This window comes from Achromobacter sp. KK8, from assembly GCF_054188005.1.
Genome location: NZ_CM135178.1, coordinates 5,672,076 through 5,726,329, shown reverse-complemented (window position 1 = coordinate 5,726,329; position 54,254 = coordinate 5,672,076). Strand labels below are relative to the sequence as shown.

52 protein-coding genes and 2 riboswitches (1 of these 54 only partly in view) are annotated in these 54,254 nt (G+C 69.4%); of the genes, 25 read left to right on the top strand and 27 right to left on the bottom strand.

The window, feature by feature from the left end:
- Positions 1 to 147: 147 nt before the first annotated feature.
- Complete coding sequence (locus ACVN9Z_RS26360; protein WP_035199863.1) at positions 148 to 1,050, top strand: LysR family transcriptional regulator; 903 nt, start codon at positions 148 to 150, stop codon at positions 1,048 to 1,050.
- Between the two features lie 44 nt (positions 1,051 to 1,094).
- Here the strand turns inward: ACVN9Z_RS26360 and ACVN9Z_RS26355 are convergent, their stop codons facing one another.
- Positions 1,095 to 1,382, bottom strand: coding sequence for a hypothetical protein (locus ACVN9Z_RS26355; RefSeq protein WP_054444409.1), 288 nt, complete (start codon positions 1,380 to 1,382; stop codon positions 1,095 to 1,097).
- Positions 1,383 to 1,527: 145 nt separating this feature from the next.
- Positions 1,528 to 2,148, bottom strand: coding sequence for a hypothetical protein (locus tag ACVN9Z_RS26350; RefSeq protein ID WP_458212818.1), 621 nt, complete (start codon positions 2,146 to 2,148; stop codon positions 1,528 to 1,530).
- A gap of 126 nt (positions 2,149 to 2,274) precedes the next feature.
- Between ACVN9Z_RS26350 and ACVN9Z_RS26345 the strand changes: the two genes are divergently transcribed.
- From ACVN9Z_RS26345 to ACVN9Z_RS26335, 3 genes are all read left to right on the top strand, one after another.
- On the top strand, positions 2,275 to 3,924 hold the full coding sequence (locus ACVN9Z_RS26345; protein WP_054444410.1) for a hypothetical protein: 1,650 nt from the start codon (positions 2,275 to 2,277) through the stop codon (positions 3,922 to 3,924).
- Between the two features lie 171 nt (positions 3,925 to 4,095).
- On the top strand, positions 4,096 to 4,905 hold the full coding sequence (locus ACVN9Z_RS26340) for a DinB family protein (protein WP_024069628.1): 810 nt from the start codon (positions 4,096 to 4,098) through the stop codon (positions 4,903 to 4,905).
- A gap of 108 nt (positions 4,906 to 5,013) precedes the next feature.
- Positions 5,014 to 5,961: a Dyp-type peroxidase gene (locus tag ACVN9Z_RS26335; protein ID WP_024069627.1), complete on the top strand. Its 948-nt coding sequence runs from the start codon at positions 5,014 to 5,016 to the stop codon at positions 5,959 to 5,961.
- 6 nt (positions 5,962 to 5,967) lie between these two features.
- Here ACVN9Z_RS26335 and ACVN9Z_RS26330 read toward each other — a convergent pair whose 3' ends face one another.
- Both ACVN9Z_RS26330 and ACVN9Z_RS26325 read right to left on the bottom strand, forming a co-directional pair.
- Entirely contained in the window at positions 5,968 to 6,414 is a 447-nt protein-coding gene (locus tag ACVN9Z_RS26330) for an SRPBCC family protein (protein WP_020928567.1), read from the bottom strand.
- Positions 6,415 to 6,511: 97 nt separating this feature from the next.
- Positions 6,512 to 8,227: a M24 family metallopeptidase gene (locus ACVN9Z_RS26325; protein ID WP_458212817.1), complete on the bottom strand. Its 1,716-nt coding sequence runs from the start codon at positions 8,225 to 8,227 to the stop codon at positions 6,512 to 6,514.
- A gap of 84 nt (positions 8,228 to 8,311) precedes the next feature.
- On the opposite strand from ACVN9Z_RS26325, the gene pdxR reads away from it, so the two are divergent.
- The 3 genes from pdxR (at position 8,312) to ACVN9Z_RS26310 (ending at position 11,546) form a co-directional block, all read left to right on the top strand.
- Complete coding sequence (gene pdxR, locus ACVN9Z_RS26320; RefSeq protein ID WP_054485278.1) at positions 8,312 to 9,814, top strand: MocR-like pyridoxine biosynthesis transcription factor PdxR; 1,503 nt, start codon at positions 8,312 to 8,314, stop codon at positions 9,812 to 9,814.
- 55 nt (positions 9,815 to 9,869) lie between these two features.
- The gene (locus tag ACVN9Z_RS26315; RefSeq protein ID WP_024069624.1) at positions 9,870 to 10,658 is read left to right on the top strand and encodes a PhzF family phenazine biosynthesis protein; all 789 of its coding nucleotides are present in this window, start codon (positions 9,870 to 9,872) and stop codon (positions 10,656 to 10,658) included.
- 144 nt (positions 10,659 to 10,802) lie between these two features.
- Complete coding sequence (locus tag ACVN9Z_RS26310; protein WP_054482188.1) at positions 10,803 to 11,546, top strand: sulfite exporter TauE/SafE family protein; 744 nt, start codon at positions 10,803 to 10,805, stop codon at positions 11,544 to 11,546.
- A gap of 51 nt (positions 11,547 to 11,597) precedes the next feature.
- Here the strand turns inward: ACVN9Z_RS26310 and ACVN9Z_RS26305 are convergent, their stop codons facing one another.
- Positions 11,598 to 12,827 carry a D-amino acid dehydrogenase gene (locus tag ACVN9Z_RS26305; protein ID WP_054505387.1) on the bottom strand — a complete coding sequence of 410 codons (1,230 nt, stop codon included), beginning with the start codon at positions 12,825 to 12,827 and terminating at the stop codon, positions 11,598 to 11,600.
- 44 nt (positions 12,828 to 12,871) lie between these two features.
- Positions 12,872 to 12,958, bottom strand: a riboswitch (glycine riboswitch).
- Between the two features lies 1 nt (position 12,959).
- Positions 12,960 to 13,051, bottom strand: a riboswitch (glycine riboswitch).
- Between the two features lie 137 nt (positions 13,052 to 13,188).
- Between ACVN9Z_RS26305 and blaELC the strand changes: the two genes are divergently transcribed.
- Positions 13,189 to 14,415 carry an ELC family class C beta-lactamase gene (blaELC, locus tag ACVN9Z_RS26300; RefSeq protein ID WP_458212816.1) on the top strand — a complete coding sequence of 409 codons (1,227 nt, stop codon included), beginning with the start codon at positions 13,189 to 13,191 and terminating at the stop codon, positions 14,413 to 14,415.
- A 27-nt stretch (positions 14,416 to 14,442) separates the two neighbouring features.
- Here blaELC and ACVN9Z_RS26295 read toward each other — a convergent pair whose 3' ends face one another.
- From ACVN9Z_RS26295 to ACVN9Z_RS26285, 3 genes are all read right to left on the bottom strand, one after another.
- On the bottom strand, positions 14,443 to 15,456 hold the full coding sequence (locus ACVN9Z_RS26295; RefSeq protein ID WP_024069621.1) for a 3-hydroxybutyryl-CoA dehydrogenase: 1,014 nt from the start codon (positions 15,454 to 15,456) through the stop codon (positions 14,443 to 14,445).
- Between the two features lie 2 nt (positions 15,457 to 15,458).
- Positions 15,459 to 16,556, bottom strand: a complete 1,098-nt coding sequence (locus tag ACVN9Z_RS26290) for an NAD/NADP octopine/nopaline dehydrogenase family protein (RefSeq protein ID WP_155873645.1) — start codon at positions 16,554 to 16,556, stop codon at positions 15,459 to 15,461.
- A 190-nt stretch (positions 16,557 to 16,746) separates the two neighbouring features.
- Complete coding sequence (locus ACVN9Z_RS26285; protein ID WP_458212815.1) at positions 16,747 to 17,739, bottom strand: AraC-like ligand-binding domain-containing protein; 993 nt, start codon at positions 17,737 to 17,739, stop codon at positions 16,747 to 16,749.
- Between the two features lie 162 nt (positions 17,740 to 17,901).
- Between ACVN9Z_RS26285 and ACVN9Z_RS26280 the strand changes: the two genes are divergently transcribed.
- The 6 genes from ACVN9Z_RS26280 to ACVN9Z_RS26255 all read left to right on the top strand — a co-directional run bounded on the left by ACVN9Z_RS26280 (position 17,902) and on the right by ACVN9Z_RS26255 (position 24,029).
- Positions 17,902 to 19,305, top strand: coding sequence for a spinster family MFS transporter (locus tag ACVN9Z_RS26280; RefSeq protein WP_047991267.1), 1,404 nt, complete (start codon positions 17,902 to 17,904; stop codon positions 19,303 to 19,305).
- Between the two features lie 169 nt (positions 19,306 to 19,474).
- Positions 19,475 to 19,900, top strand: coding sequence for a CopD family protein (locus ACVN9Z_RS26275; protein ID WP_053500734.1), 426 nt, complete (start codon positions 19,475 to 19,477; stop codon positions 19,898 to 19,900).
- 201 nt (positions 19,901 to 20,101) lie between these two features.
- Positions 20,102 to 20,941 carry a MetQ/NlpA family ABC transporter substrate-binding protein gene (locus ACVN9Z_RS26270; RefSeq protein ID WP_006384864.1) on the top strand — a complete coding sequence of 280 codons (840 nt, stop codon included), beginning with the start codon at positions 20,102 to 20,104 and terminating at the stop codon, positions 20,939 to 20,941.
- A gap of 92 nt (positions 20,942 to 21,033) precedes the next feature.
- Positions 21,034 to 22,149 (top strand): methionine ABC transporter ATP-binding protein, encoded by a 1,116-nt coding sequence (locus ACVN9Z_RS26265; protein WP_049055541.1) that lies wholly within the window; start codon positions 21,034 to 21,036, stop codon positions 22,147 to 22,149.
- Complete coding sequence (locus tag ACVN9Z_RS26260; protein ID WP_026383015.1) at positions 22,130 to 22,786, top strand: methionine ABC transporter permease; 657 nt, start codon at positions 22,130 to 22,132, stop codon at positions 22,784 to 22,786. Before ACVN9Z_RS26265 ends, ACVN9Z_RS26260 begins: the two co-directional genes overlap by 20 nt.
- A gap of 46 nt (positions 22,787 to 22,832) precedes the next feature.
- Positions 22,833 to 24,029: a trans-sulfuration enzyme family protein gene (locus ACVN9Z_RS26255; protein ID WP_070542219.1), complete on the top strand. Its 1,197-nt coding sequence runs from the start codon at positions 22,833 to 22,835 to the stop codon at positions 24,027 to 24,029.
- Positions 24,030 to 24,071: 42 nt separating this feature from the next.
- Here the strand turns inward: ACVN9Z_RS26255 and ACVN9Z_RS26250 are convergent, their stop codons facing one another.
- Entirely contained in the window at positions 24,072 to 25,148 is a 1,077-nt protein-coding gene (locus tag ACVN9Z_RS26250; protein ID WP_070542222.1) for a hypothetical protein, read from the bottom strand.
- Positions 25,149 to 25,184: 36 nt separating this feature from the next.
- Entirely contained in the window at positions 25,185 to 25,628 is a 444-nt protein-coding gene (locus tag ACVN9Z_RS26245; protein ID WP_006384859.1) for a hypothetical protein, read from the bottom strand.
- A 199-nt stretch (positions 25,629 to 25,827) separates the two neighbouring features.
- Between ACVN9Z_RS26245 and ppk2 the strand changes: the two genes are divergently transcribed.
- On the top strand, positions 25,828 to 27,087 hold the full coding sequence (gene ppk2 / locus ACVN9Z_RS26240; RefSeq protein ID WP_024069612.1) for a polyphosphate kinase 2: 1,260 nt from the start codon (positions 25,828 to 25,830) through the stop codon (positions 27,085 to 27,087).
- 22 nt (positions 27,088 to 27,109) lie between these two features.
- Here ppk2 and ACVN9Z_RS26235 read toward each other — a convergent pair whose 3' ends face one another.
- The 4 genes from ACVN9Z_RS26235 to ACVN9Z_RS26220 form a co-directional block, all read right to left on the bottom strand.
- The gene (locus ACVN9Z_RS26235) at positions 27,110 to 27,490 is read right to left on the bottom strand and encodes an RNA-binding S4 domain-containing protein (RefSeq protein WP_049055401.1); all 381 of its coding nucleotides are present in this window, start codon (positions 27,488 to 27,490) and stop codon (positions 27,110 to 27,112) included.
- Between the two features lie 50 nt (positions 27,491 to 27,540).
- Positions 27,541 to 29,241, bottom strand: a complete 1,701-nt coding sequence (locus ACVN9Z_RS26230; protein WP_223203204.1) for a putative bifunctional diguanylate cyclase/phosphodiesterase — start codon at positions 29,239 to 29,241, stop codon at positions 27,541 to 27,543.
- 147 nt (positions 29,242 to 29,388) lie between these two features.
- On the bottom strand, positions 29,389 to 30,378 hold the full coding sequence (locus tag ACVN9Z_RS26225) for a tripartite tricarboxylate transporter substrate binding protein (protein ID WP_006384856.1): 990 nt from the start codon (positions 30,376 to 30,378) through the stop codon (positions 29,389 to 29,391).
- A complete protein-coding gene (locus ACVN9Z_RS26220; protein ID WP_458212814.1) occupies positions 30,375 to 31,235 on the bottom strand; it encodes an amidohydrolase family protein in 861 nt (286 codons plus the stop codon). The genes ACVN9Z_RS26225 and ACVN9Z_RS26220 overlap by 4 nt, the downstream gene beginning before the upstream one ends.
- Positions 31,236 to 31,338: 103 nt before the next feature.
- Between ACVN9Z_RS26220 and ACVN9Z_RS26215 the strand changes: the two genes are divergently transcribed.
- Together ACVN9Z_RS26215 and ACVN9Z_RS26210 are read left to right on the top strand one after the other, a co-directional pair.
- Positions 31,339 to 32,226 carry a LysR family transcriptional regulator gene (locus tag ACVN9Z_RS26215; protein WP_020928548.1) on the top strand — a complete coding sequence of 296 codons (888 nt, stop codon included), beginning with the start codon at positions 31,339 to 31,341 and terminating at the stop codon, positions 32,224 to 32,226.
- 131 nt (positions 32,227 to 32,357) lie between these two features.
- Positions 32,358 to 34,190: an ABC transporter ATP-binding protein/permease gene (locus ACVN9Z_RS26210; protein ID WP_458212813.1), complete on the top strand. Its 1,833-nt coding sequence runs from the start codon at positions 32,358 to 32,360 to the stop codon at positions 34,188 to 34,190.
- A gap of 31 nt (positions 34,191 to 34,221) precedes the next feature.
- On the opposite strand, the gene ACVN9Z_RS26205 is transcribed toward ACVN9Z_RS26210, so the two are convergent.
- Positions 34,222 to 35,025 carry an aspartate dehydrogenase gene (locus ACVN9Z_RS26205; RefSeq protein WP_353630542.1) on the bottom strand — a complete coding sequence of 268 codons (804 nt, stop codon included), beginning with the start codon at positions 35,023 to 35,025 and terminating at the stop codon, positions 34,222 to 34,224.
- Between the two features lie 186 nt (positions 35,026 to 35,211).
- On the opposite strand from ACVN9Z_RS26205, the gene ACVN9Z_RS26200 reads away from it, so the two are divergent.
- Positions 35,212 to 35,724, top strand: a complete 513-nt coding sequence (locus ACVN9Z_RS26200) for a GNAT family N-acetyltransferase (protein ID WP_024069606.1) — start codon at positions 35,212 to 35,214, stop codon at positions 35,722 to 35,724.
- Between the two features lie 48 nt (positions 35,725 to 35,772).
- On the opposite strand, the gene ACVN9Z_RS26195 is transcribed toward ACVN9Z_RS26200, so the two are convergent.
- From ACVN9Z_RS26195 to ACVN9Z_RS26180, 4 genes are all read right to left on the bottom strand, one after another.
- Positions 35,773 to 36,690, bottom strand: coding sequence for a BMP family lipoprotein (locus tag ACVN9Z_RS26195; RefSeq protein WP_024069605.1), 918 nt, complete (start codon positions 36,688 to 36,690; stop codon positions 35,773 to 35,775).
- Positions 36,687 to 37,664: a Bug family tripartite tricarboxylate transporter substrate binding protein gene (locus ACVN9Z_RS26190; protein WP_026383006.1), complete on the bottom strand. Its 978-nt coding sequence runs from the start codon at positions 37,662 to 37,664 to the stop codon at positions 36,687 to 36,689. The genes ACVN9Z_RS26195 and ACVN9Z_RS26190 overlap by 4 nt, the downstream gene beginning before the upstream one ends.
- A gap of 158 nt (positions 37,665 to 37,822) precedes the next feature.
- Positions 37,823 to 39,211, bottom strand: a complete 1,389-nt coding sequence (locus ACVN9Z_RS26185) for an amidohydrolase (protein ID WP_047991258.1) — start codon at positions 39,209 to 39,211, stop codon at positions 37,823 to 37,825.
- Between the two features lie 257 nt (positions 39,212 to 39,468).
- Positions 39,469 to 40,962, bottom strand: coding sequence for an MFS transporter (locus ACVN9Z_RS26180; protein WP_458212812.1), 1,494 nt, complete (start codon positions 40,960 to 40,962; stop codon positions 39,469 to 39,471).
- Positions 40,963 to 41,119: 157 nt separating this feature from the next.
- On the opposite strand from ACVN9Z_RS26180, the gene ACVN9Z_RS26175 reads away from it, so the two are divergent.
- Entirely contained in the window at positions 41,120 to 41,761 is a 642-nt protein-coding gene (locus tag ACVN9Z_RS26175) for a TetR/AcrR family transcriptional regulator (RefSeq protein WP_049055648.1), read from the top strand.
- Here ACVN9Z_RS26175 and ACVN9Z_RS26170 read toward each other — a convergent pair.
- The 4 genes from ACVN9Z_RS26170 to ACVN9Z_RS26155 all read right to left on the bottom strand — a co-directional run bounded on the left by ACVN9Z_RS26170 (position 41,748) and on the right by ACVN9Z_RS26155 (position 46,083).
- Entirely contained in the window at positions 41,748 to 42,698 is a 951-nt protein-coding gene (locus ACVN9Z_RS26170; RefSeq protein WP_006384921.1) for a Bug family tripartite tricarboxylate transporter substrate binding protein, read from the bottom strand. The two genes, ACVN9Z_RS26175 and ACVN9Z_RS26170, sit on opposite strands and share 14 nt — an antisense overlap.
- Before the next feature lie 55 nt (positions 42,699 to 42,753).
- The gene (locus tag ACVN9Z_RS26165; RefSeq protein ID WP_458212811.1) at positions 42,754 to 44,019 is read right to left on the bottom strand and encodes a carboxylesterase/lipase family protein; all 1,266 of its coding nucleotides are present in this window, start codon (positions 44,017 to 44,019) and stop codon (positions 42,754 to 42,756) included.
- A gap of 184 nt (positions 44,020 to 44,203) precedes the next feature.
- A complete protein-coding gene (locus tag ACVN9Z_RS26160) occupies positions 44,204 to 45,154 on the bottom strand; it encodes an adenosine deaminase (RefSeq protein WP_006396140.1) in 951 nt (316 codons plus the stop codon).
- 8 nt (positions 45,155 to 45,162) lie between these two features.
- On the bottom strand, positions 45,163 to 46,083 hold the full coding sequence (locus ACVN9Z_RS26155; RefSeq protein WP_020928537.1) for a LysR family transcriptional regulator: 921 nt from the start codon (positions 46,081 to 46,083) through the stop codon (positions 45,163 to 45,165).
- A 112-nt stretch (positions 46,084 to 46,195) separates the two neighbouring features.
- Between ACVN9Z_RS26155 and ACVN9Z_RS26150 the strand changes: the two genes are divergently transcribed.
- From ACVN9Z_RS26150 to ACVN9Z_RS26125, 6 genes are all read left to right on the top strand, one after another.
- Positions 46,196 to 46,903: a hypothetical protein gene (locus ACVN9Z_RS26150; protein WP_458212810.1), complete on the top strand. Its 708-nt coding sequence runs from the start codon at positions 46,196 to 46,198 to the stop codon at positions 46,901 to 46,903.
- Positions 46,900 to 48,264, top strand: a complete 1,365-nt coding sequence (locus tag ACVN9Z_RS26145) for an MATE family efflux transporter (protein WP_458212809.1) — start codon at positions 46,900 to 46,902, stop codon at positions 48,262 to 48,264. Before ACVN9Z_RS26150 ends, ACVN9Z_RS26145 begins: the two co-directional genes overlap by 4 nt.
- Positions 48,265 to 48,402: 138 nt before the next feature.
- Positions 48,403 to 49,965: a lytic murein transglycosylase gene (locus ACVN9Z_RS26140; protein WP_458212808.1), complete on the top strand. Its 1,563-nt coding sequence runs from the start codon at positions 48,403 to 48,405 to the stop codon at positions 49,963 to 49,965.
- On the top strand, positions 49,962 to 50,597 hold the full coding sequence (locus ACVN9Z_RS26135; RefSeq protein WP_054482174.1) for a class I SAM-dependent methyltransferase: 636 nt from the start codon (positions 49,962 to 49,964) through the stop codon (positions 50,595 to 50,597). The genes ACVN9Z_RS26140 and ACVN9Z_RS26135 overlap by 4 nt, the downstream gene beginning before the upstream one ends.
- Before the next feature lie 175 nt (positions 50,598 to 50,772).
- Positions 50,773 to 51,348: a GNAT family N-acetyltransferase gene (locus ACVN9Z_RS26130; RefSeq protein ID WP_240294186.1), complete on the top strand. Its 576-nt coding sequence runs from the start codon at positions 50,773 to 50,775 to the stop codon at positions 51,346 to 51,348.
- Positions 51,345 to 51,551: an oxidoreductase-like domain-containing protein gene (locus tag ACVN9Z_RS26125; protein WP_006385007.1), complete on the top strand. Its 207-nt coding sequence runs from the start codon at positions 51,345 to 51,347 to the stop codon at positions 51,549 to 51,551. The genes ACVN9Z_RS26130 and ACVN9Z_RS26125 overlap by 4 nt, the downstream gene beginning before the upstream one ends.
- A 47-nt stretch (positions 51,552 to 51,598) precedes the next feature.
- Here the strand turns inward: ACVN9Z_RS26125 and ACVN9Z_RS26120 are convergent, their stop codons facing one another.
- From ACVN9Z_RS26120 to ACVN9Z_RS26105, 4 genes are all read right to left on the bottom strand, one after another.
- Positions 51,599 to 51,901, bottom strand: a complete 303-nt coding sequence (locus tag ACVN9Z_RS26120; RefSeq protein WP_240294185.1) for a type II toxin-antitoxin system RelE/ParE family toxin — start codon at positions 51,899 to 51,901, stop codon at positions 51,599 to 51,601.
- Positions 51,898 to 52,185 (bottom strand): CopG family ribbon-helix-helix protein, encoded by a 288-nt coding sequence (locus ACVN9Z_RS26115; RefSeq protein ID WP_054471704.1) that lies wholly within the window; start codon positions 52,183 to 52,185, stop codon positions 51,898 to 51,900. The genes ACVN9Z_RS26120 and ACVN9Z_RS26115 overlap by 4 nt, the downstream gene beginning before the upstream one ends.
- Positions 52,186 to 52,448: 263 nt before the next feature.
- Positions 52,449 to 52,886 (bottom strand): acetyltransferase, encoded by a 438-nt coding sequence (locus tag ACVN9Z_RS26110; protein ID WP_006385010.1) that lies wholly within the window; start codon positions 52,884 to 52,886, stop codon positions 52,449 to 52,451.
- A 12-nt stretch (positions 52,887 to 52,898) separates the two neighbouring features.
- On the bottom strand, positions 52,899 to 54,254 hold the 3' portion of the coding sequence (locus tag ACVN9Z_RS26105) for a peptidase M14 (RefSeq protein WP_458212807.1). It continues 384 nt past the right edge of the window; 1,356 of the gene's 1,740 nt are visible here — the last part of the coding sequence; its start codon lies off the right edge, out of view — the gene reads right to left on this strand; the stop codon is at positions 52,899 to 52,901.

Genomic DNA, 54,254 nt, shown 5'->3' with positions numbered 1-54,254 from the left:
AAAAGACGGTGGCAGGTGGAACAGACGGTCCCAGTATGAAAGCCGCGCTTCTTGCGGTGAATAGCAAAATCCGGAAAGCAGCCTTGCAGATATGAAATACTGGAATCGTTTAGGATCGCCGCGGAACGCGTCGAAAGCGAGGGCAGGGTGAACCGATCGGAAGGCATGGCGCTGCTGGTGGCGGCCGTGGACCAGGGCAGTCTCAGCGGCGCTTCGCGCGTCAGCGGGATTTCATTGGCGTCCGTCAGCCGGCGCATCAGCGCGCTGGAGGAGCGCGTGGGCACCCGCTTGCTGGTGCGCTCGACCCGCGCCCTGCGCCTGACCGAGGCGGGGCAGCGCTATTACGCCGAGGCCAAGCGCCTGCTGGCCGAGATGGACGAACTGGAAAGCAGCATGCGGATCGACGCCGCCGAGCCCTCGGGCCGGCTGCGCGTCACGGCGCCGACGCTGTATGGGCGGGTGCACCTGCAGCCCTTGCTGGCGAAGTTCCTGATGCAGCACCCCAAGGTCGCGCTCGACCTGCATTTGCTGGACCGCCCCGTCAACCTGCTGGAGGAGGGCATCGACCTGGCCGTGCTGGTCGGCGAACAGCCCAGCTCCAGTCTCGTCGCCCGGCGCCTGGGGTCCATCCGCTGGGTGCTGAGCGCCTCGCCCGATTACCTGGCGCGGCGCGGCATCCCTCACAGCCTGCAGGACCTGGCGCAACACGATGGCCTGGTGTACAGCCACCTGGCGACGGAGGATGCGTGGACGCTGATCGACAAGGGCAAGCCGGTGACCGTGCGGGTGCGCACCCGCATGCGCTCGAACACCGTGGACGGCGTCGTCACGGCCGCGGCGGCCGGCGCCGGCATCGTCTATGCGCCCGCCTGGGCGATCGCGGACCACGTCGCGGCGGGGCGCCTGCAGCCGTTGCTGGTGGCGTCGGAAACCCCGCCCCGGCCGGTGTTCGCGTTGATGACCCACCAGCGGCTGATGGCGGGCAAGGTGCGGTCACTGGTGGAGTTCCTCGCCCGGCACCTGCGCGAGAAATCCTTGAATGATCTGTGACGCCGGGCCAGGGCGCGAGGCGCCCGGCCCTGGCTGAGAGAAGATCAGAATCCGTTCACCAGCGCCTTGCCGGTCTCGTTCAGCGGCTTGCCCTGGTTGACCACGTCGGTCAGCTCCGTCACGAACCACGGCAGCACCAGCTTGGTGTCGCTCTCGGTCAGGCCGATGCGCAGGCGTTCTTGCGGCGCGGCCGGGGCCCGCGGTTGGGCCTGGCCTTGCGTCGCGGCCGTTCCGAGCGCGGCGGGGGCGACCGGTTCGGCCATTGCCGCGGTGGCGGTGGCGCTCAGCAGCAGCGTGGCGGCGAGGGGGACAACGCGTTGGAAGAAGGACATTTGAGACTCCGGAGGCGGGTATCGATTCATGGTCCGTCCGTCAATTCGTGCTGACGCCATGGCAATCGTTGTCAGCATTGTGCGGTGGAGGGGGGCGCTTGGATGCCTGGGAGTTGTGATCGTGTGTGAAGATCTGTCCGTGGGATCAGTTTGGTGCAAATCGGACGCGAGCCTCATCCAGGGCTGACCGACTTGGCCCTGACGCGCGTTCGTTGGATGCGAGCGGTTTGCCGAATACTGCATCGAAGCCCCATTCGGCACAGTTGCGAAAGGCGCTTGTGCTGTTGGGTAGTGGTAGTACCAGGACGACCCAGCGAAAGGCTTGAAATGGAACGGCATCGAAATCAATCCCGCCGTTTCCTCGCGTTTTGTCGAGTTTGATGCATCGCGTCCAGGGGCTCTGGTTTTTCTCGCGCTTCAATTGGACGTATCTCGTGTTGTCCAAATGACTCTTGACGCGTTCACGTACCAGGTCGGCTTGGCCGCGGTAAATGACGGGAAGTCCTTCGATCCTGAGACTGCATTCGTCGCGCCTGTCCAGATTCGGAACGAAGTCTGAAGCGATCATGTAGAGACCTTTGCCGCGATGAACATGATTGAGGCTCTCGGGCGAGCTTATTTCGACGAACTCATACCCGGGTGCTTTTGCGCCGGGAGTGTGCAGCCTGAAGAGATTTTCGAAACCAAGGACCGACTTGAGCCTGATGTCGTCATGTATCTCGGTATAGTCGGTGAACATTTTCTTCGTAAGTGCTTGGAAGGGCATGTTTTCTTCTCGTGATCCGGGGGCTGGATGCTGATTCCGGTGTTGGTGCGGGCCGATCGATGGCTCGATTTCAGCATATGTTTCATAATGTGTAAACTGATAAAAAAGTTATCACAGGAGTGAGGCATGGCCCTATTCGGAAAGCAGTTCGGCGTCAGCGCTTTGAAGAATGTGCTTGATTCGGCAAAAGGAAAAATCGAGGACGGCGCCAGCTCATTGAAAGATGCAGCGGGGGCTTTGGGTGATAAAGCCGCGGACGTTTCGAGAGCCGCCTTGAGTGCCGTAAAGGCGGTTGACTATGAAGAGACCAAGCGCAAATCCTTGGCCACCGCAAGCGGGCTTGTCAACAATGCCAAGGATATGGGCAGTAGAGTGGCGGATTCTGTACGAGAATTCGATTTCGATGAAGCCAAGGAGTCCGCATCCAGCTTTTCCAAAAGGTCCATTGACAAGCTGCATAAGTACTTTCGCACTACTTTCGAGGTGGACAAATCCACCTTCGAAATGGTCAATGACATTCGCCGCAGATTACCGACCCCGGTGAGTTCGATCGACGATATTTACGACCAATGTCGTAAAGAGGCTGCGCGCCGCGCGATCGCCGCCTTCATGCTGGGAGGTATCCTCGACCAGCAGAGTCAGGCCAAGTACGACAAGCTCACCGACAGCTACGACTTCTATCGCAAAGACCGCCAGAAGTACATGGGAGATTATGGGGGAATGGCTCCCAAAGCCGGTACGCCGGACGGCGCGGTCTTCGAGAACGGCTACAACCCGGACGAACCTCTCATTTTCGCTCGCGATAAGGCCAACACCGTCACGGTCGATCATGTCACGTCGCGTCAGGAAATTTTCCAGAACACGCTGCTCAAGATTGGGCTGACGGACGAACAGTTTGGCGCCGTCGTCAATGACCCGCGCAATTTGAAGTACATGCATCGCAGCCTCAATAGCCAAAAGAATGGCCACGATATGTACGACTGGTTGGCCAACAACAGTCGGCCGCATCCGACCGATGATGGCAAGTTGATCGTTACGATCAAAGGCTCCAAGACGGAACACGTCGTCGATAAGAAGGCCGTGGACGCAGCGTATGCGGAGAGCAAGGAGGCCATTCGGGCTGGCCAGATTCAAGCGGTTAAGGAAATATCGACTACGGTGGCATTGACCGGCGCGACCATGGCAGCTCAGCAGGTCGTCGGCCTGATAGTCGTCGAAACCATTGATGTATTCATGGATGAACTGAAGCGAGTGAAGCTCGTCTCCGGTGACGGCCTGCTCAACGAACTGGCACAGAGCAAAGAACGGATATCGGCAGCGTTGAATCAACGGTTTGAGGAGCGAAATCTCTGGGATCGTGCCAAGTCGCTGGGACTGGAAGCGGGTGTGGCCGGTGCGCTCAGCGTGATACCGCAGATTTTGATTTCACTTATTGTGAAGATGCCGGCTTTTGTCTACGCGATCATTCGTGAAAGCACCCTCAGTGTGGTGCGTTGCATCCGTGTGTTGGCCAGTAACGAGTCCGACAAGCTCGCAGCGCTTCAGGTAATCATGCTTGGGACCGCATCCGCCGTCGCGGGTGTTTATGTTGAACGAGTGATCAGCCAAGGCATATCGTCGGTTCCGTTGCTCAATAGATTTAATTCGCAAGTGTCCGGGATCTTGTCTGGGATGATGATTACGGCGATCCCACTGGCGGCGATTTATACATTTGAGCAAAACAAAAACGCGCTGGTTTTGAAGCTCAGGGGTCATGGAGATTTGCCGGCTTGTTGAGGGCATCGTCGCGCCACGCGACGCAGGGGTATTGGCCGTCGCGGCCCCAACTTTTGCGACGGCCGCTGCGGCGCCCGGCCTGCCTGTTCCAGCGTCGAATGCCGCCATCGCGCGGTTGACGGTGCTCGGCTGGTAACGTATCGTTTTGCGCAGTTACCGGCCACCCCGCCCATGCATTCCCGTTTCGACCGATTCCGCGCCACCCCTCTCGGGCAGCAGCTCGAGGCCCTGATTGACGAGCCCGGCCGCTACCTCGAGTACGCGGCGCTGTCGCGGGTCGGCGTGGCCGCCGTCGCCGCCATCAGCGACGACGTCGAAACGATGTTCCCCGAAGTCGCGGCGGACACCACCGCGCGGCAGTTCTGCGGCGCGCTCGTGGCCGACCTGATGCGGCGCCATGGGCATGAGGTGGTGCAGGCGCGCGGCCGCGTGGCGGGCGCGATCTTCAGCTATGGCGCGGTGTTCAGCCCGCGGCCCGTGGCGCTGCCGTTCGCCGGGGTCATCGACGGGCTGGCGCGCATGCCGGACGCCGTGGCCAGCCTGATGGCGCGCGTGCCGGCGCCGTGGCGTACCCGCCGGCCCGACGGAACCGGGTTTTCGGCCACCGAACACGTCTGCCTCCTGCGCGGCCTGGATACCGTGTTCGTCCAGCGCATCGAGGCCATTCTCGCCGCGCCGCTGCCGCGCATCGATTCCGTCGACGGCAGCGCCCTGGCGGCCGAGCGCGATTACCAGGAGCAGGACCCGGACGCCGCGCTGGCCTCGTTCCGCCGCGGCCGGGCGCAGTTGTGCGCCTCGCTGCGCAAGCTGGACGCGACGGCGCTGGCGCGGTGCGGCCTGCGCGACGGCCTGCACCGCATGACGCTCGAACAGATCGTGCGCGAGCTGCTCGAGCACGACCGCACCCATTGCCAGGAACTGGAAGAACTGCTCGCCGAACTGGCCCCGCCGACCGCTCGTGGCGAACGCGGCGCCGCATGAGCCGCGGCGCCCGCCGCCACGCCCGTGCCGCGGGTCCGCGACCGCATCGGCTATATTGCCAGCGCCCCTTTTCTTTCTCGCGGGCCGCCGCCGGCCCCATCGAATCCCATGCCTGAAAAACCCGTAGAACCGCAAGCCGTCCTCAGCCCCAACGCCCGCTACGCGATCTTCATCGTCGCCACGCTGAACCCCGGCGCCGACAACGCCGCCGCCGTGCGCGCCTGGTGTGAAGACGTCGGCAACCTGGTGCGCACCGTCGGCACGCGCGCGGTGGCCGCCGACCTGTCCTGTGTCTGTGGCTTCGGCTCGGCCGCCTGGGACGCGCTGTTCGGCGCGCCGCGGCCCGCCGGCCTGCATCCGTTCCGCGAGATCGGCACGGGCGAGCGCGTCGCCGTGTCGACGCCGGGCGACATCCTGCTGCACATCCGCGCCGAAGCCATGGACGCCTGTTTCGAGCTGGCCACCTTGCTGGTGGCCGCGCTGGGCTCGGCGGCCACGGTGGTCGATGAAGTGCACGGCTTCCGCTACTTCGACCGGCGCGCCATCATCGGCTTCGTCGACGGCACCGAGAACCCGCAGGGGTTCGAACTGCCCGGCTACACCCTGATCGGCGACGAGGACGAAGCCTTCGCCGGCGGCAGCTACGTGCTGGTGCAGAAGTATCTGCACGACATGAGCGCCTGGGAAAAGCTGTCCACCGAACAGCAGGAACTCATCATCGGCCGCCGCAAGCTCACCAACGTCGAGCTGCCCGACGACGTCAAGCCGTCGTACTCGCACAGCGCCCTGACCACGCTGGAAGAAGATGGCCAGGAGATCAAGATCCTGCGCGACAACATGCCGTTCGGCCGCGCCGGCGCCGGCGAATTCGGCACCTATTTCATCGGCTACGCGCGTTCGCCCAAGCCGATCGAACAGATGCTCGAGAACATGTTCGTGGGCCGTCCTGCCGGCAACTACGACCGCCTGCTCGACTACAGCCGCGCCGTCACCGGCAGCCTGTTCTTCGTGCCGTCGGCCGAGCTGCTGGACGAGCTGGCCGAACGCGCAGGCTGATCGGCCTCAGTCGGGGATCTGCGGCTCGACCAGCCGCATCAGCTGGGCCAGCGATTCCTGCCAGCCCAGGTAGCACATCTCCGTCGGGATCACCGCGGGGATGTTCTCCTGCACCACGGTCATCTCCGTGCCGCAGGACACCTTGCGCAAGGTGATCGTGGTCTGCATGCGGCCCGGCAGATTCGGGTCGTCGAACTCGTCGGTGTAGCGGATCTTCTCGCCCGGCACCAGTTCCAGGTATTCGCCGCCGAAGCCGTGGGCGTGGCCGGTGCCGAAATTGCGGAACGCCATGCGGTGCCTGCCGCCGACCTTGGCATCAAGCTCGAAGACCTCGCAGGTGAAGCCATACGGGGGCAGCCAGCGCACGACCGCGTCCGGCTCGAGGAAGGCGCGGTAAACGGTGTCGGGTGATGCGCGCAGGACGCGATGCAGGGTAACAGTGCCAGTCGTCATGATGAATCCGCCTTTGAAGGAAGTGGTGCGTATCGGGACGACGTATGAGCTTGGGGCGGATCGACAGGCCGGGCATTGGGACAAACCCTGAGTCCGGTCAAGCTGCCGCGTCCGCCATCTCCCGCAACAGCACGTCCTCGTAGAACGCGCCGATCGGCAGCGTCCGGTCGCGCACCTGGATCTCCAGCACCCAGATGCCGTCTGCCGGCACGAATTCGGCCTGCGCCAGCCGGTGCCGGCCGTACAGCGCGTGCGGAAAATCCGCCACCCGGTGGCCCGGCACCTCGCGCACCAGCTCGCAGCCATAGTCGCGCGCGTAGGCCTCGGCGCGGTCGTACAGGGCCGCGCCGGTCAGCCCGCGCAGCCAGTCCTCGCGGGTGCGCCGGAACACCTGGCGCGCGGCTTCGGCGCAGCGCCGGCGGTCGGCATCCGCGCCCAGCACGAAGGTGTCGCCATAGTCGCCCTCGTAGCCGTCCCATACCGGGCCGATGTCCACCACGAACACGTCATCGTCGCGCAGCCGGCGCTGGAAGTCGGTAGGCTGCACCGCCGGCGACTGCGAGTCGGGGCCGAAGCGCACGTAGGTCGGATGCCAGTTGTGCGACGCGCCCATGCGGCGCAGGTGGGCATCGGCCGCCGTGACCGCCTCGCGCGTGGTCATGCCGGGCCGCAGCAGCGCGGCAATCTCGCGCACCGCCTCGCGCGACCGACGGCGGGCGTCGAGGATGCCGTCCAGGCTGAAGCGCTGGCCGACCTGTTCCCACGGGTGGGCCGGGGCCGGCGCGACGCGCGTGGCGGGCCGATCCCGCGCCGGCACGAAGGCCTCGGACACGAAGCGGTCCGGCGGCAGGCCGGCCGCGCACAATCGATCCCGCGCCGCGCGCACCATGGCCGGGTTGCCGCAGGCGTAGGCCACCGTGCGCGGCCAGTCGTGGTCCGCGGCCAGGGCGGCGTCCTGCACGTGCCAGGCGGGCGCGGCGGATGCCCGCGACAGCACCGCCTGCCATTGGAACCCGCTGTGCTTGCCCTGCAGCGCGTTGAGCAGCGGGCCCGCGTAGCAGTCGTCCTCGTCGCGGCCGCCCCAGTAGAGCGTGACGCGCCTGATGCGCGGGTCCTGCAATGCCGCCATCATGATCGCGTGGACGCCGGCATAGCCGGTGCCGGTGGCCAGCAGCACCAGCTCCTGGACCGCCTCGGCCCAGCCCCGCGCCGGCCAGACGCAGGCGCCGTGCGGGCCCGCCAGGGTGAGCGTGTCGCCGGGCATCAGGCGCGGCAGCACCCGTTCGGTGAAACCGCCGCCGGGCATGCGCCGGATGTGGAATTCGAGTCGGGCGGGGCCGGCCGCGGCTGGCACGCTGGCGATGGAGAACGGGCGCTCGCCGCCATCTTCCATCTGGAAGCGCACATGCTGCCCGGCCTGCCAGGTGAAGGCCCCGGCGGCGTCGTGGGGCGCCACGATCAGCCGGGTCACGTCGGCGGTCAGCGGTACCCGCGACAGCACCGTCACCGGGTAGTGGCGCGCCGGTTGCGCCGGCGCCTGCCAGTGCGCAAAGCGCAGCGCCAGGTCGCCGGTCGCCCGGCACTGGCACATCAGCAATTCGTCGGCGGCGGTGACATAGGTGCGCTCGGTGGGCGGCGCGATGCGGGCGTAGGCGCCGCCGGTCACCTGGGCCCGGCATGAACCGCACTCGCCGCGCTGACAGGAAAACGGCACGGCCACGCCCTGGGCCAGCGCGGCTTCCAGGATCGAGGTGCTGCCATCGCTGGTGAAGCGGCCGTGCTCGAGGATGATGGCGTGGGCGGGCGTGGACATGGCGCGATTCCGGTGGCGTGCCCCGGGGGGGGGGCGATGAGGCAATGTAGCGATAGAATGGCTCGATGAAATAGGGCCATTTTCATGAACCAGACCAAGCCACTTTCGCGCGATACCCGCCAGGAGGCCAGCCTGGACCTGCCGGTCGATCCGCCGCGCCCGGACGAATCCAAGCAGTCCTGGGTGTACCGGCAGATCCGCGAGCGCATCCTGCGCGGCGTCCTGCCCTCGGGCGGGCGGCTGCCGTCCACCCGCAGCCTGGCGGCGCGCTGGCATGTTGCCCGTTCCACCGTCGAGGCCGCCTACGACCAGTTGCGCGGCGAAGGCTATACCGCCGGCGCGGTCGGGTCCGGCACCTATGTGGCGGCGGTCATCCCGGACAATTTCTTTCGCCACGGACTGCCGGGCGATACGGCCACGGCGCCCGCTGCCGCCACGCGCGCCGCGCCGCGCTCGGCCCCGCGGGATGCCGACCGTTCGGTTCCTCCCTTGCGGCACGAACCGCCTTTCACCGCGCGCGGCGCCGACGCCTCGCTGTTCCCCATGGCGGCCTGGCGCCAGGGCCTGCTGGCCAGCGCCCGGCGGGTGACGGCGGCGCAACTGGCGCGCGAGGATCCGCAGGGCTGGTATCCCCTGCGCGAACAGATCGCGCGCTATCTCGGCGCGGCGCGCGGCATTGCCTGCGATGCCGACCAGGTGGTGGTGCTGACCGGCATCCGCGACGGCCTCGATCTCAGCGGGCGCCTTCTGCTCACGCCGCGCGACAAGGTGCTGGTGGAAGACCCCGGCTACCTCAATGCCATGCCGCTGTTCAGCCAGTACACGCGCCGCGTGGTGCCGGTGGCCATCGACCAGCACGGCTTCTCGGTGGCCCGCGCCCGCCGCCATCGCGGCGTCAGGCTGGTGCATGTGACGCCGGCGCACCAGTCGCCCACCGGCGTCACCATGCCGGTGTCGCGCCGCCTGGAGCTGCTGGACTGGGCCGAGCAGGCCGGTTGCTGGATCCTGGACGACGACTACGACAGCGAATTCAACTACGACGGCGCGCCGCTGGCGGCCCTGAAAAGCCTGGACCGCGCCGACCGCGTGATCCACTGCGGCAGCTTCAACAAGACCCTGTTCAACGCCCTGCGCATCGGCTACGCGGTGCTGCCCCGGCCGCTGGTGGCGGACTTCGCCCGCGCCCGCTACCTGACGGGCCGCTCCGGCAGCATCGTCGAGCAGATGACGCTGGCGGCGTTCCTGGAGAACGGCGGCTTCGCGCGCCACGTGCGACGAGCGCGGCCGGTCTATGCGCAGCGGCGCGATCGGGTGCTGCGCATGTTGCGCCAGGCGGTGGGCGCGGCGCCGCTGCAAGTCAGCGGCGAACACGCGGGCTTTCACCTGGTGTGGTGGCCGCCGCCCGGCATCGACGTGGCGGCATTGCTGGCGCGGGCGCGCGCGCTGGGCGTGGGGCTGCAGCCGGTCGCGGAATTCTGCCGGCGCGTGTCCTGGCCGGCGGGCGTGGTGATCGGCTACAGCGCGCGCCAGGAGGCGGAACTGGACAGCCTGGAGGCGCTGCTGCGGGAAGTCGCGGGCGTTTCGTAGCAAAATGCGGCATGGCGCCGCCGCGTCCCCTTCACCGTTTTTTCCAGGATTCCTCATGCCGCAACTCGATCTCTACCAGGTGGACGCTTTTTCCGCCGCGCCCTTTGGCGGCAACCCCGCCGCGGTGGTGCCGCTGGAGGCATGGCTGCCGGATGCCACGCTGCAACGCATCGCCGAAGAGAACAACCTGTCCGAGACCGCCTACGTGGTGCGCCGCGGCGACATCCACGAGCTGCGCTGGTTCACGCCCGCGGTCGAGGTCGACCTGTGCGGCCATGCGACCCTGGCGACCGCCTGGGTGCTGTTCGAGCAATTGGGCGCCAGCGAAGAGGTGCTGCGCTTTGCCACCCGCAGCGGCGAACTGCGGGTGCGGCGCGCCGGCGACGGGCTGGCGATGGACTTTCCCGCCAGGCGCCCGGTGGCCGAAGCCATCCCCGACGGCCTGCTGCGGGCGCTCGGCCTGCCGGCGGCGCGCGCGCTGTACCGCACCGACGACTACCTGGTTGTGATCGACGACGAAAGCCTGATCGACGGCCTCGCGCCCGACTTCGCCGCGCTGGCGGCGTTCGACGTGCGCGGCGTGGCGGTGACGGCGCCGTCCACCCGCTACGACTTCGTGTCGCGCTGGTTCGGGCCGCGCGTCGGCGTCAACGAAGACCCGGTCACGGGGTCGGCGCACACCTCGCTGGCGCCTTATTGGGGCGAGCGGCTGGGCAAGACCCGGCTCACCGCCGAGCAGGGCGGGGCGCGCAAGGGCCAGCTGCGCTGCGAGCTGCGCGACAACGGCCGCGTCATCATCAGCGGCCAGGCCGCGTTGTACCTGCGCGGCACGATCTTCCTGTGAACCGCGCCGCCATCACCGAAAACCTATTGCCTCATCAACACTTCAAATAAGGCCGCCGCGACACGCGCCTAGAATCTGCCGTCACGAGAGCCGGACGGAACGATCCTTCCGCCGCCGGACACGACAACAAGGAGACGCAGGGCAATGGATGCGGTGTGGATAGTCGCCCTCGGGGCGGCCGTGGCGGGATTCGTGCAGGGCCTGTCGGGCTTTGCCTTCGGCATGGTGGCCATGTCGTTCTGGGCCTGGGTGCTGGATCCGCGGCTGGCGGCGGCGCTGGCCGTGTTCGGCGCGCTCACCGGCCAGCTGCTGGCGGTATTCTCGGTGCGGCGCGGCTTCAACTGGCCCTTGCTGTGGCCCTTCCTGCTCGGTGGCCTGGCGGGTATTCCGCTGGGCGTCCTGATCCTGCCGCACCTGGACATGGACTGGTTCAAGGCGGTGCTGGGCGCGCTGCTGGCGCTGTGGTGTCCGGTCATGCTGATGGCGCAGCGCCTGCCGCGCATCGGCGGCAATCGCTGGGGGGACGGCGCGGTCGGGCTGGTGGGCGGCGTGATGGGCGGCATCGGCGGCTTCGCCGGCAGCGTGCCGACGCTGTGGTGCACGCTGCGCGGTTTCGGCAAGGACACGCAGCGCGCCGTGATCCAGAATTTCAATCTGTCGATGCTGGCCGTGACCATGGCCACCTACCTGGCCACGGGCATCGTCACGCGCGACATGGCGCCCATGTTCGCCGTGGTGGCGCCGGCCATGCTGATCCCCACGCTGCTGGGCACGCGCCTGTACATCGGCATATCGGAAGTCGCGTTCCGCCGCCTGGTGCTGGGGCTGCTGACCTGCTCGGGACTGACACTGCTGGCCTCCTCGGTGCCGCGGCTGCTGGGGTATTGAGGGCCGATCCGCGTCCGGCCCGCTCCCGGCCTGTGCTCTGCCGCAATGGCTTCACGACAGTCCCACTCCTTCCCGCACGCTCGCCGCCAGCATCTGCGCCGTGGCCGCCGACAGCGTCCAGCCCAGGTGCCCATGGCCGGTGTTGTAGAACACGCCGGGCCGCTTGCCGGGGCCGACGCGCGGCATCATGTCGGGCATCATCGGCCGCAACCCGCACCAGGGCACCACGCGCGCCGTGCGCACGCCGGGAAAGTGGCGGCGGGTCCAGTCCACCAGCGGCTGGATGCGTTCGGCGCGGATGTCCAGGTTGAAGCCGTTGAACTCGGCCGTGCCGGCCACGCGGAAACGGTCGCCCAGGCGGCTGGTGACGATCTTGGCGGCCTCGTCCAGCAGGCTCACGCTGGGCGCGGCGGCCTGGCTGGCGGCGTCGTCCAGGTGCACGCTGATCGAATAGCCCTTGACCGGATAGATGTTCAGCCTGTCGCCCAATTGCCGCGCGAACTGGCGGCTGGCGGCGCCGGCGCAGACCACGATGGCGTCGGTCTCGTGCTGTTCGCGCCGCGTGCCGTCCTCGCGCGCCAGGTCCAGCACGTAGGGCAGGCCGTCGCGGCTGATGGCGCGGATGTCGGCATCCTGTTCGAAGCGCACGCCGCGGCGCGCGCAGGCCCGCGCCAGGCCGCTGGTGAACTTGTGGATGTCGCCGGTGGCATCGGACGGCGTGTAGAAGCCGCCGTGGCAGGGCGTTTGCAGCGTCGGCTCGATGCCGCGGATTTCCTCCGGCGTGACCGCGTGCCGCTCCAGCCCGCCTTCGCGCAGCAGCGCGTTGGCGCGGCGCGCGGTCTCGAAGCTGGCGGCATCGTGGTAGATGTGCAGGATGCCGCGGCGCTCCAGGTCGAAATCGATGCCTTCCTCCTCGGCCATGGCGTACAGGTGCTGGCGCGCCTCGATCGCCATGCGCGTGGTGGCGATGGTGTTCTGGCGATAGTTGCGGATCTGCCCCATGAACTGGGCCAGCCATGAATACTTGTGCCAGCTCGGACGCGGATTGAGCAGCAGCGGCGCGTCGTGGCGGCCGAGCCAGCGCAGGCCTTTCAGGATGGTGGCGGCGCTGTTCCAGACTTCGGCATTGCTGGCGGACAACTGGCCGCCGTTGGCGTAGGACGTCTCCATGGCGGGATAGCGCTGACGGTCGTAGACGGTGACGTCGTAGCCCAGTTTGCTCAAGGCGTAGGCGGACGTGACGCCGGTGATACCGGCGCCGATGATGGCGATGCGGGGCATGATGGCTCCAGATGGCGTGGCCACGATCCGATGATCGCGGCACCCCATCTGTCTCTGTACCTGAGAGCTTCACCCGGGCGCGAGGGCGCGGGTTCCCCTTCGGTGGGCGCCAGGCGCCTCTCTCCAGATTGTCTAGACCGCGCAGTCCTGTTGCCTGAGAGTTTCCGGGGCGGTTGCTCCGTCGGCGCCCGCCACGGGGGACGGGACTCTTCTGCGGGGTTTTGAATCGACGCAGTGAGAATAGCCAAAATCTGCCGCGAGCGGGACTCAGGGTTAATACCAGGAAGGAGGCGGATAGGCTCTACACTGGGCGCCAACCCGCGCGGCACGCGCCGGTCAGAAAACGAAAGGACGATCCCGCATGCGCGCTCCGGCAATGTTCCGTATTTCCCTGCTATCCACGACGTTGGCGCTGGCCCTGGCCGGCACCGCCTCGGCCAGCCCGGCCGTTGCGCAAGCGCCCGCCGCCAAGGCAGCCACGGCATCGGCCTCCGCATCCACGCCCGCCAAGGCCGATCGCGCCACCGCCGCCGTCGACGCCGCGGTGGCCGAGGTCATGCGCCAATACGGCATCGACGGCATGGCCATCGGCGTCAGCCACAACGGCGAGCAGCGCTTCTTCAACTATGGCGACGCCTTGCGCCAGCCGCGCCGCGCCGTTTCCAGCGACACCCTGTTCGAACTGGGTTCGATCAGCAAGACCTTCACCGTCACGCTGGCCGCCTACGCGCAGGCCACGGGCCGCCTGTCGCTGGCCGACAGTCCGGCCAAGTGGGTGCCCGAGCTGCAGGGCAGCGAATTCGCCAAGCTGACGCTGGTGAACCTGGCCACGCACACCGCCGGCGGCTTTCCCTTGCAGGTGCCGGACGCGGTCCAGAACACGGCGCAACTGATGGACTACCTCAAGGCCTGGACCCCGCGGTATGCGCCCGGCACGAAGCGCACCTATGCCAACCCTAGCATCGGCATGCTGGGCGTGGTGGCGGCGCGCGCGCTGGGCGAGTCCTACGTGGCGGCGATGGAGCAGCAGCTGTTTCCCAAGCTGGGCCTGCGCGACACCTGGCTGGAAGTGCCGCCGCGCAAGATGCCCGACTACGCCCAGGGCTACGACAAGCAGGACGCGCCGGTGCGCCTGAACCCGGGCGTGCTGGCCGACGAGGCCTACGGCGTGAAGTCCAGCGCCCGCGACATGCTGCGTTTCATCGAGATCAACCTGGGCGCCGCGCCGGTCGACGCCACGCTGCAGCGCGCCATCGCCGAGACCCACACCGGCTATTACCAGTTGGGCGCGATGACGCAGGACCTGATCTGGGAACAGTATCGCTACCCGGTGTCGGTGGACGACCTGGTGCGCGGCAACTCCGCCCAGGTCGCGTTCGAGACCCTGCCGGTCAAGGCCCAGCAACCGCCGCTGGCGCCGCAGCAGGCGGTGTGGGTCAACAAGACCGGCGCCACCAACGGCTTTGGCGCCTACGTGGCGTTCGTGCCGTCGCGCAAGCTCGGCATCGTGATCCTGGCCAACCGCAACTATCCCAACGAGGCGCGGGTGCGGTTGGCGCTGCGGGTGCTCGAGGCGCTGGCGCCGTGAATGCCGCCGCCCGGCGCGCGGCGGCCTTCAGGATCGGGCCGCAGGGGGCGCCTGGCCGGCCGCCCTGGCGCCATCGAACCTCGGCAGCAACCCCATGATCTCCAGCCGCGCGCACAACTCGCCCAGCCGCCGCAGCTTGTACGCTTCGACATCCATGCCGCCATAGTCGTAGAAGCCTTGCCCTTCGCGCAGGCCGTTGCGCCCCTGTTCCATGTTGCGTTCGATGATGGCCGGGGCCGCGAAGCGCGCATCGAGCGCGCCGGACAGGTAGCGCGAGGCGTAGTAGAGGATGTCGCCGCCGCCCCAGTCGATGAACTCCAGCAGGCCCAGCACCGAGAAGCGCAGGCCGAAGCCCAGCCGCACGGCGGTGTCGATGTCCTCGGCGCTGGCCACGCCTTCCTCGACCATGCGGGCCGCCTCGTTCATGGCCAGCGCCTGGATGCGCGGCACGATGTAGCCGGCGGCGGGCGCGCACCGCACCGGCGTCTTGCCGGCCAGGCGCAGCACCGCCAGCAGGTCCTGCAACGCCGCGTCGCTGGTCCGCGGGCCGGGGCTCACCTCCACCAGCGGGATCAGGTAGGCGGGATTGAGCCAGTGCGCGTTCAGGAAGCGGCCGGGCGCGCGCACCATGTCGGCCAGTTCGGTGACCAGGAAGGTCGAGGTGGTGGAGGCGATGACGCTGTCCGGCGCGCAGGCCTCGCCGAGCCAGTCGAAGGTGTCGCGCTTGATGTCCAGTTGCTCGGGCACCGCCTCGAACACCACGCGGGCGCGGGCCAGGTCGGCCAGGGCGTCCTCGCGCGCCACCAGGCGCACGCGGCCCAGCGCGGTGTCGGCCTGGGCCTCGTCCAGCAGGCCCAACCGCACGAGCGTGCCCAGTTCGCGCCGCAGGCCGCCCAGCACGCGGGCGAAGGTTTCGGCGCGCTCGCCGCGCGCGCGCGGCTTGATGTCGATCAGCGTAACGTCCAGTCCGGCATGGATGTATGACAGGGCGATGCCCATGCCCATGCGGCCGGCGCCGACCACGCACAAGGTCCGTTCCATGGTCAGCATCCTTGCGCGAGCAGCGCGACCATGTCGGCGCGCGACAGGGCGTCCAGCCCCAGCGCCTCCAGCGTGCGGCCTTCGGCGTACAGGTCGCGGCCGGTCACGGCCGAGGCCACGCTCAACAGGCCCTGCGCCACCGGCGTGGGCACGCCGGCCCAGCGGCCGGTCGACACCAGGAACGACAGGCCCAGGCGCGTGTCTTCCAGCATGTAGCGGTGCGTGCCCAGGTCGATGGTTTCGCGCCAGTCGCCGCTGTCGGTCAGCTTGCCGTGGGCGCCGCGGCCATACATCCATTCGTCGCCCTCGCTGGCATAGTGGTCGGCCAGCGGAAAATGCGGCGCGGCGTAGCCCAGCGCGGCGCGGATGGCGATGCGTTCGGCGTCCAGCGCGTCGGTCACGCGGCGGATCGACGGCTGCGTGCCCTCGTTGTGGATGTCCCAGCGTTCGAAGTGTTCGAGCGGACCGGCGTTCATCAGGATCAGCGGCGGGTGGATCACCGGGCCGGCGTTCATCAGCGCCCCGGACAGGGCGTCCTCGATCGGTTCGACGCTCGGATAGGCCTGCGCCAGCGTTGCCAGCGCGGAGCCGGCCAGGCGACTAGGGAACACGCCGGTGGGCAGGCGCGTGGCGTAGGCGCTGATGACGACGCGGTCGCCGTGCTTGCGCGCCAGATAGGGCAGGGTGCCGGTCTCGGCAAAGGCGACCTCGGCCGGGTTGCCGGCCTGGCGCAGGGCGCGGGCAAACAGATAGCTGCCGAAGGTGCCGGGCGGCAGGAACACCACCTGGCCGTCGCGCAGGTGCGGCGCCAGCTCGGGCGCCAGCGCCGCATGCGAGGTGGACGGCAGCGGAATCACCAGCAGTTGCGCGCCCGCGGCGGCGGCGGCCAGGTCGGCCGTCAGCTCGATCTGGCCGGGCGCCTCGCCCAGGGCGATACGGCGGGTGCCGCGATAGTCGGTGACTTCCAGGGCGCCGGCGCGGCGCGGGCTGTCGAACGCCGCCGCGTCGCGGCGCCACAGGCGCACCCGATGTCCTTTTTCCGCCAGGTCGGCGGCCGCCGCGTAGCAGCCGTGGCCGCCTCCAATAACGCCGATGCGCATGATCGAGCTCCTTCGTGAGAGCTTCGATCCTAGCGATGGCCGGCACGGCGGACTGCGCCGCAGGCGCAAGCGGAATACGGAATCGGCAAGGGAATGCGCGGCGGGGCGCGGCCCGCTGCGTCGGCAGGCGCGACCCGCCACCGCAATGGGCCTGGCGCCCCGCGCTTGAACAGACCTCGCGCGCCGCCCTTCAACAGGCGCGGGCGCGGCCCTGCCGGAGCGTGTCGGACGGCAGGCAGCCGTAGCGCTTGCGGTAGTGCGTGGCGAAATGGCCGAAGCTGGTCACGCCGCAGCGCAGCAGGATGTCGGTGACGCTGTCGCCGTCGCCGGCGTTGCCCAGCGCCGCGTGCGCCAGCGCCAGGCGGCGGTTGCGCAGGTAGTCGCTGGGGCTCTGCTGCAGGAACTGGGTGAAGCCGTTCTGCAAGGTGCGGATCGAGACGCCGCAATGCGCGGCCAGGTCGGGCAGGGCGATGGGCGCGTCGATGTGGTCTTCGATGTAGTCGCGCGCGCGCCGCACGTGCAGCGGCAGCGGCTGGCGCCGATCGGCGCGCAGCGCCTCGGAATAGTTGTGCGGCAGCTGCATCAGCAGCAGCGAGACCAGGTAGTCGGAAAAGCCCGCCGCCAATGTCTGCGTCACGCCTTCGATGGCGGGGTGCTGGTACAGCCTGCACAGGTAGTCCAGCGTTTCCTGCACCGCCGCCAGGCCGGCCGAACCGGGCGCCGCCTCCAGGTCGAACACCAGCGCCTGGCGCAGCGGACGGTCCAGCAACTGTTGCAGCTGGCGTTCCAGCGCCTGCCGCTCGACCCGCAGGATCAGGCTGCGGCAATCCGGGCCGATGCGCAGCACGCTGCGCTCGGAGGGCGACGAAATGGTCAGGCCGCCTTCGCGCAGGGCCGCGCTGCGCTTGCCCAGCGTGACCTGTCCGGCGCCTTGCAGCGTGACGCGCACCAGGTAGTAGCGGGCGATGTCGCCGGCGTCGATCTCGACCTCGGCGCCATAGTGCAGGTCGAACAGCGCGGCGCTGCCGAAGAACACGCCATACAGGCGCGATTGCAGGGGATCGCCGCGCGCCACGCACATGCGGTGCGACCACAGGTGCTGGCTGACCTGGTAGGTGATCTCGGAAAGATTGCCCGAATCCAGCAGGCAATGGCGTTGCAGCGGATAGGTATCGTGGAACATGCTTTCCTGCGCCCCGGGAATAGCCGTTGCGCGCCCGGTATAGAGCCGGCCGGCGCAAAGGCCTACAACAGATGCAGCCATCGGAATGGCGAACCAGACAGCGGGACGCCGCCACCGCCTCGATGCGGCCGGCGCGATCCCATTGCGATACAAGGGAAGAACATGACGGGCGATACCGGAACCGACGCGGCGCAGAAACGCTATGCCTATGAATGGTATGTCGTCCTGATCTGCATGCTAGCGTACATATTTTCGTTCGTCGACAGGCAGATCCTGGCCCTGATGATCGAACCCATCAAGCGCGACCTGCAGCTCTCGGACACCCAGTTCAGCCTGCTGCACGGGCTGGCCTTCTCGCTGTTCTACGCCTTCATGGGCATCCCCATCGCGCTGCTGGCCGACCGCTATTCGCGGCCCCGCATCATCGCCATCGGCGTGGCCTTCTGGAGCCTGGCGACCGCCGCCTGCGGCCTGTCGAAGAACTTCGGCCAGATGTTCCTGGCGCGCATCGGCGTGGGGGTGGGCGAGGCGGCGCTGTCGCCGGCCACGTATTCGATGCTCAGCGACATGTTCCCGCGCCACAAGCTCGGGCGCGCCGTGGGCATCTATTCGATCGGCTCGTTCATCGGCGGCGGCCTGGCTTTCCTGATCGGCGGCTATGTCATCGACCTGCTCAAGAGCGTGGATAGCGTGCGCCTGCCCGGCGTGGGCGAACTGCGGCCGTGGCAGGTGACGTTCTTCATCGTCGGCCTGCCCGGCGTGCTGGTGGCGCTGCTGATCCTGCTGACCGTGCGCGATCCGCAACGCAAGGGCCTGCGCCACGACGCCGACGGGCGGGTGCAGAAGCCCACCGCGGGCGCATTGTTCCGCTTCCTGGGCCGCCATCGCGGCACCTTCTGCTGCCATTACCTGGGGTTCTCGTTCTACGCCATGATCCTGTTCTGCCTGCTGGGCTGGACGCCGGCCTTCTACATGCGCAAGTTCGGCCTGTCGCCGGTGGAGGCGGGCTACATGCTGGGCACCGTGGTGCTGGTGGCCAACACCGCGGGCGTGTTCTGCGGCGGCTGGCTGATGGACTGGCTGGCGCGGCGCGGCTACAGCGACGCGCCTCTGCGCGCCGGCGTCATCGGCGCGATCGGCATGGCGCTGCCGGCCGTGGCCTTCACCCAGGCGAACGGGTTGTGGCTGTCGGTGGGCCTGCTGCTGCCGGCGATGTTCTTCGCCTCGTTCCCCATGCCGACGTCCACGGCGGCCATGCAGATCCTGCCGCCGAACCAGCTGCGCGCCCAGGTGTCGGCGCTGTTCCTGCTGATCTCCAACCTGGTCGGGTTGGGGCTGGGCACCACGGCGGTGGCGCTGCTGACCGACCGCCTGTTCCGCGACCCGGCGGCGGTGGGGCATTCCATGTCGCTGCTGATCGGCGTGGCCACGCTGCTGTGCATCGGCCTGCTGGCGGCAGGCTGCGGCAAGTACCGGCGCAGCCTGGCGCGGGAAGAAGGCGAGCGCGCCGCACCCGCCGCGCAGGTTGCGGCGCCAGCGCGCGCGCCTGCCGGGCAGACGCCGTGACGCGCGCGATGCCGCAAGCCCGGTGAGGCGGCATACGGCTGCCGCGCCCGCGCCGGGGCGCGGCGGTCAGGCCGGGCCATCCCGGACCGGCGTCCGCCTTTGTCCTGGCGCAAACCTCCAGGCCCCGTCCAGCCCCCCGCGATTCGCCACTGCGGCGATAATCGCGCGCATGACCTACCAATTACTCAAAATGCTGCATGTCGCCGCCGTGGTCGCATGGCTGGGCGGCTCCCTGTTCGTGTCGCTGTTCCTGCTGTCGTCGCAGCCGCCCGACAGCGACGAGGCGCCCAAGGAACGCAAGATGCTGGGCGCCCTGCGCCGCTGGACGCTGTTCGTCACCACGCCGGCGATGGTGCTGGCCTGGCTGGTCGGCCTGCACCTGGCCGTGACCTTCGGCTGGTTCGCCATGACCTGGATCTGGATCAAGATCGCGCTGGCGCTGGTCCTGTCGGGCCTGCTGGGCGTGCAGAGCGCGGCCTTGCGCCGCCAGGCCCAGGGCGGCGCGAAGCGCGCGCCGCTGGTCGACCTGTACGCGCCGCTCACGGTGGTCGCCGCGGCGGTCATCGTGACCCTGGTGGTGGTCAAGCCGTTCTGAGGCCCGGCCTGCGGCGTGGCCACGCGGCGCCGGCATGCCGGGCCGGCGCGCGCCGTCGGCGCGGGGCGCGGCCGCTTATGCGCCGGCGCCATATCCAAACACCCCCGTAATAACGACTCAACGAAGTATTCGTTCGTGGCCGCGGGGGCCATCCCTAGAATCGTCTCCTCATAACCGTATCGACTGAGAGGCGATTTCCATATGACTCCCCGTACTTACAGCGCCCGCGCGGGCACGTTGGCCAAGGCCCTGCTGGGCGCCGTGCTGGCCGCCGCCGCCATGTTCCACGGGCCGGCGTTCTCCGCCGATCCCAAGCCGCTCAAGGTCGGCGTGCGCGGCGGCGTCGACGAACAGATCTGGGAAGTGGTGGCGCAGGTCGCCAAGAGGAACGGCCTGGCGGTCGAGCCGGTGGTCATCACCGGCACCGCCAGCCCCAACGAGGCGCTCAACAACGGCGACCTGGACGCCAATGCGTTCCAGCACATCCCGTTCCTGAACGACCAGATCAAGCAGCGCGGCTACAAGCTGGTGTCGGTCGCCAATACGCTGATCTCGCCCATCGCCTTCTATTCGAAGAAATACAAGTCGCTGCAGGCCCTGCCCGAGGGCGCCAAGGTCGGCATTCCCAACGATCCCAGCAACCAGACCCGCGCGCTGGTGATCCTGCGCGACCAGGGCCTGATCACGCTCAAGGACGGCTTCGATCCGGCCACCGGCACCGCCACGCTGGCCGACGTGACCTCCAACCCGCGCAAGCTCGACTTCGTCGAAAGCGCCTCGGTGGTGCTGGCGCGTTCGCTGCCCGACGTCGACACCGCGGCCATCGTCAACAGCTTCGCCTACCAGGCCGGGCTGATCGCCACCCGCGACGGCATCGCGGTCGAGAAGAAAGAGAACAACCCCTACGTCAACATCATCGCCGTGCGCGAGAAAGACAGGAACGCGCCCTGGGTGCCCGAGCTGGTCAAGGCCTACCACTCCGAGGAAGTGCGCCAGTTCATCCTGAGCAAATACGAAGGCTCGGTGATCCCGGTCTTCTGAGCCGGAAGGCGCGGCGGCTCCATCCGGCGCCGCCGCCAATCCCGTCCGCGCCATGGCATGAGCCGGGCGCGCGGGCGGCTCGGGAACACAGCATGATGCAACACGACATTCCCCTGGCGGATCCGGCCCTGCGGCCCGCCGCCGACGCGGCGCGCGACGCCCACATCGTTTTCGACGGACTGCAGAAACGCTACCAGGGCCCGCGGGGCACGGTAACGGCGCTGTCCGATATCTCCTTTGCCATCGGGCGCGGCGAGGTGTTCGGCATCATCGGCCGCAGCGGCGCCGGCAAGTCGACCCTGCTGCGCTCGATCAACATGCTGGAGCGGCCCAGCGCCGGCCAGGTGCGGGTCGACGGCGTCGACGTCGGCGGCCTGGACGAGGACGCGCTGGTCGGCCTGCGGCGCCGCATCGGCATGATCTTCCAGCACTTCAACCTGCTGTCGGCCAAGACGGTGGCGCAGAACGTGGCCCTGCCGCTGCGCGTCGCGGGCGTCAGGCCGGCCGAGGCGCGCGCCAAGGTCGACGCGCTGCTGGACCTGGTCGGATTGCGCGACAAGGCCGACACCTATCCGTCCAAGCTGTCCGGCGGCCAGAAGCAGCGCGTGGGCATCGCCCGCGCCCTGGTGCACGACCCCGAAATCCTGCTGTGCGACGAAGCCACCTCGGCGCTCGACCCCGAAACCACCCAGTCGATCCTGGCGCTGCTGCGCGACATCAACCGCAAGCTGGGCCTGACGGTGGTGCTGATCACGCACGACATGGCGGTGATCCGCGAGGTCTGCCACAAGGTGCTGGTGCTGGACGGCGGCCGCAAGGTCGAGCACGGCGAGGTCTGGCGCGTGTTCGGCAATCCGCAGGCCGACGCCACCCGCGCGCTGTTGCGGCCCTTGCAGCATGACCTGCCGGCCGACCTGGCGGCGCGGCTGGCGCCGGACCTGGCGGGCCTGTCGGGCAGGGCCGGCGTGGCGGTGCTGCGCCTGCGCTTCACCGGCCAGGGCCGCCCCGACGGCGTGTCGCTGCAGGCGCTGGCGGCGCTGGGCCCGGGCGCGACGTTGCTGCACGGCGGGCTGGACCGCCTGCGCGGCCACGCCCAGGGCAGCCTGCTGGTGTCGGTGCCGGCCGCCGTTCTACAGGAAGAGGCCGCGCGCGCCGCGCTGGTGGCCGATCAGATCGAGGTACTGGGCTATGTCGCTGCCGATGCTTGATAAATACCTGCAGGCCTTCCTGCAGACGCTGACCATGGTGGGCGTGTCCGCGCTCATCGCGATCGCCGCGGGCCTGACGCTGGCGGTGGTGCTGACCGTCACCGCGCCGGGCAACCTGTATCCGCGGCCGCGCCTGAACAAGGCGCTGTCGATCACCGTGAACACGTTCCGCGCCATCCCCTTCATCATCCTGCTGGTGGCGATGCTGCCGTTCACGCGCATGCTGGTCGGCACCACGCTCGGCACCTGGGCCGCGATCGTGCCGCTGTCTGCCAACCTGGTGCCGTTCTTCGCGCGCATCGCCCAGGTCAGCCTGAACGACGTCGACCATGGCCTGGTGGAAGCCGCGCGCGCCATGGGCTGCCGCCGCTGGCACATCGTGCGCCACGTGCTGCTGCCCGAGGCGCTGCCCGGCATCATCGGCGGCATGACCGTCAGCGTCATCGCCATGATCAACGCCTCGGCCATGGCCGGCGCGGTGGGCGCCGGCGGCCTGGGCGACCTGGCGATCCGCTACGGCTACGAACGCTATGAAACCCGCGTGATGTTCGAAGTGATCGTGATCCTGATCGCGCTGGTCTCGATCGTGCAATTCACCGGCGAATGGCTGTCGCGCCGCGCCGACCACAAGCGTTGACGGCGCCGCGCCGTCCGCTTTCCTGAACCGATTTCCGGAGACTCCCATGTCCGACACGCAACACCACGGCTTCGCCACCCGCGCCATCCACCTGGGCTACGACCCGCTGGACGAACAGGGGGCGCTGTCGCCGCCCCTTTACCTGACGTCCACCTATACCCAGGACAGCATCGAGGCCTTCGACCGCATCCGCCTGGGCGAACAATCGGGCTACGTCTACGGCCGCACCCGCAACCCGACCCAGGCCTTGCTGGAAGAGCGGCTGGCCTCGCTCGAAGGGGCCGAGGCCGGCGTGGTCACGGCCTCCGGCATGGCGGCGATCTCGGCCACGCTGCTGTCGCTGCTGCAAAGCGGCGACGAGATCGTGGTCGACCAGATCGTCTACGGCACTGCCTTCACGCTGTTCGCGCAGGGGTTGCCGCGCCTGGGCATCAACGCCGTGTTCGCCGACTTCACGCGCCCGGAAACGGTGGCCGCCGCCATCGGCCCCAAGACCCGCGCGGTCTATTTCGAGACGCCGGCCAACCCCAACCTGCGGCTGGTCGACATTGCCGCCATCTCGGCCATCGCGCGCGGCAAGGGCCTCTTGACCATCGTCGACAACACCTTCGCCACGCCGGTGCTGCAACGGCCACTGCAGCACGGCGCCGACATCGTGCTGCACTCTGCCACCAAGTACCTGGGCGGCCACGGCGACCTGCTCGCCGGCGCGGTGGTCGGCCGCAAGCAGCACATCGACGCGATCCGCCTGCAAGGCCTGCGCTACTTCACCGGCGCGACGCTGTCGCCGTTCACCGCCTTCCTGGTGTTGCGCGGCCTGAAGACGCTGGAATTGCGGGTCGAGCGCCACAGCGAATCGGCATTGAAGGTGGCGAAGTTCCTGCGCGAGCACGCGGCGGTAGCCGACGTGTTCTACCCGGGCCTGCCCGGCACGGCCGGCGCCGAGATCGCGCGGCGCCAGCAGGCGGCCGGCGGCGGCCTGGTGGCGTTCGAACTGAAGGGCGGGCTGGCCGCCGGCCGGCGCCTGCTCGACAGCCTGAGGCTGGCGCGCATCGCCGTCAGCCTGGGCGACCCGGAAACCCTGATCCAGCATCCGGCCACCATGACGCACGCCAGCTACACCGCCGAGGACCGTGAGAAATACGGCTTGTCGGAGGGGCTGCTGCGATTGTCCGTGGGCCTGGAAACCGCCGCGGACATCCTGGCCGACCTCAAGCAGGGACTGGACCGCGCGGCGCGGTGACGGCGAGCCGCCCGGCTCCACAAAGGTTCGAGTGCCGGCCCCTCAGCGCAGCACCGAGGTCAGGCTGTCGAACTGCTGCGCCTCCAGCCGCGCGCGTTCCTCGGTCAGCTGGCGCACGGCCAGCTGGTGCGCGCGGAAGCGGTTCAACAGGCTGTCGCGGTCGAACACGATCTCGTTCTGTTCCACGCGCCAGGAACGGCGGTTGTCGTCGAGCAGATTGATCATCTTCTCGAACTCGGCCAGCGTCTGGCGCTCCAGGTCCCAGTTGCGGGCCAGCATTGCGCGTTGCTGCGGGCGCGCCTTGATCGCGCCCTCGACCATCTGGTTCTTCTGCTGCTCGCTCAGATCGAGCGAACGGATGGTGGCGGGCACGTCCACCAGCAACCGCTGATTCTGCTGGCTGTATTTCTGCACCACGCGCTGCGATTGCTCCAGGATCAGTCGGCTTTCCACCAGCCCTCGGTCGCGCGCCAGTCGGTTGGGAATGAACAGGTCGGACAGCCGCACTTCGTCCAGTTCCCGCATGTAGGCGCGGTACTGCGCCACCCGTTGTCCCAGCATGATCTTGACACCGCGTTCGATCTCGCCATACACGCCGCGCGCCTTGGGTGTGGCGTCGATGTCCGGCACGTCGCCGGGCGGATGGTCGGGGGCGTTGATCGCCGCGCGCATCCACTCGCCGGTGCGGCGGATCTCGGCCAGGGCAGTGGCTTTTTGCGCCTCGCGATAGGCCGAGAGGCTGGCCAGCGCGGCGACCGCCACCGCCAGCACCACGCCGATGGCGAATGCGGCGCGCATGCGGTGCAACGGGGTGCGAAAACGCTTGAACAACGACAGCACGCCGATCGCGATGGCGGCGGGCAGCAGCAGCAGGAGCGCGCAGCCCAATGCGCTGCCGACGCGGTAGCCCAGCGATTCGGCCGCGCTGGCCGCGCCGGGCGCGTCGTCGCGCTTGATGGCCAGCAGCGCCAGCCACAAGCCGATGTACAGGACCCAGGTCCAGGCGCGCAGCGCCGCGCTGGGCAAGGGCCGCGCGGCAGTGGCCGGCGGCGGGGGCGGCGGCGTGTCGGCGCCTTGCAGGGTGGGTTCTCTACGCGTGTCCACGGCGGCGCCGGTCATGAAATATTCTGCATCAGATGTTACCGTGCGGCCCGGTCAGGCGCAACGCGGCTCGCGCCGCCAGCCCACCCATTCGCCCTCGCCGGCAAAGTGCCGCGGGCCTCGGGCGGCCTGCGCCAGGCCCTCGCGCAGCGGCCGCAGGTCCAGCCCCGGCAGATGGCGCAGCAGGGCGGGCGGCAGCGCGTCGGCGTCGAGATGCTCCTGGCCGAACTCCACCGCCATCGGCGTGCCGTCTTCGATGACGCGCAGGTACCACAGGCCTTCCATGTAGTCGCCGTACCAGGGATCGGGGAATAGCGCCGGCGTGAAACGAAAGCCGAACTCGCACACGGCCTCCCAGGGCCAGGACTGCCGCCGGCCCGTGCCGTCGGGCACGCCCAGCGCGCGCGTGAAGCCCGCGTCATCGAAGCGGATGGTCTCGGCGTAGGGATCCGGGGCGGCGGGCGGGCGAACGAAAAGCCGTTTGAGGCGTGACCACATGCTGGCGGCAAGGCGATGGCGATGGCGGCAGTGTAGCGGGGCGATCGGGCGAGGAATGCTGCAAGAATGTTACAAGCATTGATTCACATCAACTCCGCGCCCCACCGCGCGGGGTAGGGTAGATGTTTTTTCCTGACGGCTCGCCGGCGACCGGCCGGCCGCGTCGGATCGCTCGACACGCATAGCAAGGACTGTATTGATGACGGACAAGATCGCGCCAGCCTCCGAACCTCCCGAAACCGGCAAGGACGACCCCCGCGCCGCCAAGCGCACCGCCGCGCCGCGGCGCGCGCGCACGGCTGCCAAGCCGGCCGCCAGGCAAGCCACCTCCAGGCAAGCCACTTCCAGGCAAGCCGCCGCCGAACGGTCCACCGCCAAACCGCCTGCCTCCAAACGCTCCACCGCCAGGCCGTCCTCGCCGCAGCCGCCCGCCTTGCCTGCCCTGGAGCCCGCGCTGCGGGCGCGCAAGCGTGTCAGCGCGCGCGAAGTCGCGGCGCGCCAGGAAACCACCGCGGTGTTGGCGGACATCGCCCGCCGCTACCAGGTGGGGCAGTCCGGCGAAGCCCACGAAGCGCTGCGGGCGGTCATCGAGGAACTGTCGCCGGACGATGCCGTGGCGGTGCATCGCGCGCTGCTGCAGGCCAACACCCAGGCCCCGGCCGCCCGGCGCAATCCCGACGAGGAACTGGCCACCGACTGGCGCGAAGGCATCTATCCCTATCGTCACCGCATGCTGCGGCGCAATTACGAAAAGCAGAAGTACGCCCTGCAGGTCGAGCTGCTGAAATTGCAGGCCTGGGTCAAGGCCACCGGCCAGCGCGTGGTGATTCTGTTCGAGGGCCGCGACGCGGCAGGCAAGGGCGGCACCATCAAGCGCATGATGGAACATCTCAATCCGCGCGGCGCGCGCGTGGTGGCGCTGGAAAAACCGTCCGATACCGAGCGCGGCCAGTGGTACTTCCAGCGCTACGTGCAGCACCTGCCGACCGCCGGCGAGATCGTCATGTTCGACCGCTCCTGGTACAACCGCGCCGGCGTCGAGCGCGTGATGGGTTTTTGCTCGGAAGAGGAATACCTGCAATTCCTGCACCAGGTGCCCGACTTCGAACGGCACCTGGTCACCAGCGGCATCCACCTGATCAAGTTCTGGTTCTCGGTCAGCCAGGAGGAGCAACGCCGCCGTTTCCTGCAGCGCAAGGTGCATCCGCTCAAGCAGTGGAAACTCAGCCCGGTGGACCTGGCGTCGCTCGACAAGTGGGACGACTACACCCGCGCCAAGGAAGCCATGTTCGCGCACACCGACACCGCCGATGCGCCGTGGATCGTGGTCAAGTCCGACTGCAAGAAGCGCGCGCGCCTGAACGCCATGCGCTACGTGCTGACCCGCTTGCCGTACGAAGGCAAGAGCGGCGCGCCGGAACTGGCGCTGGATCCATTGATCGTGGGGCGGGCGCTGTAGCCGCGCCGCATGCGGGCGCGGCCTACTTGCCGCGCATCTGGTCGATCAGGCGCCTGTCGCGCTTGGTCGGCCGCCCCGCCGCGATGTCCAGCGCCGGCTCGGGCGCCAGGCGCCGCATCTCGGCCGCGCGTTCGCGCGCGGCCACGCTCTCGGGGGTTTCCTCGTACAGCTGGCGCGCCGCCGGCGCCGGGCCGCGCACGCCGCTGACCGCCACCACCCGCACGTGCACCGCGGGATCTTCCTTGCGGATGCTGACCACGTCGCCGGCGCCGACCTCGCGCGCCGGCTTGGCCGGCTGGCCGTTGACCTGCACGCGGCCCTTGCCGATCTCGTCCACCGCCAGGCTGCGCGTCTTGTAGAACCGCGCCGCCCACAGCCATTTGTCGATCCGTATCTTGTCCATCGTCGTCATCGCGAAATTGCGCCATCAAGCGCACATGATAGCGGCTGGCGTCACGGTCCCTCGCGCAGCAGCGCGGCGAAGGCGCTGGCGGGCAGGGCGCGGCTGAAGAGAAAGCCCTGCATCGCATCGCAGCCTTCCTCGATCAGCATCTGGCGCTGCGCCTCGGTCTCCACGCCTTCGGCCAGCGTGCGCATGCCCAGCGAATGGGCCAGTCGCACCACGCCGCGGATCACGGCCGTGGCGGTCGGCACCTTGCCCAGCGCCCACACGAACGACTGGTCGATCTTGAGCGTGTCGATCGGCAGCCGCACCAGGTAGGCTAGGCTCGAATAGCCCGACCCGAAATCGTCCAGCGACGCCGAAATGCCGGCCTCGCGCAGCGCCGCCAGAATGCCGGAGGCTTTCTCCACGTCGCTCATCAGCGAGTTCTCGGTGACTTCCACGTCCAGCAGCGTCGGCGGCACGCCATGCACCGTCGCCAGGCGCACGATGGTCTTGGGCAGGTCGGGCGCGACCAGCTGGCGCGCCGACAGGTTGAACGAGATGCGCGGCACCGGCAGGCCTTCGGCCAGCCATTCGCTGATGTGCAGGCAGGTGGCGTTGGCCACCCATTCGGTCAGCGCCGATTCCAGCGGTGAATCCAGGATCACATCCAGAAATGCCGCTGGCCCGAGCAGGCCGCGGGTCGGGTGGCGCCAGCGCAGCAACGCCTCGGCGCCGCACAGCGAACCGTCGTGCATGCTGACCTGCGGCTGGAAGTGCAGTTCGAACTGGTTGTTGGTCAGTGCGCCCTGGATGTCGCCACGCAGCGACAGGCGCGCGCCCAGGCCCTGCATCAGCTCGCGGTGATAGGCGCGCACCTGGAAGCGGCCGGCCGACTTGGCGGCATACATCGCGGCGTCGGCGTAGTTCAACAGCGTTTCGGCGGACTCGCCGGGCGAGTTCAGCAGCGCGATGCCGATGCTGGCGCCCAGCGACAGCGAGCGTCCGTGCACATCGCTGGGACGCGACAGGGAATTCAGGATTGAATTGGCCAGGGCTTCGGCCGCGCGTTCGTTGGTGTCGCGCAGCACCAGCAGGAATTCGTCGCCGCCAACGCGGGCGCAGAAGATCGACGGCGTCAGGAATTTGCGCAGGCGATCCGCCACGTCGCACAGCAGCAGGTCGCCCTCGGCGTGGCCGAAGGCGTCATTGACTTCCTTGAAGCGGTCCAGGTCCAGGAACAGCACGGCCAGCGTGGCGCCCCGCGCGGCCAGCGCGGGTTCGGCCTCGGCAATCGCCGCCGACAGCGTCTCCATGCACTGGCGCCGGTTGGGCAGGCCGGTGAGGTAATCGTGGGTGGCCTGGTACTTGAGCTGCGCGGTCTCTTCGCGTTCGCGCGAGACGTCGCGCAACAGGATCGCCAGGCCGCCTTCATGGGGAAAGGCGCGCGCTTCGAACCAGGTGGCCAGGGGCGCGTAATAGCCGGTGTGATGAGCGGGGCGGCCGGTCTGCGCGGCCGCGCGACAGGCATCGTAATAGCCGGTGCCGACCAGGTCCGGACAGCTGTCCCACAGGCCGTGGCCCACCAGGTCCTGCCTGCTGCGCCGCAGCAGCCGTTCGGCGCCCGGATTGAGATAAGCGACGCGCCAGTCGCGGTCCAGCGACAGGAAACCGTCGGCCAGGGCATCGAGCGTGGCGCCGTCGACGCCGGCCGCCAGGCGCGCCGCCGCGTCGGGGGAGGGGGATGAGTCGTCGCTTGCCTGGTTCATCACGTTCCGGATTTCCCTGAGCACGATCAATGTGCTGTTTTATCGCATCGGCGAGTCGGCGTAAAAGCAAAAAAAACGGCGCCCCGAAGGGCGCCCAAGACCGGCAAACCGGTATGCGGGCGCAGGGCGCCCGCCAGTACTCAATCCTCAATCCAGCTTCAGGCCGGCTTCCTTGACCACGCGCTGCCACTTGTCGATCTCGGCGCGGCGGAAGGTGTCCAGCTCGGCCGGCGTGGAGCCGATCGGCTCGGCGCCGATGCCTTCGAGCTGTTCGGCGATCTGCGGGTCCTTCAGCACCTTGGCCAGCGCCTGCGACACTTTGTTGACGATTTCCGGCGGCGTGCCGGCGGGCGCGAACACCGCGTTCCATTCGTAGGTTTCATAGCCGGGCACGCCGGATTCGGCGATGGTGGGCAGGTCCGGCGCGGCCTTGGAGCGTTGCGCGCCGCCGACGGCCACCGCGCGCAGCTTGCCGTTCTTCACGTGCTGCCAGGCCGAGCCCATGCTCGCGAACATCACCGGCACCTGGCCGGACATCACGTCGATCATGGCCGGGCCGCCGCCCTTGTAGGCGACGTGCTGCAGCTGGGTCTTGGCCAGCAGGTTGAACAGTTCGCCGGCCAGGTGCTGGGCCGAGCCGGGACCGGCCGAGGCGAAGTAGACCTGTTCCTTGCCGCCGGGCTGGCCCAGGCGGATCAGGTCGGCCACCGTCTTCACTTCGTACGACGGCGTCACCACCAGCACGTTGGGCACGCGCAACAGCAGCGACACCGGCGCGAAGGCGGTCAGGGTGTCGAACTGCATCTTGGGGTGCAGGGCCGGGTTCTGCGCGTGGTTGGAGGCGTCCAGCATCAGCGTGTAGCCGTCGGGCTGGGCCTTGGCGACCACCGCCCCGCCGATCATGCCGCCGGCGCCGCCACGGTTTTCAATGACCACCGGCTGGCCCAGTTCGGCCGCCAGCTTGGGGCCCAGCAGGCGGGCCACCACGTCCACCGTGCCGCCGGGCGGGTAGGTCACGACCAGCGTGACGGCGCGCTCGGGATAGGCGGCGGATGCCGCGCCGGCGGCGCTGGCCAACAGGCCGGCGGCGGCCAGCAGGCTGGCGCGGCGCGCGAGGCGTTTGAACAGAGGGGTCATTGGAATTCTCCTTGGAATTGGAACAGCCGCAACGGTGTGTCGGCGAGTACGGCGCGCCGTTGCGCGGGGTCATCGATCCAGTCGTCCAGCCACTGCGTGGCAGCGGCATACGACGCCAGGTGGCGATGCTCGGTATGGGGCCAGTCGCTGCCCCACATCAGGTGGGCCGGCGTGTAGGCGTCCAGCAGTTGCCGCGCGGCCTCGCGGCCCGACGTGGCACAGGCGGGGCCGGTCCAGTTGCGGTAGGGGGCCGACAGCTTGACCCAGACGCGGCCGCTGCCGGCTTGCCGCAGCAGGTACTGGAAGCCGGGGTCGGCGATGCCTTGCGCCGGATCGGGGCGGCCGAAATGGTCGACCACCACGCGGCATCCTGCCTGCAGCAAGGCCGGCATGATATCGGCCAGGCGCGCGGCCTGCACGTGGATCTCGACGTGCCAGCCGAGCGCGTTGACGCGCTCGAGCAGGTGGCGCCAGGCGGGCGCCGCCAGGTCGGGCAGGTCCAGGCCGATCAGGTTCAGGCGGATGCCGACCACGCCGGCCGCGGCCAGGGCCTGCAGCCCGGCGTCGTCGATGGCGGGGTCCACCACCGCCACGCCACGCAGCCGCGCCGGCGCGGCGCGCAGCGCCTGGAGCAGATGGCTGTTGTCGGTGCCCAGGAAGCTGGGCTGCACCAGCACTCCATGCGACAACCCATGCCCGTCCAGCAGCGCCAGGTACTGGGCCAGCGTGGCGTCGTAGTCGGGCGTGTGGCGGCGCGTGTCCGCCAGGGCCAGTCCCTGGTGGAAGACGTGGGCGTGGGTGTCGACGGCGGCGGTGGCCGGTAGGGGCAAGGCTGTCTCCTGCGATTTGCGGTGCATGCCCCAAGGGGGTGCACATCTGTAAGGTTCTGTAAGCGGGATTCTAGGCAGACAAGGTATAGTTTTCTATTCTGTAAAACTGCTTTATTCATATTGGATTGATATGGAAACCCGGCACCTGCGCTATTTCCTGGCCGTGGTCGACCACGGCAGCGTGAGCCGCGCCTCGGAATGGCTGGGCATCGCCCAGCCCGCCCTGAGCCAGGCCCTGGGCCGCATGGAAAAGGACCTGGGCGTGCGCCTGTTCGAACGCTCGCGCCAGGGTTCCACGCCGACGCCGGCGGCCCTGGCCATCCTGGAGGACGTGCGCGCCAGCATCGCCCGCATCGATGCCGCCGCGCGGCGCGCCCGGGAGATCGGCCGCGGCAGCGCCGGTCAGCTGACGGTGGGGCTGGTGTCGTCGGCGCTGTTCAACACCTTGCCGCGGGCGTTGCGCGAGATGCGGCGGCAGGCGCCCGGCGTGCGCGTGATCCTGCGCGAGATGAGCAACGCCGAGCAGGCCGAGGCCCTGCAGACCGGCGAGATCGATATCGGCCTGATGCACACGCCGGTGGCGGTGGGCGGCCGCATGCGCGAACGCCAGCTGCTGCGCGACCGGCTGGTGGCGGCGGTGCCGGACGAGTTCGACGTCGCCGCCGACGGCCAGGTGTCGATGGCGCAGATCGCCCAGGCCGGCCTGGTGATGTACCCGCAGTCGCAGCTGCCGGCGTTCTACGCCGACATCCTCGATGCCATGCGCAAGGGCGGCCATGACGCCCAGGTGGCGCAGGAGGCCAACCGTACGCTGACCGTGCTTGCCTGCGTGGCGGGCGGCTGCGGCGTGGCGCTGCTGCCCAGCTGGATCCGTTCCATGGATTTCCGCGGCGTGCGCTTTTGCGAGGTGCGCGACGGCGAACGCCTGCCCAGCTTCGACCTGAGCGCCATCTGGCCGGCCCGTTCGGTGCCGACGCTGGCTGACCTGTTCGCCAACCTCGACCTGGGCGGCGACTGAGCTTTCAATCCGCCCGGAGAATGCCTTTCAATTCGTCCGAAGAACGCTTAAGCCACGCTTAAGACGGCATTTTCGCCGGAACTGCGACATCCCCGCCGCTCTAAACAGAAACGGCTTCGACGGGATGATTCATGGACCTGGACTGGCAGCAACAGTTGTGGGAAAGCGCGTGGTGGATGGCGCGCGCATTCGGCATCAGCGCCATCGCGCTGGCGCTGGTCGCGTGGGCGCTGTCGCGCTGGACCGATTGGGGACGCAAGTTCTGGCGCCTGGCCTGGCCCTACCTGACGCCGCGGCGCAGCTGGCGGCCGCTGCTGACGCTGGCCGCGCTGCTGTTCCTGGCGATGTTCTCGGTCCGCATGACCGTGCTGTTCTCGTTCTGGTACAACGGCTTCTACAGCGCATTGCAGGCGCTCGACCCGAGCGCGTTCTGGCGCTTGCTGGGCATTTTCTCGATCCTGGCCACGGTGCACGTGGTGCGCGCGCTGATCGACAGCTACGCCGGCCAGGCCTTCGACATCCATTGGCGCGTCTGGCTCAACGATCGGCTGACGGGCGATTGGCTGGACGCGCGCGCCTACTATCGCGGCCATTTCATCGAAGAACCGGTGGACAACCCCGACCAGCGCATCGAGCAGGACATCGCGGCGTTCGTGACCGGCTCGCGCACGCTGGCGATCGGCGCCCTCAGCGCCGTGGTGTCGCTGGTGGCGTTCACCGCGATCCTGTGGAACCTGTCCGGCGCGCTGGACGTGGCGGGGGTGGAGATCCCGCGCGCCATGGTGTTCATGGTGTACCTGTACGTCATCGTGGCCACGCTGTTCGCCTTTCGCATCGGCCGGCCGCTGATCCGCCTGAACTTCCTGTCCGAACGGCTGACCGCCAACTTCCGCTACGCGCTGCTGCGACTGCGCGAGAACGCCGAGAACGTGGCCTTCTACCAGGGCGAGGCGGTCGAGCGTGCGGCGCTCTGGACGCGCTTTTCGGCCTACATCGCCAACCTGTGGGCGCGCGTGTACCGGGGTTTGAAGTTCGACGGCTTCAACCTGGTCGTGAGCCAGGTGGCGGTGGTGTTTCCGTTCCTGCTGCAGGCGCAGCGCTTTTTCAGCGGCGCGATCAAGCTGGGCGACGTGATGCAGACCTCGCAGGCGTTCGGCCAGGTGCAGGATTCGCTGTCGTTCTTTCGCACCTCGTACGACGCGTTCGCGCAGTACCGCGCCACCCTCAACCGCCTGGCCGGCTTCCTCGATGCCAACGCGGCGGCGCGCGCGCTGCCGGCGATCGAGGCGCAGCCGCTGCCGGACGCGCTGCAGATCACCGGACTGGACGTGTCGCGTCCCGATGGCCGGGCGTTGCTGGGGAGCCTGGATCTTTCGCTGCGTCCGGGGCAGGCGCTGCTGATCAAGGGGCCGTCCGGCAGCGGCAAGACCACCTTGCTGCGCGCCCTGGCGGGCCTGTGGCCCCATGCGCGCGGAACGGTGCGGCGGCCGCAGGGCGCGGCGGCGCTGTTCCTGTCGCAGCGTCCCTATCTGCCGCTGGGCAAGCTGCGCGATGCCCTGGCCTATCCCGGGCATGCGCGGCCGGGGGACGATGCGCGCCTTGCGTTGGCACTGCGCGCGGTGAACCTGGGGCACCTGGCCGGCCGGCTGGATCACGAGGCCGACTGGTCGCGCATCCTCTCGATCGGCGAACAGCAGCGCGTGGCATTCGCCCGCGTGCTGTTCAACCGGCCGGCCATCGTGTTTCTGGACGAGGCCACCTCGGCCACCGACGAAGGGCTGGAACACATGCTGTACGGCTTGCTGCGCGAGCAACTGCCCGGCGCCATGCTGGTCAGCGTCGGCCATCGCAGCACGCTCGATGCGTTCCATACCCACCGGCTGGATCTGGATGGCAAAGGCGGCTGGAACACCGGCTCGCTGGCCGCGGGGCCCGTGCCGGCGTTGGCGTGTGCGGCGGCCTAGTGCGCTGTCCCGCAGATACGCCCGGCGCCTGTCAGGTGCCCACCCGCAGCGGACCGGTCAGCTTGCGCAGCGCCGCGATCACGCTCTGCGCGGTGATGCGGCCGGTCTTGGGATTGGCCGACGGGATGTTCTGGATTTCCATCGAGAACGAGGCGGAATCGGACACCACTTCGACGCGGTGCACGTTGCGTTCCAACGACGGGTCGGCCCAGATCTCCAGCGTGGTGCGGTCCGGGCCGATGCCGGCCAGCGACACGCTCACGGCCACGTTCAGGTTGGCCGGGAAACCCACCGCCGCTTCGCGCGGCGAGCCGCGGAAGATCAGGCGCGGTTCGGTGATGCCGTCGATGTCGATGTTGTTGTCGGTCAGGTAGGGCGCGCCCAGCAGGCCGCGCACCGGCTTGCGCGTGATCATCGTGACCGAGTGGATCTCGCCCTCGGCCGCGGCGGTGATGGCGTCCATCCCCAGGATGGCGCCGGACGGCACCAGGATCTGGCCCTGGTGGCGCCGCGCCAGTTCGATCAGGTCGTCGTGGCGCAGCAGCGCGCCGGAACTCAGCACCACCAGCTTCTTGCCGGCCTTGAGCACCGGCTCGGCCAGTTCGCGGAACACGGCGGCGGGAGCGCATTCGACCACCACGTCGCAATGCCCGGCCAGTTCGCCGATGGTGGTGAAAACCGGCGTGGCGTTCTGCCAGGCCACCGCGGGCGCGGCCTTGGGATCGCGCACCGCCACGGCGGCCAGGGTCAGGCCGGGCAGGCCGGCGTCCAGGGATTGCGCCACGGCCTGGCCGATGGCGCCGAAGCCGGCGATGCCGACGCGGTAGCTGTTCATGGAGTTTTCCGGAAGGTGGGGCGCGGCGCGCCGCGCAAGCTTGGAAGCCGGCCGGCGGCAGCTGATCCGGCCAGGGTCGGCGGTCACTGTAGCGATGGCCCGGGCAGGCGTCAATCGGATGCCGGTGGCGCGGGCCGCGCGGCGTACACTCGCCCTTCGTGTCCCACCATCACCAGGAGCAGGGCCATGCGGATTTCCGCTGAAACCCCCGACGAGATCGCGGCCATCTTCGCCTTGACCCAGGAGGCCTTTCGCGACCACCCGCACAGCCAGCATACCGAGGGCTACATCATCGACGCCCTGCGCGCGGCCGGCGCGTTGACGCTGTCGCTGGTGGCGCATGAAGCGGGCATGGCGGTGGGGCACGCGGCCTTTTCGCCGGTCGCCATCGGCGACGGCGCGGCCGGCTGGTACGGGTTGGGGCCGGTGGCGGTGCTGCCGGCCATGCAGGGCCGTGGCATCGGCGCGGCGTTGATCGAGGCGGGCCTGGCCGAGCTCGAAGCGCGCGGCGCGGCCGGCTGCGTGGTGCTGGGCGAGCCGGCGTACTACACGCGCTTCGGCTTTGCGCGGATGCCGGCGCTGACCTATCCCGGCGTGCCGCCGGAGTACTTCATGGCGCGGGTTTTCACGCGCCAGGCGGCCGGCGAAGTGGCGTATCACGCGGCGTTCGCGGCCACCGGGCCGGTCGCCGCGGGCTGAGCCCGCCAGCGCGTCGCGGCGTGGCGGCCGCCGCTCCGGCCGGCAGGTTCAGGCCAATCCGCCCGGCGGCGTGAACTCGGGCCCGGTGTAATCGTGCGCGACCTCGATCTCGCCGCGCGCCAGCCGCGCCGACCACTCGTCCAGCAGGCGCCGTTCCTCCGCCGACACCTGCGCGCCCAGCACCAGCCGCAGCGCCGCGCCAGTCTCCAGGCCGAAACGCGTGACGCCGCCCACCCGCAGCGCGCCGGCGGCGTGATCGGCGGCGGCGCGTTCCACGCACAACCCCGAATCCGCCAGTGCCGACGCCAGGTACACGGCCGGATCGCGTGCCACCCAGTCGAGCACATTGCCGATCTGCCACAGGCGGTGGCGGCGGCAGGCGCGCGTGATGCCCTCGCGGCCTCCATCCATCATCGCGAACACCACGCCGGCGCCCGCGGCGGCCAGCGCATCGGTCCAGGTCTCGGCCAGGGCGGGTTCGTGCTGATTGCCGCAGAAACCCGTCAGCGGATCCTGCCCGCGCACGCGCCGCACGCCATCGGCATAAGCGGCGCGGCCCTTCAGGCCGGGCCGCACGCGCTCTCCCGACAGGTGCGCGGCGCCGCCGCGCGCGCCGGCCAGCACGCCGGCCAGGAAAGCGCTGTGCTCTTGCAGGATTTCGTACGACGCGACGTTGCTGCCGTGATGGCTGCCCTGGGTGATGGCGAACTGGATGCGCGGAAAACGCGGCGCCACCCGCGCCACCGGCGCGTCGCCCTGGCCGCCATGCACGATGACCAAGTCGGGCGCCGTGGCGCACAGCGCCGCCAAGCGCTCGGCGCGCACGGCGGGATCGTTGGCGGCGATCCACTCCAGCGCAAGCGCATGGCCCGCGCGCGCGGCGCGGGCGGCGCCCTCGACAGCGGCCTCGTTGAAGCCGCCGCGACCCGGCTGGCCGAACAGCACCAGCAGTCGGCGCGCGCTCACAGGCTGGCTCCGGTGGCCCTTACCACCGGCTCCCAGTCCTCGGCCTGGCGCCGCACGAAGTCGGTGAATTCGCTGGACGATTTATGCGCCAGCACGAAACCCTGGCCTTCCAGCTTGGCGCGGATCTCCGGCGTTTGCAGCACTTGCGCCAGCGCCGCGTGCAGGCGTTCGCTGACGCCGTCGGGCAGGCCCGCCGGACCGGACAGGCCGACGAAATTCTCGGCCACCAGGCCCGGATAGCCCAGTTCTCCCACCGCGGGAATCCCGGGCGCCTGCGGCACGCGCTGCTGCGTGGTCACCGCCAGCAGCCGCAGTTGGCCGTTGCGCAGGAACGGCAGGTTCTGCGGCAGGGCGTCGACCGCCATGCGGATCTGTCCGCCCAGCAGGTCGTTGCGCATCGCGCCCGAGCCTTTGTAGGGAATGTGCTCGAGCCGCGCGCCGGTCTGGCGCGCATACAGTTCACCGACGATCTGCCCTACCGAGGCCAGGCCGCCGCTGCCGTACTGCACCGGCGCGGGCTGCGCCTTGATCCACTCGGTCAACTGCGCGAACGTCTCGACCGGCACCGAGGGATGCACCACGAAGGCCGTTGGCACCGCGCCGATATAGGCCACGTGGCGGAAGCTGGCCAGCGGATCGTATTGGTGCCGCGGCATGAGCGCGGGCGAGATCGACAGCGGCGCCGAGTTCGACATCAGCAGGGTGTAGCCATCGGCGGCAGCCTGCGCCACTTGCGTCGCGCCGATGGTGGAGCCGGCGCCAGGTCGGTTGTCGATGACGATGGACTGGCCCAGCAGGTCGCCCAGCGCGGGCGCGATGACGCGCGCGGCGATATCGCTGGCGCCGCCCGGCGGAAAGGTCACCACCAGGCGGATGGGCCGGTCGGGCCAGTTGGCGGCGCGCGCCCGGCGCGGCCGCGCCAGGGGCAGGGCCAGCGTGCTGGCAAGCAGGAATCGGCGGCGGGAGATCGGCATGGCGGGTCGGCGCTTTGGTGGCAAAGGGCCGTACTGTAGGAAACCGCGCCGCGTCCCACAAAGACTTTGTGGCGGTTTGCTTATGCCCACCGCGGGGCGCGGCGCGCATTGCGCGCGCCGCCTGCGTGCGCCGCCGGCTGCGTGCCGGCGGCACGTGCTCAGCTGCCTTTCTTGGCCTTGGCCATGTAGTCCACCGTCAGGTTCGACAGCGCCCGCACGCCGTTGATCAGCCCCGACTCGTCCACGTAGAAGCGCGGCGAATGGTTGGGCGCGGCGGTCTCGGGATTGACGTCCTTGGGCGTGACGCCCAGATAGAAGAACATGCCCGGCACCTTCTCCTGGTAGAACGAGAAGTCCTCCGACGCCGTCGACTTGGGCTGCAGGCCGTAGTTGCCTTCGCCCGCCACGCGCCGCAGCGTCGCGCCCATTTCCTCGGTCAGGCCTGGGTTGTTGACGGTGGCGTTGTACAGCTCCACCACGCGCACGTCGGCCTTGGCCCCGGCGCTTTGCGCGATCTGCGTGGCGGTGCGTTCGATGCGCTGGTGGATGTCCTTCTTCATGCCTTCGTCATACGTGCGGATGGTGCCCGTCATGGCGACGCTGTCCGGCACGATGTTCATGCGGTTGCCGCCGTGGATCGCGCCCACGGTGATGACGGCCGGCTCCAGCATGCTGTTGATCTGGCGGCTGGGAATGGTCTGCAGGCCCAGGATGATCTGCGAACTGACCACGATCGGGTCGATGCCCGACCACGGCCGCGCGCCATGCGTCTGCTTGCCGGTCACGTCGATCCAGAACTGGTCGGCCGCGGCCATCGCCGGGCCGCTGCGCCACGACAGCTTGCCCACCGGATAGCTGCTGGACACGTGCAGGCCGAAGATCGCGTCGACCTTGGGATTGTCCAGCACGCCTTCCTGCACCATCATCTTGGCGCCCCAGATCTTCTTGCCGTCCGGCTCGAAGTCGGCCGGGCTTTCCTCGGCCGGCTGGAAGATGAACTTGACGCTGCCGGGCAATTGGTCCTTCATGCCGGCAAGCACTTCGGCGGTGGCCATCAGGATGGCGGTGTGGGCGTCATGGCCGCAGGCGTGCATCACGTCCACTTCCTTGCCCAGGTAGGTGCCCTTGGCCTTGGAGGCGAACGGCACGTCCACCTGTTCCTTCACCGGCAGCGCGTCCATGTCGGCGCGCAGCGCCACCACCGGGCCGGGCTTGCCGCCCTTGAGCAGCGCCACCACGCCGGTGCCGGCCACGCCGGTCTTCACTTCCATGCCGAGCGCGCGCAGATGGTCGGCCACCAGCTTGGACGTGCGCGTTTCCTGGTTGCCCAGTTCGGGGTGCTGGTGGATGTCGCGGCGCCAGGCGATGAGCTTGTCTTCGATGGCCTTGGCGCGCTGGTCGATCTGCGTGGCCAGTTCGGGGGCGGGCGCGGGCGCCAGCGGCCCCTGCGTGCCGGGCGCGCTTTGCGCGGCGGCCGGGCCGCTGAACGCCAGGTGCGCGGCCAGCGCCAGCGGGGCCAGCCGGAACAGGATCTTGCGGTGTTGCATGGCATGTCTCCTCTTGGTTGTTAACCTGTTATTGGGCTGAGATATTACCGGAGCGCACCCGCGATGGCGCGCTTGTTACGCCTGCTTAAAAACGCGGGTGTTTGATTCCGGGCGCTGGAATTCCGCGCCTTGGAATTGCGCGTCCCGCCCGGGTTTCGGCGGCTCGCCGCGAGGCCCGCGCAGCGTCGTCGTATCCATGCGGCGGCGGTTCGCGCGGCGGCGTCCGGCGTCGCCGCGACGATGCGCGCGCCTGTCGCCTACGCGGCCCGCAGCACCGGCCGCGCGCCGCGCGTGACCCACAACAGCAGCAGCGCCGCCAGCAGCGAGGCCACGCCGGCGCCGGCCATGGCGGCATGGAAACCGTCGGCCAATGCGTCGGCGAACAACGCCGCCACGCCATCGGGTTGCGCCGGCAGCACGTGCTGGGTGACCGCCACGCGCGCCACCGCCCGCGCATCCGCCTGGCCCAGCCGCGCCAGCGCCGCGGCCAGGTGGTCGACCGCGCGGCCGCTCATCAGCGCGCCCAGCAGCGCGATGCCGATGGTCATGCCGGTCTGGCGCAGCGCGTTCATGGTGGCCGAAGCCATGCCCGAGCGCTCGCGCGGCACCGTCGCCATCACCGCCATGCTGGTGGCCGGCACCGCCAATCCCATGCCCAGGCCCAGCAGCACCATCAACGATCCGGAAAGCGCGTAGGGCGTGTGCGCGTCGAAACTCATCATGCCCAGCATGGCCGCGCCGACCATGCCGTAGCCGGCGATCATCAGCCGCGGCAGGCCGAAGCGCGGGTTCAGGCGGCCGAACACCGTCGACACGATCCCGGTGGCCACGAATTGCGGCGCCAGTTGCCAGCCTGCCTCCAGCGGCGACAGGCCGCGCACGTGCTGCAGGTAGAGCGAGAAGAAGAACAGGCTGCTGTAGGCGCCGAATCCCATCACGAACGAGGCGAAGTTGGTGCTGGCGAAGCCGGCGTCGCGGAACAGGCCCAGCGGCAGGATGGGGCGCGCCACGGTGTGCTCGACCCACAGGAAGGCGATCAGCCCGATCGCGGCCACGGCCAGCGCGGCGATAGTGGCCGGCGCCTGCCAGCCGTGTTCGCCGGCGGTGATCAGGCCATAGGTCAGCGCGCCCAGCCAGACCACGCTCAGGGCCTGGCCGGCGGGATCGAAGGCGGCATGTTCGGGATGCGCGCTTTCCTGGATGCCCCAGGCGCCCAGCGCGATCGCCAGCGCCCCCACCGGCAGGTTGATCAGGAAGATGCTCTGCCAACTGAAGTGCGCCACCAGCAGGCCGCCCAGCATGGGTCCCACGATCAGCGAGATGGCATTGCACGAGGCCCACAGGCCGATGGCGCGGGCGCGCTCGGCGGGGTCGGGAAAGGCCTGGGTCAGCAGCGACATCGCGCCCGGTATCAGCAGTGCGCCGGCCACGCCCTGCACCGCGCGGCCCGCCAGCAGCAGCGGCAGGTTGTCGGCCAGCCCGCAGAACGCCGAGCCGATCGTGAACAGCACCACGCCCGCCAGCCACGAACGCTTGCGGCCATAGCGGTCGCCCAGCGGCCCGGCCGACAGCATGAACGCCGACAGGAACAGCGCGTAGGCGTCCACCACCCATTGCAGGCCGGCCATGTCGATGCGCAGCGCCGCCTGCATGGTGGGCAGGGCGACGTTGACGATGCTGATGTCCAGGATGGTGATGAAACTGCCCAGGTTGACGGCGAACACCAGGGCGCGGCGGCGGGAGGCAAGCATGCGGAAGGGCCGTGAAGGGGATGGAAAATCGTATTCTAGTAATCGACTGACCGTCGGTCAATAAATAAAAAGACGCATTCCCGATTGTTCCCGGACCGCGCGCCAGGCGCGTCCTCTACACTGGAGATCGTTGAAAATGAAAGGATTCCCGCCCGCGATGGCCTCCGCTTCCGCCAAGTCCGCCGCCAGGACGCCCACGTCCGCCGAGCCCGCGCCGCGCACCAAACCCGCGCCGGTGCGCCTGGACGAATTGATGGCGGCCGCCGAAGACCTGTTCGTGCGCCAGGGCGTCGAAGCCACCACCATCGACCAGATCGTGGCGCGGGCCGGCGTGGCCAAGGGCACCTTCTATCACTACTTTTCGTCCAAGGCGGATGTGCTGGCGGCGCTGCGCGCCAAGTTCTCGCAGGGGTTCCTGGACCGCATCGACGCGGCCATGGCGGCCTGTGCGCCGGACGACGGCGTGGCGCGGCTGCGGGCCTGGACGCGCGCCGGCGTGCACGCCTATTTCGACGGCTATGCCTTGCACGACGTTGTGTTTCACGACGTCAACCACCCGCATCGCGGCGCCGCCGAGCGCGCGGCGGTGCTGGCGCAGGCCGAGGCCATGTTGCGCGCCGGCCAGCAATCCGGCTGCTGGCGGCTGACGCAGCCGGGGTTGACCGCGATCCTGCTGTACCACGGCATGCATGGCGCGGTCGATGACGCCATCGCGCGCGGCGCGGCCGACGCCGACGCGCTGGCCGCCAGCCTGATCCCCCCGTTTCTGCGGCTGGTGGGCGCGCCTACTGCAGCTTGATCCCCAGTTCCTTGATCAACGGCCCCATCTCGGCGCGATCGGCGGCGATGGTGTCGGCCAGCTCCCGCGCGCTGCCGCCGATCGGAATCATGCCCAGCGTTTCCATCTGCGCCTTCATCGCGGGTTCCTTGAGGATGTCCGCCACCGATTGCTGGATCCGCGCCACGCGCTCGGCCGGCACGCCGGCTGGCGCCATCAGGCCGATCCACGGCTGCGGCGCATAGTCGCCCATGCCCGATTCGCGCAGGGTCGGCGTGTCGGGCAGGCCGGCGAAGCGGGTCGGGCTGGTGATGGCCAGCGCGCGCAGGCGGCCGCTGTCGATCAGGCCCTTGGAGCTTGAAGGCGCGTCCAGCCCCACGTCGAGTTGTCCGCCGATCAGGTCGTTCTGCGTCTTGCCGGACGAGGACGACGGGATATACAACGCCTTGATGCCGGCGCGCCGCGCGGTCTGTTCCCACACCAGGTGGAAGGCCGTGCCGATGGAGAACGAGCCCACCGCCAGGCTGCGCGTCTTGCTCTCGCGCACGAAATCCTGCCAGGTCCTGATCGGGCTGTCGCTGGGCACGATGAAGATGAACGGCGTGCGCGCCACCAGCGCCACCGGCTGCAGGTCTTTCTGCGGATCGAACGGCAGGCTGTCGACCGCGAACGGCACGATGGTCACCGACGACGCCACCACCATGCCCAGCGTGTAGCCGTCGGGCGCCGACTTCACCAGCGCGCCGGTGCTGATGATGCCCGACGCGCCCGGCTTGTTCTCCACCACCACCGGCTGGCCCCAGGCGGTGGACAGCTTGCTGGCGAGCACGCGCAGCATCACGTCCACCGGGCCGCCTGGCGGGTTGGAAACGATGATCTTGACCGGCTTGTCCGGATAGGCCGCGCCGGCGGCCGCGGGCAGCAGCAGGGCGAGCGCGAAGGCGAGTTGCTTGAGCATTGGTATTCCCCTTGTCGGTGTTGGATGCGCCGGGTCTTGCGCCCGGCGTCCGGCTTCAGGCCAGGACTTGCAGGTGCGGCGCGGGCGCCCAGTCGGGCGCCTCGCCGCGGATGAATGCGATCCAGGCGCGTTGCGTCGCCCGGGCCAGCGTGGCGGCCTGCGTGGGCGGCAGGCCGCGCAGCATGGGCGCGGCGGCAAAGGCCGCGAGCGTGTCGAAGACGAACGGCAGCTCGATGCAATGGCAGGCCCGGAAGCGAGGCGTGGGCGCCACGTCGAAGCGCGCCAGCCAGGCCTGGCGGCCCTGCGCGGCGGCATCCGCGGCCCATTGCCGCGAGGGCGCGCCGAACACGGCTTCGCTGGCCAGCGCGCAGTCGGGGCCGTCGCCGTCCGGGAAGGCCGCCATTTCGTCGCGGGTGTAGCTGACCAGCACGTCCGCGCGGCCGGCCGCCGATTTCAAGGCGGGCGCGATGTCGGCGGGCAGCACCTGGCCGTCCAGCACCGGCCCGAACAGGCTGCGGCGGCTGCCTTCGGCCTCGAGGGCGGCAATCACCTGGGGCGCCCGCTGCGCGCTCAGCAGGCGCTCGACCGGCAGGGCGCGGGCCTGTTCAAGATCGCCGGCGCCGGCGGCGTCCAGAAACACCTGCCCCAATGCCGCGGCCTGCGCGCTGCTGCGAAAGCCGCGGCCAAGCGCCGCGCTTTGCAGGATGGCGCGGCCAAAGCGCGGGCGCCGCGCCAGCATGGCGCAGATCGACGACGCGCCGGCCGACTGGCCCATCAGCGTGACGCGGGCGGGGTCGCCGCCCAGGTCCTGGATGTTGCCGAGCACCCAGTCGATGGCGCATTCCTGGTCCAGCAGTCCCACGTTGGCGGTCTGGCCGGGCACGTGCAGCCAGCCCAGCGCGGCCAGCCGGTAGTTCACCGCCACCACCACCAGGTCGCCGCGCGCCGCCAGGGCGGCGCCGTCATACCAGTCGAGCGCGCCGCCACCGCTTTGCCAGGCGCCGCCATGCAGCCACACCACTACCGGCCGGCGGCGCTCATCGGCGGCGGGCGTCCACACCGTCAGGTGCAGGCAGTCTTCGGCCTGCGGCGCCTCGAAGTCACCCATGGCGCCGCGCAGGCGCGACGGCAGTTGCGGCGCCACGCTGCCCGGGTGGGTGGCGTCGCGCGGACCTTGCCAGCGGGCCGGCTCGGGCGGCGCGAAGCGCAGCGCTCCGACGGGCGGCTCGGCGTAGGGAATGGCGCTGAAGCGGCACACGCCGCCGTCGCGCAAACCGGTCAACATGCCGGCGCGCAGCCGGGCCTGGACGGTGTCAGTCATGTGGTCTTGCCCCTTGTCGTCATGGTCTCTGGCGGGCGGCGTGCAGGGCCGCCGTCCGCTCGGGACTATGGTAGGGACGAAAGGGGCCGGGCGGGCATGCCGGTTTCGAACCGGGTCATGCGCAACCCGCATGGCCGGGCCGCGGGCGCGGACCGGCCCATTCGGACCGGCCTACTGGACCGGCCTACTTCAGGATGCGCGCATCCATGCTGTTGTCGGCCAGCGCCTGGGCCTGCGCCTGGCTCATGCCCAGGTGCTCGTAGAGCGCGTGGAAATTCTCGGTGACGTAGCCGCCGAAATAGGCCGGATCGTCGGAGTTGACCGTGACCTTCACGCCAGCGTCCAGCAGCGACAGGATGTTGTGCTGCGACATGTGTTCGAACACGCGCAGGCGGGTGTTCGACAGCGGACACACGGTCAGCGGGATCTGTTCGTCGATCAGGCGCGCCATCAGGCGCGGGTCCTCGGCGGCGCGCACGCCATGGTCGATGCGCAGCACCTTCAACAGGTCCAGCGCCTCCCAGATGTATTCGGGCGGGCCTTCCTCGCCGGCATGGGCCACGGCCGGCAGGCCCTCGGCGCGGGCGCGGTCGAAGACGCGTTGGAACAGGCGCGGCGGAAAGCCCTTTTCGCTGCTGTCCAGGCCCACGGCGATGAAAGCGTCGCGGTAGGGCAGCGCTTCTTCCAGCGTGCGCATGGCCTGTTCCTCGGGCAGGTGGCGCAGGAAGCTGAGGATCAGCCCGCTGCTGATGCCGAGCTTCTTGCGGCCGTCCTCCAGTGCCTGGCTGATGCCGTCCAGCACCACCTTGAACGGCACGCCGCGGTCGGTGTGGGTCTGCGGATCGAAGAAGGGCTCGGTGTGCACCACGTTCTGCTCGTGGCACTTGACCAGGTAGTCCCAGGTCAGGTCGTAGAAGTCCTGCTCGGTGCGCAGCACGTCGGCGCCGCGGTAGTACAGGTCGAGGAATTCCTGCAGGTTGCCGTAGTCATAGGCCGCGCGCAGGGCATCCATATCGGGCCACGGCAGCGCCACGCCGTTGCGGTGGGCCAGCCGGAACAGCAGCTCGGGTTCGAGCGTGCCTTCCAGATGCAGGTGCAGTTCCGCCTTGGGCAAGGTGTTGAGCCAGTCGTACATGGGCGCTCCTAAGTAGGGGTATTGATGGCCAGCGCCACGGTGTCGGCGAAGGCGCGGGCCTGGCGGGTGCTGGGACGGTCGCGGCGCCAGATGGCCGCCAGCGGCGATCTGCGCAGCGCCGGCCGTGCCGCCAGCACCAGCACTTCGCCGCGCGCCGCGCGCACCGCCGCGACGCTGCCCGGCAGCATCCACAGGTAAGGACCGACCGTGAGCATCTCGCGGCCGAATTCCAGCGACAGGGCGCCGATCATATCCGGAATCGGCAGGCCTTCGCGGTGCAGCACCATTTCCAGTTCGCCGCGGATGCGGCTGCCGGGCAGGGCGGTGATCCACGGATAGGCCACGCAGTCGGCCAGCGTGGCGTCGGCGCGGTCCGCCAGCGGATGATCGGGGGCGCATACCAGCACCACCGGGTCGTCCAGCAGGTTGGCCGAGCGGTAGATGCGCGGATCCACCGTGGACGAGAAACGGCTGATCAGCACGTCCAGCGCGCCCGCGTCCAGATCGTCGATCAGCCGCTCGTGGGTGCCGATCTCCAGCGTCAGCGTGATGCGCGGATAGGCCTGGCGAAAACGCGTGGCCGCCTGCGCCACCGGCCAGCCGGCGAACATCGAGAAACAGCCCACGGTCAGGCTGCCCTCGTCGCCGCGCGACAGCGCCGCCAGGTCGATCTCGGCCTTGCGGAACCCGGTCAGCAACTGGCGCGCGTGGCGGCACATGGCCTCGCCCAGCGGCGTGCAACTGGTGCCGCGGGCGGTGCGCTCGAACAGCCGCGCGCCCACCAGCTCCTCGATCTCGGCGATGGCGCGCGACAGGCCGGACTGCGTGCTGTGCAGCTGCGCCGCCGCCTTGGACAGGTTGCCCAGCTCGGCCACCGTCAGCACGATTTCCAGGTGCCGGGTGCGGAGTTTTCCTTTGAAGGGCGTCATGGCGGGCAGGGCAGTGGCAATGCGCCGATTATTCTCCCGCGCCGGGTCCTTGGCAACGCGGCCCTGGCGTTTCGGTATAGTTCGTCGCCAGGGAGGCGGCTGTGCGATGCGCATGATGACAAGATGGGAATCCGGGCAGCCCAGGGCCGCGCCAAGATGGCTGATGGCGGCGCTGGCGCTGGCGACGCTGGCCGGCTGCGGCGTGTCGACCGTGGACGAGGTGCGCGTGGCCTGGCCGCCGTTCAAGGACGGCACGGCGCTGGTGTTGCCGTCGGACCCCGCGCAATGTCCGGACCTGTCCGGCACCTACCGCGTCGCGGGCGAACCGCGCGCGGGCGAGGCGGCCGCCGGGGTTGGCGACCTGCGCCGTTTCCTGGCCTACACGCTGGACCTGCCGGGCCTGCCGGATACCGCGGAGCACGCCTGGCGCCCCACGCCGGCCGCCAGCGTCACCTTCAACGCGGCGCCGCAAGGCTGGCAAGTGGTGGCCGACGACGGCCAAGGGGGCCGGTTCACGGGCCTGCTGCCCCTGCGCGACGCCACGGCCGGCGTTGACCGCCCGGCCGACGGCCCGCTGGCGGCCCTGCCCGGCGTCCAGCATTTCGGCGGCTGCACCCAGGGCCGTTTCTGGATCAGTGCCCGGCGCGACTGGCGCCAGTACGAATCCATGGGCGTGTTCCGCACCGTGGCGCTGCTGCGGCCACAGGCGGGCGGGCTGCTGGTGAGCGTGCAGCGCGAGTCGCACAGCATCGGCCTGCTGCCGTGGTATTCGTCGGATGAGGTGCGGTCGCAGTATTGGTTCGGGCCGCGCCAGCCATGACGGCTGCCGCCGCCGTTCCCGCGCGCTTTGTGTCCGGACCCCTGCGCGGCCATGTGCTCGAAATGGTGCTGACCGGCTGGGCCAGCATGCTGGCCGTGTTCGCCGTGGAATTCCTGACGCTGCTGTACCTGGGCACGCTGCGTGACGAGGCCGTGCTAGCGGCGGTGGGTTTCGGCTCGATGACGCTCTTCACGATCACGTCGATATGCATCGGCGTGACCGTCGGCGGCGCGGCGCAGGTCTCGCGCGCCCTGGGCGCGGGCGATGCGCCGGGCGCGCGTCGCCTGGCGGCGGCATCGCTGGTCCTGATGGTGGCGGCCACGGTGCTGGCCGTCGCGGTGTTCCTGCTTGCGATCGGCCCGTTCACCCGGGCGATAGGGCTGGCGCCGGACGTGCGCGCATTGGTGCTCTCGTACGTGGCCATCACCGCGCCGTTTTCGGTGGTGATGGGCCTGGGCATGATGCTGTCCAACCTGTTGCGTGCCGCAGGCCACGGCCGCCAGTCGATGTGGGTGCTGCTGGCCGGAATCGCCACCGTAGCGGTCCTGGATCCCGTGGTGATCTTCGTGTTCGAAGGCGGCATGCCCGGCGTTGCCTGGGCCGGCGGCGCGGGGCGGGCGGCAACGGTGGCGCTAGGGGCGTGGCTGGTTTTCCGGCGCCATCGCCTGGTGGCGCGGCCGGCGCGGCACGACCTGCGCGCCGATCTGGCGGCGGTCGGCGGCATTGCCCTGCCCGCCGCGTTGAGCGCGCTGGCGACCCCGGCCGCGGTGGTCTTCACCGCTTCGACCTACGCGGGATTCGGCTCCAGCACCATGGCGGGCGCCACCGTGGTGGACCGGGTGCTGCAACTGTCGTATTCGCTGTTTTTCGTGTTGCCTGGCGCCATCGGACCGATCCTGGGCCAGAACCTCGGGGCAGGGCATTGGCAGCGTGTCCGGCAGACCGTGGGTTTTACCGCCAGGATGGCCCTGGCTTATGGCGCCGGCGTGGCGATCCTGCTGGCCGCGCTGGCGCCATGGATCGCTGACGCGTTCCAGGTCAGTGGCCCGGGGCGCGAGCTCGTCATGGTGTTCTGCCGCTACGCCAGCTTCATCTGGGCGCTGAACAGCATCTTCTTCGTTTCGGTCGCGGTCTTCAATAACCTGGGTTATGCCGCCTACGCGACCGCGGTCGGCTGGCTGCGCGCCACCGTCAGCACGCTGCCGTTCGTCTGGCTGGGCGCTCGCTATGGCGGCGCCGAAGGCGTGCTGTTGGGGCAGACCATCGGTTTTGGGCTGTCGAGCCTGTTGGCGCTGATGCTCTGCCTGCGCGTGTTGCGCCGACCGCCGCCGGACCTGGCGACACTGCGCCGCGCCGCCTGACGGGCACGCGGTCGCGCCGTCAGGCATCCCGCCGGCGACCGAGCCTCGCGACGGCCGCCGCCAACGGCAATGCGCCGGTTCGATTTCGGCGCCCGCTCGCGGTACGATCCGGGCTGACTTCGATTTTTCAGGATAACCATGCGACAGAATGCGCTTCGCACCCGAATCGATCCCCTGGCGCGCGCGGTGCTGGCCGCCGCGCTGAGCGTTGCCGCCCTGGGCACGGCCCAGGCCCAGTCGCCTGCTTCGGCCACCGGCACGCGCAGTCCCGGCGCGCAGCCCGCCACGTCCGGGCCGGTGCTGACGCCAAAGCGCAGCTTCGACGATCCGGCCACGCCGGCCGCCGCGCCCGCCGCCGCGCCCGTGGCGATGCCCGACGATACGCGAGCCGCCCCGCCGACGAACGCGCACGCACCGGCCCCGGCGGCTGCTCCCGCCGCCGCCCCGGCCGCCGCGCCTCCCGTGGCGCCTGCCGTGGCGCCGGCCCAGGTTCCCGCCGCGACCGCCACGCCGGCCGCGCCCACGGTCATCATCCCGACCGAACTCGACACCAAGGCGTGTATCGCCAAGCTGCGCAAGGGCGCCACCGCCAACGGCCTGACCGTGGCCGACTGGGACAAGTACACCGCCAAGGCCAAGCTGCTGCCCACCACCGTGGCATCCGCCCAGGGCCAGCCCGAGGGCCGTGAAAGCTGGTGGGACTACATCGCCAAGACGGTCGACGAAGAACGCGTCAGCGACGGCCGCGCCGTGCTCGCCAAGTACGGCAAGCAATTGGGCGACATCAGCCAGCAGTACCAGGTGGACCCGGCCACGCTGGTCGCCATTTTCGGCATCGAGACCAACTACGGCCGCCAGGTCGGCAAGACCGACGTGCTCAATGCCTGGCTGACCCGCGCCTGCACCGAGAACAAGACACTGTGGGAAAAGAACGCCTACGCCTCCGTGCGCCTGCTGCGCGACGGCGTGGTGCCGGCCGACAACTTCGTCGGCTCCTGGAGCGGCGCCTTCGGCATGACGCAGTTCATCCCCACCTCGTTCTACGAGCTGGCGGCGGACGGCGACGGCGACGGCAAGATCGACCTGTACAACTCGCTGCCCGACGCCCTGGCCTCGACCGCCAACCACCTGCGCAAGCGCCGCGCCAAATGGACCCACGGCCTGCCGGCGGTGGTGGAGGTGCGCGTGCCGGCCGACGTGGCCGCCGCCATCCCGCCCGCGCCCGACGCCGAGTACGTCGGCTCGCAGGACCGCCGCAGCATCGCGCAGTGGGCCCAGGCCGGCCTCAAGCAGGGCGACGGCTCGGCGCTCAAGCTGGCCGCCGGCAACGACCAGCAGGCCTACCTGTTCGCCCCCACCGGCGCCAAGGGCCCGGTGTTCCTGGCCACCGTCAATTTCGACGCGATCCTGCACTACAACCAGTCGCGCCGCTATGGGCTGGCGGTGGCGTTGCTGCTGAACCGCCTGCAGGGCGGCCCGGCGCTGGCCACGGCCTGGCCGACGGACGACCCCGGCCTGTCGCGCGCGCAGATCAAGGAAGTGCAGGAGATGCTCAACGCCCGCGGCTATGACGTCGGCACCGCCGACGGCATCCCCGGCGCCAAGACCCGCGACGCGGTGCGCGCCGAGCAGGAAAAGCGCAACCTGCCGCAGGACGGCCGCGTCGGCAAGCGCATCTACGACGCGCTCAAGGCCAAATGAGCGCCGCCGATCCCGCGCAAGCTGTCGACGGCGGCGGGGCCGTGGTCTCGGGCACCCAGGGCTACGGCGAAAACGCCGCGGCCCTGGCCGAGCAGTATGAGAGCATCGCCTTCGCCGACGTCCACCGCGACGTGGCGCACCTGATCCCGGCGACGCCGTCGCGCATCGCCGACATCGGCGCCGGCTCGGGCCGCGATGCCGCCGCGCTGGCCCGCATGGGCCACCAGGTGGTGGCGGCCGAGCCCACGCCCGAGCTGCGGCGCGAGGGCCAGCGCCGCCACGCGCTGCCCAACCTGGAATGGGTCGATGACGCCTTGCCCGAACTTGCGGGCCTGCAAGGGCGCGAATTCGACGTCATCATGCTGACCGCCGTCTGGATGCACCTGGACGCGCACGAGCGCGCCCGCGGCATGGCGGCGCTGGCGGCCCTGCTGGCGCCCGGCGGCCAGATCCTGATGTCGCTGCGCCACGGCCCGGTGCCGCCCGGCCGCCGCATGTTCGACGTGTCGGCCGAGGAGACCATCGCGCTGGCGGCCGGGCATGGCCTGTCGGCGCATCACCTCGTCAGGCGCGAAGACATGCTGGACCGCGCCGACGTGCACTGGAGCTTCCTGGGCCTGAAGCGCGGCTAGCGGGGAAGGCCCGCCCAGGCCGCCGCGCCGGCGCGACCGGAACCCGCCGCGATTGCCGCGCTTTGCGCCGCGTACCGCGACGCCAGCGGTGTGTCCACGGTGCGAAAGTGCGATGGCATGCAGGGGCGGGCATGGATATGATGCAAGGCACCGTGTGTGTCCATGCTTCGAGATCATGCCGTCCGCCCTGCTGCCCGAATCCTTCGTCACCCGGCGCCTGCGCGCCGAGCGCATGTCGTCGACCCATTTGCCCTTCATCACCGCGATGCACGCCGACGCTGCCCTGATGGCCTCCATGGGCGGCACCCGCGACGCCACGGCCAGCCGGCGCTACGTCGAGCACAACATGCTGCATTGGGCCGAACATGGCTATGGCATGTATGTGCTGAGCGAGCGCGACAGCGGCGCACTGGCCGGCCGAGCCGGCCTCAAGCTGGCGCTGTCGGGCAAGATCGAGCGGGTCGAGATCGCCTACGCGTTCCTGCCCACCTGTTGGGGCCGGGGCTACGCCTCGGAAATCACCCGCGCCCTGCTGGTGCTGGGATTCGAACGCCTGCCGGTGGACGCGCTGAGCGCCGTGGCCATACAGGCCAACGCCGCGTCGCTGCGCGTCATGGAAAAATGCGGGATGCGCTGGATCGAGACCACCGGCGAAGGGGAGGCGCGCAAGCTGCGCTACGAGATCCGGCGCCAGCAATGGCGGGCGCTGGCGGACGAAGCGGCGCCGATCGGCGCTAACATGCGGCCATGAGTCCCGCGAATACCCCCGATACCCCGAACACCACTCCGCCCGTCGACGACGATCCGCCGCCCGTCCCGCCGGAGGCCCCGGCGCCCGAGGAATGCTGCAACAGCGGCTGTATCCCCTGCGTCTACGATACCTACAACGAAGCCATGGACGAATACCGCGCCGCGCTCAAGGCGTGGCGGGCTCGGCATGGCGAGGCGGGGTAGGGGGCGGGCAACCGCCGTTTGGGCGCGGCTTTGCCGTACCGCGAGATTCAACGATTGCCCGGCGATGAATCCGGCGTTGGCCACTGCCGAGCCGCATGCAGCACACGCAGCATGCGCACCAGATCGTTCGTCACGTCGTAGATCAATAGATAGTTCGGGTGCGCCACCAGCTCCCGGGTGCCAGCGACACGGCCCGGACGACCCAGGCCGGGATGATCGGCCAGGCGTCCCGCCTGCTGTTCAAGCAGCTCATCAAGCGTCAGCGCCGCAACGGGGCTGTCGGCCTCGATGAAATCGTAGATCGCTTCCCGGTCCTGGATCGCTTCGGGCGTCCAGCGCAATGCCCTCACTTGGGTGTTGCAAGCCGGCGACGGGTCGCGGCGCGACGGGCCGCGAATTTGGTTTCGACCTCGGCGGCCGGCGCCAGGCGGCCGGCGTTGGCGGAATCCAGGCCCGCTTGCACCTGGCGGCGGAACCAGGCGTCATGCTGGGCGGCTTCCTGTTGTTGCTGCACGTACTCCCGCATGAAGTCACGCAGAAGCTGCGCGCCGGTGCGGTCTCGGGCCTTGGCGGCCATGGCGAACTCGTTTTTCAAGGCTTCATCCACTCGAAAGGTAAAGGTAGCGTCGCTCATGGTGCGGTTCTCATGTGTTACACGATAAGTGCAGCGTAGCACACCGTGCCCATGGCGCTTGTGTGGAGCATTCTCCACTCCTGCGGGAAAGGCAATCTGGTAAGCCGTCAGTCGAGTGATATATCCAGCACGCCCATCGGACCGGTGTCCGTGCGGCCTTACCCGCGTCGGAGTCCTCTCGCCGGCTAGTAAGGATGATCGCGGCCCAGGGCGGGCGCAGGGCTTCCTGGTGGCGCTCCGGGGGCGTGACCCTGACGTCCGCCTCAGCCCGCCAGCTTCATATGGATGATCGGCCGCGGCCGCCCCGCGTCGTCGGTTTCCGAACGGCCCACGTCCTCGAAGCCATAGTGCTTGTAGAAGCCATGCGCCTGCGGGTTCTGCTCGTTGACGTCGACCCGCAGGCTGCCGTGCAGCGACAGCGCGAAATTCAGCAGGCGCCGCCCGGCGCCCTTGCCGCGCTTGTTGGCGTCGACGAACAGCATCTCGACCTTGTTGCCGTTCAGGCCCATGAAGCCGGCGACTTCGCCGGCATCGTCCTCACAGACCCAGACGCGCACCGACGGCAGGTGGGTGTTGAGCACCTGCGGGTACATGGCCTGGATTTCCTTTTCGGACAGGAACGTATGGGTGGCCCGTACCGAACGGAGCCAGATGTCCACCAGGGCGAGGTCGTCGCCGTGGTTGCGTTCTCGGATGTTCATGTCGGGCGCTTGCTAATGTCCGGAGCGGTGGATATCGGTCGCCGCCAGGACGGTTTCCATTTGCACAGTATGCGCGAAAACGAAGCGGTCTCCGTACACGGTTTCATCCGGAAACTCGGAGATCAGCGCCATCGGCAGCTCTTCCCGGTCGGTCTCCGTGACCTGCACGGGAATGCCGTTCAGCACATCGAATCCGGTTTCGAGCGCGTGCGCGTGGAATAGTTCAAGCTGGCGCGCATTGAATTCGACCAGGCCGGGCACGTTGCGGGCCAGCCGCGCCGTCACGCCCTCGATCAGGCGGCGGGCGCGCTCGCTCCAGCCCGGGTGGTGGCGCAGCACCAGGAAGAAGCCCTTGGGGATGGTCCACAGCTCGAAATTGCGCGGCAGGTAGCCCGACAGGGGGCGGGTCCACTCGTGGGCCGGGTAGCCGTGCAGGTTGATGTGCAACTGCGCGCCGCTGATGGCGTGGGCCTGGTGGCGGCCTTCGCGTTCGAAGAATGGCGCGTGCTCGCGGTAGGCGATGTCGTCGCCCAGCGCGCTGTAGCGCGAGGCGTGCAGCATGTGGCGCGGATGCTGTTCGCGCAGGCGGTTAAAGAGCGCGTAGCCGTCCGGATTCTCGGCCGCGATCAGCGCGAAATGGGCGTCGCCGCGCGCCTTCAGCGCTTGCGCCGCGCGCAGCGCGCCGACCACGCCGGAGGTCTCGTTGGCGTGCTGCGCGCCCGAGATGAAGACCGCCGGGCCGGGCCCGCGCAGGTAGGTGCCCAGCACCGGGCGTCCCTGGCGCGAAACGGCCTGGAAGGTGTCGCCGCCCAGCGCGGCCATGCAGCCGGCGATCTGCGCGGCGGCCAGCGGCTGGCGCAGTTCGGCCAGCGGCGCGTCCAGCGCCACGGGCGCCACCGGCGCCGGCGGCGCGAAGGGTTCCAGCGTCACCTGCACGCGCGCCGCGCCGTCGTGGCGGCGGATGTCGGGAATGATCTGGCCGGGTTGCAGGCCGCGGTCGCCGGAGGGGCGGCCGGAATGGTGCTGGAAGTGTTCGAGCAGCGTGAAGTACAGGTCTTCGTGCAGCGCCTCGAAGGTGCTGACGATTTCCTCGTCGACCGGCAGCGCGAAGTCCATGCCGGGCAGGTCGACGCGGATCTCCAGCCGGTCGAAATACGGCTCGTGCGCGCCCCAGGGATGGTTGCGCACCGTGTCGACGATGCTGCGGAAGGCCTGCTGGTATTCGGTGGCCTGGGCCGCGTCGGTCTGGATGGCGCCGTCGGCGTCGCGCACGCGCAGCCACCCGGTGGGCGACAGTTCGGGCTTGCCGTCCTGCGCCTGGCCAAGCTGGTTGGGCGCGAACACGCGCGCCTCGCGGCGCGTGCCATC

Excerpts from the sequence above, each read along its gene's own strand:
- ACVN9Z_RS26355 (WP_054444409.1), bottom strand. The coding sequence starts at position 1,382 with ATGTCCTTCTTCCAACGCGTTGTCCCCCTCGCCGCCACGCTGCTGCTG.
- ACVN9Z_RS26350 (WP_458212818.1), bottom strand. The coding sequence starts at position 2,148 with ATGCCCTTCCAAGCACTTACGAAGAAAATGTTCACCGACTATACCGAG.
- ACVN9Z_RS26345 (WP_054444410.1), top strand. The coding sequence starts at position 2,275 with ATGGCCCTATTCGGAAAGCAGTTCGGCGTCAGCGCTTTGAAGAATGTG.
- ACVN9Z_RS26340 (WP_024069628.1), top strand. The coding sequence starts at position 4,096 with ATGCATTCCCGTTTCGACCGATTCCGCGCCACCCCTCTCGGGCAGCAG.
- ACVN9Z_RS26335 (WP_024069627.1), top strand. The coding sequence starts at position 5,014 with ATGCCTGAAAAACCCGTAGAACCGCAAGCCGTCCTCAGCCCCAACGCC.
- ACVN9Z_RS26330 (WP_020928567.1), bottom strand. The coding sequence starts at position 6,414 with ATGACGACTGGCACTGTTACCCTGCATCGCGTCCTGCGCGCATCACCC.
- ACVN9Z_RS26325 (WP_458212817.1), bottom strand. The coding sequence starts at position 8,227 with ATGTCCACGCCCGCCCACGCCATCATCCTCGAGCACGGCCGCTTCACC.
- pdxR (WP_054485278.1), top strand. The coding sequence starts at position 8,312 with ATGAACCAGACCAAGCCACTTTCGCGCGATACCCGCCAGGAGGCCAGC.
- ACVN9Z_RS26315 (WP_024069624.1), top strand. The coding sequence starts at position 9,870 with ATGCCGCAACTCGATCTCTACCAGGTGGACGCTTTTTCCGCCGCGCCC.
- ACVN9Z_RS26310 (WP_054482188.1), top strand. The coding sequence starts at position 10,803 with ATGGATGCGGTGTGGATAGTCGCCCTCGGGGCGGCCGTGGCGGGATTC.
- ACVN9Z_RS26305 (WP_054505387.1), bottom strand. The coding sequence starts at position 12,827 with ATGCCCCGCATCGCCATCATCGGCGCCGGTATCACCGGCGTCACGTCC.
- blaELC (WP_458212816.1), top strand. The coding sequence starts at position 13,189 with ATGCGCGCTCCGGCAATGTTCCGTATTTCCCTGCTATCCACGACGTTG.
- ACVN9Z_RS26295 (WP_024069621.1), bottom strand. The coding sequence starts at position 15,456 with ATGGAACGGACCTTGTGCGTGGTCGGCGCCGGCCGCATGGGCATGGGC.
- ACVN9Z_RS26290 (WP_155873645.1), bottom strand. The coding sequence starts at position 16,556 with ATGCGCATCGGCGTTATTGGAGGCGGCCACGGCTGCTACGCGGCGGCC.
- ACVN9Z_RS26285 (WP_458212815.1), bottom strand. The coding sequence starts at position 17,739 with ATGTTCCACGATACCTATCCGCTGCAACGCCATTGCCTGCTGGATTCG.
- ACVN9Z_RS26280 (WP_047991267.1), top strand. The coding sequence starts at position 17,902 with ATGACGGGCGATACCGGAACCGACGCGGCGCAGAAACGCTATGCCTAT.
- ACVN9Z_RS26275 (WP_053500734.1), top strand. The coding sequence starts at position 19,475 with ATGACCTACCAATTACTCAAAATGCTGCATGTCGCCGCCGTGGTCGCA.
- ACVN9Z_RS26270 (WP_006384864.1), top strand. The coding sequence starts at position 20,102 with ATGACTCCCCGTACTTACAGCGCCCGCGCGGGCACGTTGGCCAAGGCC.
- ACVN9Z_RS26265 (WP_049055541.1), top strand. The coding sequence starts at position 21,034 with ATGATGCAACACGACATTCCCCTGGCGGATCCGGCCCTGCGGCCCGCC.
- ACVN9Z_RS26260 (WP_026383015.1), top strand. The coding sequence starts at position 22,130 with ATGTCGCTGCCGATGCTTGATAAATACCTGCAGGCCTTCCTGCAGACG.
- ACVN9Z_RS26255 (WP_070542219.1), top strand. The coding sequence starts at position 22,833 with ATGTCCGACACGCAACACCACGGCTTCGCCACCCGCGCCATCCACCTG.
- ACVN9Z_RS26250 (WP_070542222.1), bottom strand. The coding sequence starts at position 25,148 with ATGACCGGCGCCGCCGTGGACACGCGTAGAGAACCCACCCTGCAAGGC.
- ACVN9Z_RS26245 (WP_006384859.1), bottom strand. The coding sequence starts at position 25,628 with ATGTGGTCACGCCTCAAACGGCTTTTCGTTCGCCCGCCCGCCGCCCCG.
- ppk2 (WP_024069612.1), top strand. The coding sequence starts at position 25,828 with ATGACGGACAAGATCGCGCCAGCCTCCGAACCTCCCGAAACCGGCAAG.
- ACVN9Z_RS26235 (WP_049055401.1), bottom strand. The coding sequence starts at position 27,490 with ATGGACAAGATACGGATCGACAAATGGCTGTGGGCGGCGCGGTTCTAC.
- ACVN9Z_RS26230 (WP_223203204.1), bottom strand. The coding sequence starts at position 29,241 with ATGAACCAGGCAAGCGACGACTCATCCCCCTCCCCCGACGCGGCGGCG.
- ACVN9Z_RS26225 (WP_006384856.1), bottom strand. The coding sequence starts at position 30,378 with ATGACCCCTCTGTTCAAACGCCTCGCGCGCCGCGCCAGCCTGCTGGCC.
- ACVN9Z_RS26220 (WP_458212814.1), bottom strand. The coding sequence starts at position 31,235 with ATGCACCGCAAATCGCAGGAGACAGCCTTGCCCCTACCGGCCACCGCC.
- ACVN9Z_RS26215 (WP_020928548.1), top strand. The coding sequence starts at position 31,339 with ATGGAAACCCGGCACCTGCGCTATTTCCTGGCCGTGGTCGACCACGGC.
- ACVN9Z_RS26210 (WP_458212813.1), top strand. The coding sequence starts at position 32,358 with ATGGACCTGGACTGGCAGCAACAGTTGTGGGAAAGCGCGTGGTGGATG.
- ACVN9Z_RS26205 (WP_353630542.1), bottom strand. The coding sequence starts at position 35,025 with ATGAACAGCTACCGCGTCGGCATCGCCGGCTTCGGCGCCATCGGCCAG.
- ACVN9Z_RS26200 (WP_024069606.1), top strand. The coding sequence starts at position 35,212 with ATGCGGATTTCCGCTGAAACCCCCGACGAGATCGCGGCCATCTTCGCC.
- ACVN9Z_RS26190 (WP_026383006.1), bottom strand. The coding sequence starts at position 37,664 with ATGCCGATCTCCCGCCGCCGATTCCTGCTTGCCAGCACGCTGGCCCTG.
- ACVN9Z_RS26185 (WP_047991258.1), bottom strand. The coding sequence starts at position 39,211 with ATGCAACACCGCAAGATCCTGTTCCGGCTGGCCCCGCTGGCGCTGGCC.
- ACVN9Z_RS26180 (WP_458212812.1), bottom strand. The coding sequence starts at position 40,962 with ATGCTTGCCTCCCGCCGCCGCGCCCTGGTGTTCGCCGTCAACCTGGGC.
- ACVN9Z_RS26175 (WP_049055648.1), top strand. The coding sequence starts at position 41,120 with ATGGCCTCCGCTTCCGCCAAGTCCGCCGCCAGGACGCCCACGTCCGCC.
- ACVN9Z_RS26170 (WP_006384921.1), bottom strand. The coding sequence starts at position 42,698 with ATGCTCAAGCAACTCGCCTTCGCGCTCGCCCTGCTGCTGCCCGCGGCC.
- ACVN9Z_RS26165 (WP_458212811.1), bottom strand. The coding sequence starts at position 44,019 with ATGACTGACACCGTCCAGGCCCGGCTGCGCGCCGGCATGTTGACCGGT.
- ACVN9Z_RS26160 (WP_006396140.1), bottom strand. The coding sequence starts at position 45,154 with ATGTACGACTGGCTCAACACCTTGCCCAAGGCGGAACTGCACCTGCAT.
- ACVN9Z_RS26155 (WP_020928537.1), bottom strand. The coding sequence starts at position 46,083 with ATGACGCCCTTCAAAGGAAAACTCCGCACCCGGCACCTGGAAATCGTG.
- ACVN9Z_RS26150 (WP_458212810.1), top strand. The coding sequence starts at position 46,196 with ATGATGACAAGATGGGAATCCGGGCAGCCCAGGGCCGCGCCAAGATGG.
- ACVN9Z_RS26145 (WP_458212809.1), top strand. The coding sequence starts at position 46,900 with ATGACGGCTGCCGCCGCCGTTCCCGCGCGCTTTGTGTCCGGACCCCTG.
- ACVN9Z_RS26140 (WP_458212808.1), top strand. The coding sequence starts at position 48,403 with ATGCGACAGAATGCGCTTCGCACCCGAATCGATCCCCTGGCGCGCGCG.
- ACVN9Z_RS26135 (WP_054482174.1), top strand. The coding sequence starts at position 49,962 with ATGAGCGCCGCCGATCCCGCGCAAGCTGTCGACGGCGGCGGGGCCGTG.
- ACVN9Z_RS26130 (WP_240294186.1), top strand. The coding sequence starts at position 50,773 with ATGCCGTCCGCCCTGCTGCCCGAATCCTTCGTCACCCGGCGCCTGCGC.
- ACVN9Z_RS26125 (WP_006385007.1), top strand. The coding sequence starts at position 51,345 with ATGAGTCCCGCGAATACCCCCGATACCCCGAACACCACTCCGCCCGTC.
- ACVN9Z_RS26115 (WP_054471704.1), bottom strand. The coding sequence starts at position 52,185 with ATGAGCGACGCTACCTTTACCTTTCGAGTGGATGAAGCCTTGAAAAAC.
- ACVN9Z_RS26110 (WP_006385010.1), bottom strand. The coding sequence starts at position 52,886 with ATGAACATCCGAGAACGCAACCACGGCGACGACCTCGCCCTGGTGGAC.